This is a genomic window from Streptomyces cadmiisoli, from assembly GCF_003261055.1.
GTDB classification, from domain to species: Bacteria; Actinomycetota; Actinomycetes; order Streptomycetales; family Streptomycetaceae; genus Streptomyces; species Streptomyces cadmiisoli.
Genome location: NZ_CP030073.1, coordinates 8,019,509 through 8,077,179 on the forward strand (window position 1 = coordinate 8,019,509; position 57,671 = coordinate 8,077,179).

Annotated in this window: 46 protein-coding genes and 1 pseudogene (2 of these 47 running past the window's edge); 35 read left to right on the plus strand and 12 right to left on the minus strand. The window is 72.1% G+C overall.

What is annotated here, in order from left to right:
• Both DN051_RS35350 and DN051_RS35355 read left to right on the plus strand, forming a co-directional pair.
• Positions 1-3,026, plus strand: partial view of a non-ribosomal peptide synthetase/type I polyketide synthase gene (locus DN051_RS35350; RefSeq protein WP_112442641.1) — the 3' portion only. It extends 9,598 nt beyond the left edge of the window; the window shows 3,026 of its 12,624 coding nt (coding positions 9,599-12,624); the start codon falls outside the window, past its left edge; its stop codon occupies positions 3,024-3,026.
• 46 nt (positions 3,027-3,072) lie between these two features.
• Positions 3,073-4,452: a HEAT repeat domain-containing protein gene (locus DN051_RS35355; RefSeq protein ID WP_112440696.1), complete on the plus strand. Its 1,380-nt coding sequence runs from the start codon at positions 3,073-3,075 to the stop codon at positions 4,450-4,452.
• 94 nt (positions 4,453-4,546) lie between these two features.
• Here DN051_RS35355 and DN051_RS35360 read toward each other — a convergent pair whose 3' ends face one another.
• On the minus strand, positions 4,547-5,455 hold the full coding sequence (locus DN051_RS35360; RefSeq protein WP_053757937.1) for a hypothetical protein: 909 nt from the start codon (positions 5,453-5,455) through the stop codon (positions 4,547-4,549).
• A gap of 288 nt (positions 5,456-5,743) precedes the next feature.
• The gene (locus tag DN051_RS35365) at positions 5,744-8,038 is read right to left on the minus strand and encodes an FUSC family protein (protein ID WP_053757939.1); all 2,295 of its coding nucleotides are present in this window, start codon (positions 8,036-8,038) and stop codon (positions 5,744-5,746) included.
• Positions 8,039-8,372: 334 nt separating this feature from the next.
• Between DN051_RS35365 and DN051_RS35370 the strand changes: the two genes are divergently transcribed.
• The gene (locus DN051_RS35370; protein WP_053757940.1) at positions 8,373-9,446 is read left to right on the plus strand and encodes an NAD(+)/NADH kinase; all 1,074 of its coding nucleotides are present in this window, start codon (positions 8,373-8,375) and stop codon (positions 9,444-9,446) included.
• On the opposite strand, the gene DN051_RS35375 is transcribed toward DN051_RS35370, so the two are convergent.
• A complete protein-coding gene (locus tag DN051_RS35375; protein ID WP_063797258.1) occupies positions 9,370-10,428 on the minus strand; it encodes a LysR family transcriptional regulator in 1,059 nt (352 codons plus the stop codon). The two genes, DN051_RS35370 and DN051_RS35375, sit on opposite strands and share 77 nt — an antisense overlap.
• A 126-nt stretch (positions 10,429-10,554) precedes the next feature.
• On the opposite strand from DN051_RS35375, the gene DN051_RS35380 reads away from it, so the two are divergent.
• The 11 genes from DN051_RS35380 to DN051_RS35435 all read left to right on the plus strand — a co-directional run bounded on the left by DN051_RS35380 (position 10,555) and on the right by DN051_RS35435 (position 24,398).
• Positions 10,555-11,715 (plus strand): iron-containing alcohol dehydrogenase, encoded by a 1,161-nt coding sequence (locus tag DN051_RS35380; RefSeq protein ID WP_112440698.1) that lies wholly within the window; start codon positions 10,555-10,557, stop codon positions 11,713-11,715.
• A gap of 147 nt (positions 11,716-11,862) precedes the next feature.
• Positions 11,863-12,762, plus strand: a complete 900-nt coding sequence (locus tag DN051_RS35385) for a DMT family transporter (protein WP_112440699.1) — start codon at positions 11,863-11,865, stop codon at positions 12,760-12,762.
• A gap of 204 nt (positions 12,763-12,966) precedes the next feature.
• On the plus strand, positions 12,967-13,449 hold the full coding sequence (locus DN051_RS35390) for a hypothetical protein (RefSeq protein WP_112440701.1): 483 nt from the start codon (positions 12,967-12,969) through the stop codon (positions 13,447-13,449).
• On the plus strand, positions 13,446-15,632 hold the full coding sequence (locus tag DN051_RS35395; protein WP_112440703.1) for an FUSC family protein: 2,187 nt from the start codon (positions 13,446-13,448) through the stop codon (positions 15,630-15,632). Before DN051_RS35390 ends, DN051_RS35395 begins: the two co-directional genes overlap by 4 nt.
• Before the next feature lie 407 nt (positions 15,633-16,039).
• Positions 16,040-16,357 carry an SHOCT domain-containing protein gene (locus DN051_RS35405; protein ID WP_053757944.1) on the plus strand — a complete coding sequence of 106 codons (318 nt, stop codon included), beginning with the start codon at positions 16,040-16,042 and terminating at the stop codon, positions 16,355-16,357.
• Between the two features lie 41 nt (positions 16,358-16,398).
• Complete coding sequence (locus DN051_RS35410) at positions 16,399-17,313, plus strand: cyclase family protein (RefSeq protein ID WP_053757945.1); 915 nt, start codon at positions 16,399-16,401, stop codon at positions 17,311-17,313.
• Positions 17,314-17,439: 126 nt separating this feature from the next.
• Entirely contained in the window at positions 17,440-19,020 is a 1,581-nt protein-coding gene (locus DN051_RS35415; RefSeq protein WP_053757992.1) for a GMC family oxidoreductase, read from the plus strand.
• 204 nt (positions 19,021-19,224) lie between these two features.
• Positions 19,225-20,019 carry an SDR family oxidoreductase gene (locus tag DN051_RS35420; RefSeq protein ID WP_053757993.1) on the plus strand — a complete coding sequence of 265 codons (795 nt, stop codon included), beginning with the start codon at positions 19,225-19,227 and terminating at the stop codon, positions 20,017-20,019.
• Between the two features lie 58 nt (positions 20,020-20,077).
• Positions 20,078-21,535 (plus strand): cytochrome ubiquinol oxidase subunit I, encoded by a 1,458-nt coding sequence (locus tag DN051_RS35425; RefSeq protein WP_246040699.1) that lies wholly within the window; start codon positions 20,078-20,080, stop codon positions 21,533-21,535.
• Positions 21,532-22,572 carry a cytochrome d ubiquinol oxidase subunit II gene (locus DN051_RS35430; RefSeq protein WP_112440709.1) on the plus strand — a complete coding sequence of 347 codons (1,041 nt, stop codon included), beginning with the start codon at positions 21,532-21,534 and terminating at the stop codon, positions 22,570-22,572. Before DN051_RS35425 ends, DN051_RS35430 begins: the two co-directional genes overlap by 4 nt.
• A gap of 50 nt (positions 22,573-22,622) precedes the next feature.
• Positions 22,623-24,398: a cation:proton antiporter gene (locus DN051_RS35435; protein ID WP_112440711.1), complete on the plus strand. Its 1,776-nt coding sequence runs from the start codon at positions 22,623-22,625 to the stop codon at positions 24,396-24,398.
• 15 nt (positions 24,399-24,413) lie between these two features.
• On the opposite strand, the gene DN051_RS35440 is transcribed toward DN051_RS35435, so the two are convergent.
• From DN051_RS35440 to DN051_RS35450, 3 genes are read right to left on the minus strand one after another with little or no spacing between them, the layout of a single operon-like run.
• Entirely contained in the window at positions 24,414-26,252 is a 1,839-nt protein-coding gene (locus DN051_RS35440; RefSeq protein ID WP_112440713.1) for a glycoside hydrolase family 15 protein, read from the minus strand.
• Positions 26,253-26,304: 52 nt separating this feature from the next.
• Positions 26,305-27,255, minus strand: coding sequence for a DUF389 domain-containing protein (locus DN051_RS35445; RefSeq protein ID WP_112440715.1), 951 nt, complete (start codon positions 27,253-27,255; stop codon positions 26,305-26,307).
• A gap of 56 nt (positions 27,256-27,311) precedes the next feature.
• On the minus strand, positions 27,312-27,839 hold the full coding sequence (locus tag DN051_RS35450) for a gluconokinase (RefSeq protein ID WP_246040700.1): 528 nt from the start codon (positions 27,837-27,839) through the stop codon (positions 27,312-27,314).
• A 242-nt stretch (positions 27,840-28,081) separates the two neighbouring features.
• Here DN051_RS35450 and DN051_RS35455 point away from each other — a divergent pair, with 242 nt between their 5' ends.
• Positions 28,082-28,393: a hypothetical protein gene (locus DN051_RS35455; RefSeq protein ID WP_053757951.1), complete on the plus strand. Its 312-nt coding sequence runs from the start codon at positions 28,082-28,084 to the stop codon at positions 28,391-28,393.
• A gap of 75 nt (positions 28,394-28,468) precedes the next feature.
• Here DN051_RS35455 and DN051_RS35460 read toward each other — a convergent pair whose 3' ends face one another.
• Both DN051_RS35460 and DN051_RS35465 read right to left on the minus strand, forming a co-directional pair.
• Positions 28,469-28,927, minus strand: coding sequence for a DUF6325 family protein (locus DN051_RS35460; protein ID WP_199314755.1), 459 nt, complete (start codon positions 28,925-28,927; stop codon positions 28,469-28,471).
• 215 nt (positions 28,928-29,142) lie between these two features.
• Positions 29,143-29,907, minus strand: a complete 765-nt coding sequence (locus DN051_RS35465; RefSeq protein ID WP_112440717.1) for a GAP family protein — start codon at positions 29,905-29,907, stop codon at positions 29,143-29,145.
• Between the two features lie 206 nt (positions 29,908-30,113).
• Here DN051_RS35465 and DN051_RS35470 point away from each other — a divergent pair, with 206 nt between their 5' ends.
• From DN051_RS35470 to DN051_RS35545, 16 genes are all read left to right on the plus strand, one after another.
• Positions 30,114-31,127: a YhjD/YihY/BrkB family envelope integrity protein gene (locus DN051_RS35470; RefSeq protein WP_246040701.1), complete on the plus strand. Its 1,014-nt coding sequence runs from the start codon at positions 30,114-30,116 to the stop codon at positions 31,125-31,127.
• A 494-nt stretch (positions 31,128-31,621) separates the two neighbouring features.
• Positions 31,622-31,750, plus strand: a complete 129-nt coding sequence (locus DN051_RS47330) for a hypothetical protein (protein WP_281289042.1) — start codon at positions 31,622-31,624, stop codon at positions 31,748-31,750.
• A 327-nt stretch (positions 31,751-32,077) separates the two neighbouring features.
• Positions 32,078-33,367, plus strand: a complete 1,290-nt coding sequence (locus tag DN051_RS35480; RefSeq protein ID WP_053757954.1) for an ABC transporter substrate-binding protein — start codon at positions 32,078-32,080, stop codon at positions 33,365-33,367.
• A 1-nt stretch (position 33,368) separates the two neighbouring features.
• On the plus strand, positions 33,369-34,304 hold the full coding sequence (locus tag DN051_RS35485) for a carbohydrate ABC transporter permease (RefSeq protein ID WP_112440722.1): 936 nt from the start codon (positions 33,369-33,371) through the stop codon (positions 34,302-34,304).
• Positions 34,304-35,152, plus strand: coding sequence for a carbohydrate ABC transporter permease (locus DN051_RS35490; protein ID WP_053757956.1), 849 nt, complete (start codon positions 34,304-34,306; stop codon positions 35,150-35,152). The genes DN051_RS35485 and DN051_RS35490 overlap by 1 nt, the downstream gene beginning before the upstream one ends.
• A complete protein-coding gene (locus DN051_RS35495; protein ID WP_112440724.1) occupies positions 35,149-37,233 on the plus strand; it encodes an alpha-galactosidase in 2,085 nt (694 codons plus the stop codon). The genes DN051_RS35490 and DN051_RS35495 overlap by 4 nt, the downstream gene beginning before the upstream one ends.
• A 71-nt stretch (positions 37,234-37,304) precedes the next feature.
• Positions 37,305-38,078 (plus strand): SDR family NAD(P)-dependent oxidoreductase, encoded by a 774-nt coding sequence (locus DN051_RS35500; RefSeq protein WP_112440726.1) that lies wholly within the window; start codon positions 37,305-37,307, stop codon positions 38,076-38,078.
• A 34-nt stretch (positions 38,079-38,112) separates the two neighbouring features.
• Positions 38,113-38,850 (plus strand): FadR/GntR family transcriptional regulator, encoded by a 738-nt coding sequence (locus DN051_RS35505; protein WP_053757959.1) that lies wholly within the window; start codon positions 38,113-38,115, stop codon positions 38,848-38,850.
• A complete protein-coding gene (gene dgoD / locus DN051_RS35510; RefSeq protein WP_112440728.1) occupies positions 38,847-39,992 on the plus strand; it encodes a galactonate dehydratase in 1,146 nt (381 codons plus the stop codon). Before DN051_RS35505 ends, dgoD begins: the two co-directional genes overlap by 4 nt.
• A complete protein-coding gene (locus DN051_RS35515; RefSeq protein WP_112442649.1) occupies positions 39,989-40,807 on the plus strand; it encodes a hypothetical protein in 819 nt (272 codons plus the stop codon). The genes dgoD and DN051_RS35515 overlap by 4 nt, the downstream gene beginning before the upstream one ends.
• Before the next feature lie 28 nt (positions 40,808-40,835).
• Positions 40,836-41,468, plus strand: coding sequence for a bifunctional 4-hydroxy-2-oxoglutarate aldolase/2-dehydro-3-deoxy-phosphogluconate aldolase (locus DN051_RS35520; protein WP_053757961.1), 633 nt, complete (start codon positions 40,836-40,838; stop codon positions 41,466-41,468).
• A gap of 32 nt (positions 41,469-41,500) precedes the next feature.
• The gene (locus DN051_RS35525) at positions 41,501-42,403 is read left to right on the plus strand and encodes an SMP-30/gluconolactonase/LRE family protein (RefSeq protein ID WP_112440730.1); all 903 of its coding nucleotides are present in this window, start codon (positions 41,501-41,503) and stop codon (positions 42,401-42,403) included.
• Positions 42,404-42,453: 50 nt separating this feature from the next.
• Positions 42,454-43,389 (plus strand): sugar kinase, encoded by a 936-nt coding sequence (locus DN051_RS35530; RefSeq protein WP_246041157.1) that lies wholly within the window; start codon positions 42,454-42,456, stop codon positions 43,387-43,389.
• 318 nt (positions 43,390-43,707) lie between these two features.
• On the plus strand, positions 43,708-45,093 hold the full coding sequence (locus DN051_RS35535; RefSeq protein ID WP_112442651.1) for a chitinase: 1,386 nt from the start codon (positions 43,708-43,710) through the stop codon (positions 45,091-45,093).
• Positions 45,094-45,205: 112 nt separating this feature from the next.
• Entirely contained in the window at positions 45,206-47,425 is a 2,220-nt protein-coding gene (locus DN051_RS35540; RefSeq protein ID WP_112442653.1) for an RICIN domain-containing protein, read from the plus strand.
• Positions 47,422-48,705, plus strand: a complete 1,284-nt coding sequence (locus DN051_RS35545; RefSeq protein WP_053757963.1) for a ThuA domain-containing protein — start codon at positions 47,422-47,424, stop codon at positions 48,703-48,705. Before DN051_RS35540 ends, DN051_RS35545 begins: the two co-directional genes overlap by 4 nt.
• A 65-nt stretch (positions 48,706-48,770) precedes the next feature.
• Here DN051_RS35545 and DN051_RS35550 read toward each other — a convergent pair whose 3' ends face one another.
• A complete protein-coding gene (locus DN051_RS35550) occupies positions 48,771-51,167 on the minus strand; it encodes a SpoIIE family protein phosphatase (protein WP_162625028.1) in 2,397 nt (798 codons plus the stop codon).
• 175 nt (positions 51,168-51,342) lie between these two features.
• Here DN051_RS35550 and DN051_RS35555 point away from each other — a divergent pair, with 175 nt between their 5' ends.
• The 4 genes and pseudogenes from DN051_RS35555 to DN051_RS35570 all read left to right on the plus strand — a co-directional run bounded on the left by DN051_RS35555 (position 51,343) and on the right by DN051_RS35570 (position 54,915).
• Positions 51,343-52,020: an alpha/beta fold hydrolase gene (locus DN051_RS35555; RefSeq protein ID WP_112440736.1), complete on the plus strand. Its 678-nt coding sequence runs from the start codon at positions 51,343-51,345 to the stop codon at positions 52,018-52,020.
• An 84-nt stretch (positions 52,021-52,104) separates the two neighbouring features.
• Positions 52,105-53,313 carry an acyl-CoA dehydrogenase family protein gene (locus DN051_RS35560; RefSeq protein WP_246040703.1) on the plus strand — a complete coding sequence of 403 codons (1,209 nt, stop codon included), beginning with the start codon at positions 52,105-52,107 and terminating at the stop codon, positions 53,311-53,313.
• A 92-nt stretch (positions 53,314-53,405) separates the two neighbouring features.
• A complete protein-coding gene (locus DN051_RS35565; protein WP_112440740.1) occupies positions 53,406-54,056 on the plus strand; it encodes a TetR/AcrR family transcriptional regulator in 651 nt (216 codons plus the stop codon).
• Between the two features lie 161 nt (positions 54,057-54,217).
• Positions 54,218-54,915, plus strand: a pseudogene (locus DN051_RS35570) (SDR family NAD(P)-dependent oxidoreductase).
• 48 nt (positions 54,916-54,963) lie between these two features.
• On the opposite strand, the gene DN051_RS35575 reads toward DN051_RS35570, so the two are convergent.
• From DN051_RS35575 to DN051_RS35585, 3 genes are all read right to left on the minus strand, one after another.
• Positions 54,964-55,854: a helix-turn-helix domain-containing protein gene (locus tag DN051_RS35575; RefSeq protein WP_112440742.1), complete on the minus strand. Its 891-nt coding sequence runs from the start codon at positions 55,852-55,854 to the stop codon at positions 54,964-54,966.
• A gap of 41 nt (positions 55,855-55,895) precedes the next feature.
• Positions 55,896-56,744 (minus strand): oxidoreductase, encoded by an 849-nt coding sequence (locus DN051_RS35580; RefSeq protein ID WP_112440744.1) that lies wholly within the window; start codon positions 56,742-56,744, stop codon positions 55,896-55,898.
• Between the two features lie 97 nt (positions 56,745-56,841).
• On the minus strand, positions 56,842-57,671 hold the 3' portion of the coding sequence (locus tag DN051_RS35585) for an MFS transporter (RefSeq protein ID WP_112440746.1). It continues 436 nt past the right edge of the window; only the last 830 of its 1,266 coding nucleotides appear in the window; its start codon lies beyond the right edge, outside the window; its stop codon occupies positions 56,842-56,844.

The window sequence follows — 57,671 nt, forward strand, 5'->3', positions numbered from 1 at the left end:
TGGACAACCCGAACGGCGAGAGGGCCGAAGGCGGGACCGGCGAAGAGGGCGGGACGACCGGTCACTCGCCGGTGTCGTCCCGGCAGGTTCCCCCGACCGCCACCGAACGGACCCTGGCCCGCGTGTGGTCGGAGCTCCTGGACCTGCCCGAGGTCTCCCGCGAGGACGACTTCTTCGACCTCGGCGGTGACTCCATCCTGGTCCTGGAACTCTTCGCCCGGCTCCGCCAGGAACTGCCCGCCGTGCCCCGTCCGACGGTGCTCCACACCCATCGCACCCTCGGCGCGCTCGCGACGGCTCTCGACGCCGCGGCGGAACAACCGGAGCGCACGGCGGGGACGGCCGCCACCACGGCGGACCACAGCACGGCGGGCACGGTCACGAGAGGGGATCAAGAGGCGACCGGCACGCCCGCCGGCCGTCCGGCGTCCGGTCCCGCTCACCCCGTACCCTCACCGCAGAGCTCGCTTCCCTACCCGCTCACTCCCTCCCAGCGGGGATTCCTCCTCGCCGAGACCATCGCCCCCGGCTCCGGGTCGGCCTGGCTCGCCAGGTTCCGGGTGAGCGGGCGGCTCCGGCACGACATCCTCCAGCGCGCGGTCGACGTACTGACGGAGCGTCACCCGATGCTGCGCACGGTCTTCCCCGCCGGGGCCCGTCCGCCCGTGCAGCAGGAACTGCCGCCCGCGCTGCGCCTGCCTGTCGAGACGGAAACCCTCGCCCGCCCGGACCTGCTGGACCACCGCGTCGCGGAGGAAGCGCGGCGCAGACTCGAACCGTGGGCCTGGCCCCTGCTGCGTCTGCGGCTGTTCACCGTCGCGCGCGACGAGCACGTGCTCCTCGTCCACGCGCACCATCTCATCGGTGACGGCTACAGCGCCGCCCTGCTCGCCCGGGAACTGCTCACCGTGTACGACCGGCTCGACCGCGGTCTCCCGCACGGGCTGCCGCCGCTGCACAGCTCCTTCCGCGACCATGTGGACCTGGCCGCCCGGCGGACGCGCCCCGACGGCCCGCGGGCCGAGGAGTACCGCGCACGACTCTCGGCGCCGTACGCCCCACCGGCCCTCCGCGCCCGGGGCGCCGCCCCCGACGCCGACCCGGCGGAGTTCCACACGACGGCCTTCACCCTGGACGCCGTCACGACCCGGGATCTGCGCCGTCGCGCCCGGACCGCACGCTGCACCCTGTACGCGCCCCTGCTCACCGCGTACTACCGCGCCCTCGCCGGACTCACCGGTCGGCGCGATCTGGTGCTCGGGCTCGCGGTCAGCGGGCGCGACGAGTCCACGGGCGACGCCCACCGGGTGTTCGGCCCGTTCGCCGAAGCGGTGGCGCTGCGTCCGGACGCGTCCGGACCGCACCGCACGACGGCATTCGGGGAGGATCTGACCCGGATCGCCGCCGAGACGGTCACGGCACGCGCCGAGGGCCCCACCGATCCGCGGACGCCGGACGGGCTGCCGCGCACCGCCCAGTTCTTCTTCACCTTCCTCGACTTCACCGGTCTGGGCGCCGTGCCCGAGGGTCCCTTGACCCTGCGCGCCGACGACTCCGACAGCACGCTCGCGCTGCCTCCGGCCGGCACGGATGTGTTCCTCGCCGCCAGGCCGACCGCGGGCGGCGAAGGCCTGCGCGTCATCGTGCGGGCCTGCGCGGCGGCGCTCACGCCCGGCGAGCTGACCGGCTTCGTCGAGGCGATGCGCCGCCAACTGCGGGACGCCCTGCGTGAAGTGGGCGTCGACGCGGTGCCCCGCGAGGTGGCGGCAGGTGTGACGGAGGCCCCGGACGAGCGCGCGCTGCCCGCCGCGCCCCACGAGGAGTCCCACGGCCGGCGCACGGCCGGTCGCGTCGCCCTCTCCTCGCAGGGGGCCGGGCACGACCGTCTCGACGCCGCCCTGGTCGGATACCTGCCCGCGCCCGGCCACCTCGCCGCGCTCGCGGGACTCCGGCATCAGCCGCCGGGCCGCGAACAGATCCGCGCGCTGCTGTTCCCCGAGGGCCGCGCCCGACTGCTGGAGACGGCCGTCACCCCACTGGGCCGTTCGGGCTTCGTCGCCCTCCCCCTGTTCGCCGACGAACTGGCCTCGGGCGGTGACCTGGCCGCCCGCACCGCCCGCGCCGTCGAACACGCCGCGTCGCTCGGCGCGCGCTGCGTCTCCCTCGCCGGTCTGATCCCCTCCCTGACCGGCTACGGCTACGACGTCCTGCGCGAGACCATGACGACCGCGGAGCTCACCACCGGCCATGCGACGACCACCGTCGCGGTGGCCAGGACCGTTCAGCGCGCGCTCGCGGAGACCGGCCTCCGGTTGCCGGACCTGTCGCTCGCCGTGGTCGGATGCGGCTCGATAGGCACGTCGTCGCTTCGGCTGCTCCTCGCCACGGCGGAGGGCCCGCCGGCCCGGCTGCTGCTGTGCGACGTCGCCGGCAGCGCCCCACGGCTGCGGCGGCTCGCCGCCGACCTGTCGGCCGACCGGCCGGCGATGCCGGTCGAGGTCACCGAGTCCGCGCCGTTGCTCCCGGAGGCGGTCTACCGGGCGGACCTGATCGTCACAGCGGTCAGCGGCGCCGGCGCCCTCCTCGACATCGACCGGCTCCGGCCGGGCACGATCGTCGTCGACGACTCCTTCCCGCACTGCTTCGACACCGCGAAGGCGCTGGACCGCATGGAGGCGAGGCGGGACGTCCTCGTGGTCGGCGGCGGCCTGCTCGCCCTGGACTCCGTGAAGACCCGCCCCGCAGAAGACCTTCCGCCCCTGGCCCGCGCGGGCGCCGCCGGCCGGCACGGGATCCCCGGCACTCTCGCCTCGTGCCGTCTGGAGTCGCTGCTCCACGTCCGGGCCGCCGATCCGGGCAGCGCCGGGCCGCGTATGACGCACCGACTGCCCCTGATCCACGGGCTCGTCGACCTGCCGCGCGCCCTGGCGCACTGGGAGGCGGCCGAGACCGCGGGGGTGCGCTCCGCCCCCTTGCACCTCCTCGATCACGTCGTTCCGCCGGAGTCCCTGGACGCCCTGCGCTGATCCGGGTGCCGGGGATGATGTCGTAGGCCCCCACTACTGTCCTCACATGATCGAGGAACGTTTGACCGAGGAACGTTTGACCGAAGCGCTCACCGGCACCTGGGACGCCACCCGCTCGGCGCGCGACGCCCTCGTGGACGAGGGCACGGCCGCCGTGGGGCCCGTGCTGGACGTGCTGTGTGACGAACGGTCACCCGTCGACTGGACCGTGTCCGCGGACGTGCTGCGCAGACTGGGCGAGCCCGCTCTTCTCCCCCTGGCCGAGGCGGCCGGGTCCGCGGACTCCCCGGAGGTCGCGCGACGGATCCAGTGGGTGCTGGAGCGAGCCGACGTGGCCGATCGAGCGGCGTACGAACCGCTGTTGGAGCACCCGCACCCGCTGGTCCGACGCAGTGCGCTGTTCGCCTACCCGAGGCGCGGGGAGGACGGTGCGGCGTTCCTCGACCGGTTGCTGCCCCTGCTGGGTGACCCGGACCCCGATGTCCGCCGGCGGGCCGTGGCCGCAGTCAAGGTGGTCGGTACCGGAGCGGTCGGCGCCCTGCAACGCGTGCGGCGGCGGCCGGCGACGGGGCCGAGGATCCGGGCCGCGGCCCTGGAGGCGCTGGCCGAGATCGGCGGGCCCGCGCTGCTGAGCGACCGGGACCGGGCGGCGTGGCGCAGGCTGACCAGGATCGGGCAGCGGACCGAGGTCCCGGAGGGCCTGCACCTGTGCGGCTCCTGGTACGCGGTCCCGAGCGCCGATCAGGAAGCGGTGCTGGCGGCGTTCGACCTCGGTCACCCGGAGCCGGTGACCCTGCGCACGGGTGCCGCGGCCTGGAACCACGACCACCACGCCTGGGACGCGGGCGGCCCGCACGACGGCTGTGCCCGCGTCTTCGTCAGCCCCGCCCTGGACGGCTGGACCCTCGTCTTCGGCGACACGGCCGAGGACACGCACCGTCTCGACGACGCGGACGACGAGACCCGGGCGAGCATCGTCCGCGGGCGCTGCGCCGAACTCGGCCGCCGCTTCGGCGCCGCGCAGTGGTACGGCATGAGCTGCGGGGACGGCTGGACGGCGTGGTGCGTCGCGGAAGGCGGCGAAGTGGTCCGGTACTACGACTCCGAAGTCGCCGAGGAGGACGGCGACGAGGGCCCCGCCCACCCGGCCGAGTCCGGCTACCTCCTGCCGCACCAGGACGGCTTCCCCGACGGCGCCTTCGACGACGTGAGCCCGTCCGGCTCCGAGACGTTCGCCGAGCGGTACCACCGGGTGAAGGAGGAACTCAGGATCCCCGACACCTGCTACGCCAACGACATCGCGGCCCGGCTGTCCGTGGACCCCGGCGCGCTCGGTCCGCACACCTCGGTCGCGGGCACGGGAGTCGTGGCCCTGACCGCGTGCGGCCGTGAACACGGCCACCCCGCCGGGGCGCTGCCGGCCTGACCGCGCGGGCCGCGGCGGCCACGGCACCCGGGCCACCGGCATCCGCCGCAGCCCGCGCACCCCGATGACCGGCGTCCGCGGCAGCCCCGCACCCTCACCGCCGACGAGCGCGGCGGTGGAGGGGGACCAGTGGTGACGGCTCCCAGGTCAGGCGCGCGCCGGAGGCCCGGGCGATGGTGCGCAGGTGAGGGCCCGTGTTGCCGATGTACCAGATCGCCCGGTCCGCGTGCGGCCACACATAGGCCGGGAGGCCGTCGTCCAGCAGGGCGGTCAGCCGGGGCTCCGCCAGGGACTCGGCGGAGAACTCGTAGAGCGCGGGCAGACGCGGGGCGATCAGGCCGTAGTCGAGCATCCGGGCCAGGGCGTGTTCGTCGAGGACGGTGTCAGCCATGGGCGTCGTCACCGGGTAGCGAGCCGGGAAGGACCGGCCGAGGTCGAGGAACATCTGCACGGCCCGGTGACGCGGGTCCGCCATCAGCGGGCCGAAGACCGCCAGTCGGCCGAGCGCGAGCCGGGGCTGTTCGAGCATGGCGTGCGTGAACAGTACGCGCAGGAGGGCGACGTTCATCATGAACCGTTCCACTTGCCGCTCGGCGGCGGCCAGTTCCTCGTGCTCCAGATAACCGGCGACGATGCTGGCGTTGTGCGCGCGGTACCAGCGGACCGGGCTGGGGGAGCGGATGAAGTCCATCCAGTACTCGACGCTGCGGGCCCCCGCCGTGCCGGTGGGCCCCGCCCCGCACAGCAGCCGGGCTTCGGTCTTGTCCCGCAGCAGCCGTTCGTTGACCGCGCGCCACCAGGGACTGCCGGGAGCCTCGGAGGTCTCCGCAGCCAGCACGCCGCGGGCGAGCGACCACCGCATGAAACTCAGCTCGGCATGGCCGTACGTGCGGCGCCGGCCCGAGGCGAGCCGGTAGAACTCCTGGGCCAGTGCGTAGCGTCCGGCCTGGTCGTCCCGCACCCGTGCGACCCGCCGTTCCGCGTCGGAGGCCGCGTCAGCCATGACCGCCCGATCGGATCGACCTCATCGCCACCTCGCTGGTCTCGGGACCGGGGTTCGCCGGCCGGCGCGCAACGCCTGATCACCGTACCGCGGCACCGTCCCCCGGACCCGGAGTCCGCCTGCCCCGGTGTCCGGCCCGCCACCGGTTCGCCCCGGTGTACGGCCGGCCACCGAAGCCCGGCCCGCCGCGGTGCCGGGCGGCCGAACGCCCCGCACCGTTCCTGGTTTCCACCGCCGACGCCCGCTGTCGGTCGTACATCTCGCCGCCGCTGCCCACCACCTCCGCGCTCATCTCGCCTCCGCCGCCGCCGCGAGGTCGGGCTGGAGGCGGCGGGCGGCGTTGATGTGGTCGGCGGTCCAGATGATGCGGACGGCGGTGTCGGTGGCCCGGCCGTGCTCGTCCAGCAGATCGCGGCGGACCGAGGCGACCAGCCCTGCCGCGGCGCCGGGACTGCGCGGCAGCGGAGCCGGAATCGAACGGTGCTGCCCGAGGCCGTTGGCCAGATCCCGGTACCACCCGGCCACCCGGCCCGCCCCGGCGAGCAGGATCACGCGGGCTTCGCCCCGGTCGCTCCCGTCGGGTTCGTCGGCGGCACGCTGCCACAGTCCGAGGACGGCGTCCGCGGCGAGGCGCAGGGCCACGATTCCGGTGACGAGTGTCGTCATGTCAGCCAGCGGAACCGGCTTGGAGCCGCGCTCGGCCAGATAGCTGCGGAAGGCGTCGTCGAGCCGGCGGGCGGCGGCAGCGGCCTGCCGGCTCTGGTCGAGCGGGGCACTCGCGGCCAGGGGACGACTGCCGCACTTGCCGATCGCGTACTCGACCGCGTCGGCCAGATAGCGGGCGCTCTCCGTGTAGGCGGTGGCCAGCGCGCGGTCGACGGCGGCCGCTGCCCCGCGCGGCCAGAAGAAGAGGCCCACCAGGATGCTCACCGCGCAGCCCAGACCGATGTCCTGGATCCTCAGCAGCGCGATCTGCCAGTCGGGGTTCTGACCGATGTTGAACAGGATCACCAGAGTCACGGTGAAGGCGGCCTGGCCCGCCGCGAAGGAGATGGCCGCGGGGGCGATCCCGGCGAGGAGAACGGCCACCGGCAGCAGGAACCAGAGCACCGTGCCGTGCTGCCCGATGAGCTGCAGCAGTCCCGCCCCGACGAGGGAGCCCACCAGCGTGCCGCCGAGAGCGCGTACCGCGTTCTGCCCCGTGCTCAGCGCGTTCGAACGCAGCACGGCGAGGGTGCCGAGCAGCACCCAGAACGAGTTCTGGACGGCCGTCAGCTGGGCCAGCGTGACGGCGATTCCGAGGCCCAGAGCGCCCCTGAGACTGTTGTGCAGCCAGACCGAGTGCGGCTGGAGGTGCGCGGCGGCGCGCTCCCAGGCGGAGGCGAGCGGCTCGGTCAGGGCGGCGGGCTCCCGGCCGAGCAGCTGCGCCGGCCAGCTGCGCCGCTCTGCGGCCGCGGCACGCAGCACGTTCCGCGCGATCTGAAGGGTGGCGAAGCCGAGTTCCTGCGCGCGGAACGACATGTCCAGGGTCTGGAGGAAGGCATGGACCTCCGATTCGGTGCCGGGGCGCCGGTCCAGCGGAAGCCGGGTGGTGGCGCTGCGCTCCATGCGCCCCACGGCCCCGCGCAGCTCGGTCGACGCCGCCCGGAGACCGGTGAGCGGGGTGGAGGGTGTGTCCAGGACGTCGGCGGCTTCGTCGAGCACCGCCGCGGCGGAGCGGCGCACCGTATGCGCCTCGGGGTCGCAGGGCACGCCGCGGGCGGACGGCTGCTCACTTGCCAGCACGATGGTGTACAGCCAGGTGAGTTCGTCGACCAGGCGGACGATGGCGCGGGAACTGGTCGACAGCCCCGTGGGCCGGTAGGGAGTGGCGTTGAAGGCGGTCCGCAGGTCGGCCGCGGCGTCGGCGGCCTCGGCGGTGACGGGGTCGGCGGTGACGGGGCCGCGTTCCTCGCCGGTCGGCGTCCCGGGAGCGTTGGGCGCCCGGGACGGGTCGGCGCGCAGTTGTGCCGCGGCGGCCCGGCAGGCCCGCGCGGCGGGCGCGGACAGCGGATCCGCGCCGGGGCGCGGCCACAGCAGGGCGACGGCGAGCATCGCGGACAGCGCCGCCAGACCGGCCCCCGCGAGCCTGGCGGGCAGCTCGGACACCGGTGCCGGCGCGGCCACCGGAAGCAGGAACGCCAGCAGCAGCGCGGTCGTCGCGCCCGCCAGGACGGAGCTCACCACGCCGGAGAAGAGGATCAGGAAGCCGACCACCACCGTCGTCGTGACCGCCGCCCACATCATCGGGGACGTCACGGTGCCGAGGCTGATGAGCACCGCCCAGGCCAGCGCGAGGCCCAGATGCGCCCGCAGCCGCTGCACCATGGGACCGGTGAAATCGACCAGGAGGAGCATCGAGAACGAGCCGAAGGCGGCGTACGTCGCCATGGCCGAGGACTGGATGACCTCGCTGCACAACGCGAAGAGCGAGGGGATCACGAGGGCGGCGCGCCCCGCCCGGCGGGTCGCCGCCAGCTCCGGGTCGTGCGCGCGGAGCCACGCCAAGAGCCTCGTGGGCCGGGCCGCGCCGGGAACACGCATCCCTCCGCACACCTCCCGCCGGTGATCACCGACTGCTCCCCCGACGTCAGTATCTGCCCGGAAAGCGGTTCGCACGCGGTCAGCCGACTGTGCCGGGCCACGGGAGGGACAGGGCTGCGTCACATGCCCCGAGGGTCGAGGGCCGGTGCGCGGCCCCGGCCGGCCACGGCGCCCGCGAGTGGATTCTCGGGGCCGGCCTTGCTTACCTGGAGACAGCGGTCGAGGAGGTGACAAGCGCGGGACGCGGACGCCGGACGACCTGTTCGCCGGCGGTGTCGCCCCGTCTCGACCCACATCACGGCTACGTGCGGCGCGAGCCGCCCGGGAGGCGAACATGGCGGTGAACCGGATCGGCCTGGTCGTGCACGGCGGACGCACCGAGGCCGTGGACGCGGCGCAGACCGTCCGGGCCTGGGGGCAGGATCACGGCATACGGTGCACGGAGATCGACGTGTGGCAGGACGGCGGGCGGCGCAGCGCCCGTGACGAGGTCGAGGCCGCGGGCGACCCCGACCTCATCGTCACCCTGGGCGGCGACGGCACCTTCCTGCGCGGTGCGCGGCTGGCCGCCGAGCACGACGCCCTGGTGCTGGGAATCGATCTGGGCAGGGTGGGCTTCCTGACGGAGGTGCCCGCGGCAGCCGTGTGCCAGGCGCTGGACGCTGTGCGGGAGGGCCGGCTGCACATCGACAGCCGCATGCTGCTCACCCTGCGGGCCTCCTGCCGGCTGAGGATGCCGTCCGACGTGGAGGACTGGATGCAGTACGGCCGCGGCGGGCTGCTGCCGCCGCCGCAGGTGCGCCCCGAGTGCGAGGTCGACGACGAGTGGGGCGTCGCCCTGAACGTGACGGCCCTGAACGACGTCGTGCTGGAGAAGCTCTCACGGGACCGCCAGGTGTCGGTCGGCGTGTACATCTCCGGCCGGCTCCTGGCGTCCTACTCCGCCGACGCGCTGCTGGTCGCCACACCGACCGGCTCGACGGCGTACAGCTTCGCCGCGGGCGGCCCCGTGGTGTCCCCCCGCGCCGATGCCCTGGTGTTCACGCCGGTCGCGCCGCACATGACGTTCAACCGGTCGATCGTCACGGCCCCGGACGAGCCCATCGGACTGCGGGTCCTCGAACGGTCCGGGCGGGCCGTGGTCAGCATCGACGGCCAGCTGCGCGGGGTGCTCGACCCCGGCGACTGGATCGGTGTGTACGCCGCGCCGCAGCGCCTGCGAGCCGTACGGCTGGGGCCGATGGACTTCTACGGCCGGCTGCGCGAGCGGATGAACCTGACCGACGCCCCGGCGGCGGTGGCCGACGGTTCGCCGGCACCGCTGTGGTCGATCACGACACCGCCCCCGGGAGACCTGGCCCATCTGTCCCTGCCGGACGCCTCGCACGGGCCGGCGGCGCTTCCGTAGCCGCGGCGGCGCCTCGGTCCGGCAGGAGTTCGGCGCGGCGGTCGGCGACCTCCTGCCGCAGGGCGTCGCGCACCACGCGCACGGCGGGGTGGGTGACGGCCTCCCGCCGCACGGCGAGCGTGATCGGCAGCCGGATGGTGACCTGGTCGGCCAGCAGCCGTCGCAGCTGGGCCCGGTGGGCGAGGAAGGCCGGCAGCACACCGATGCCGGCCCCCAACCGGGTCGCCTCGAGCTGGGCGAAGACGTTGGTGGAGGAGAACGCGGGTGTGCTGCCCGGCAGATGGCGCTCGATCTCGAGGTCGCCGACCTGGAGCATCGACTCGATGTAGAAGATCAGCGGGTGGTCCCGCAGATCGTCCGGGGTGCGGGGGGCGCCGTACCGCGCGAGGTAGTCGTCGGCGGCGTACAGCCCCAGGACGTAGTCGGTGAGGTGTTCGGTCACCAGGCGTTTGCCCGTCGGTCTGCCGATGGCCAGCGCGAGATCGAATCCGGAGGGGTGCAGGGTCAACTGGCGGGTGGCCGTGATGAGTTCGGCCTGGAGGCCGGGGTGGTGCCGGCGCACCCGGGCGAGGGCCGGCGTGGCGAAGACGGTGCCGAACCCGTCGGGCGCGCTGACCCGGACGGTGCCGTGGAGGGACGGCTCGTCCCGGCCGGACACCGCGTCGACGACCCGTGCGAGGGCGTCTTCGACCGCGCGCGCGTTCTCCGAGACGGCCTTGCCGGCGTCCGTCAGGGCCCACCCGTCCGTGCCCCGCTCGATCAGCCGCAGTCCGAGTGCCTTCTCCAGCGCCGCGATCCGCCGTGACACGGTGGTGTGATCGACCCCGAGCGCGTCGGCCGCGGCGACCAGACGTCCCGTACGCGCCACCGCGAGCAGATGGCGAAGGTCGTCGGCGCGGAGCTTGCGCGGGTCGACGGTCCTGCGGTCGACCTGGGGGCGCGGGGCCGGACCCTCGTCGGGGTGGTGGGCGGGCGGCTGCACTCCGCCAACGTATCTGCATCCGTGCACATCGGGTCTGCGTCATTGGCGATTGAACGCACACCGCGGGGGCGCCAGAGTCGAACGGTCCGGGGCACCGCCCTTCCTCCCAGCGTCGCGAGGTACTCCATGGTCGCCGGCCTCTCCCTGCCACGGATCATGCGGGTCGGCCGGGGCGCCGCCGGTGAACTGGGCGATGTCGTCGCGGGTCTGGGGCTGAGCCGGCCCCTCCTCGTGACCGACGCGTTCCTGGTGGGGACCGGCGCGGCGGATCGCCTGACGGCGGCGCTCGAAGGCGCCGGGCTCCACCCGCGGCTGTTCTCCGACACGGTGCCCGACCCGACGACCGACTCCCTGGCCTCGGGCCTGAAGGTGCTGCGCGAGCACGAGGCGGACTCGGTGATCGGCTTGGGCGGCGGAAGCCCCATGGACACCGCCAAGGCTCTCGCGCTGCTCGGCGTCCAGGGCGGCCGGATGCGCGACTACAAGGCCCCGCGCGTCAACGTCGGACCCGCGCTGCCGGTCGTCGCGGTGCCCACCACCGCGGGCAGCGGGTCGGAGGCGACCCAGTTCACGGTCATCACCGACAGCGCGACGGACGAGAAGATGCTGTGCGCGGGCCCGGCGTTCCTGCCGCTCGCCGCCGTCGTCGATGTCGAACTGACCCTGTCGATGCCGTACCGGCTGACCGCCGACACGGGCATCGACGCCCTGACCCACGCCGTCGAGGCATACGTCAGCCGTAAGGCCAATCCGTTCTCCGACGGCCTCGCCCTGACCGCGATCGCGACCGTCGGACGCCATCTGCGGCGGGCCTGCGCGGACGGTGCGGACACCGAGGCCCGCGCCGCCATGATGCTCGCGGCGACCCAGGCGGGCATCGCGTTCTCCAACTCCAGCGTCGCCCTGGTGCACGGCATGAGCCGTCCGATCGGCGCCCACTTCCATGTCGCCCACGGTCTGTCGAACGCCATGCTCTTCCCCGCGGTGACCGACTTCTCCGTACCCGCCGCGCCGAGCCGGTACGCGGACTGCGCACGCGCCCTGGGCGCCGCGAGCGCCGCGGACGGGGACGCGACCGCCGCCGCCAAGTTCGTCGACGCGCTCACCGTCCTCTGCCACGACCTGGCGGTCCCCACCCCGCGCGCCCACGGCATCGACCGGGACGCGTGGGCCCGTCTGACGCCCCTCATGGCCGAACAGGCGCTCGCCTCCGGTTCCCCGGCCAACAACCCGGTCGTGCCCACCGCCGACCGGATCCAGGAGCTCTACGCCCGGATCTACGACTGATCCCGGTCCGGACACGGCCGGTCGCGCGGCGCACACGGCCGGTCGCGGGCCGGGTGGCCCGTCGCGTGCGGGCTCGCGGGGAGCGGGGGCACCGCGTCACCATGGCAGGACCGGGGGTGGGCCGTCTCGTCGTCCCGGAGAAGCACGGTGGAGATTCTGTTGCCGGTCATGTTCGCGCTGGGTGCCGCGTTCAGCAACGCCCTCGCGACCGTCCTCCAGCGCAAGGCGGCGCTGAGCGTGCCGCGCTCCGACAAGCTGCGGGCCGGGCTCCTGTTCGATCTCCTGCGGCGGCCCGTGTGGATCGCCGGCATCGGTGCCGTCGTCGCCGCGGCGGGCTGCCAGGCCGTGGCGCTGGCGACCGGGCCGCTGACCGTCGTGCAGCCCCTGTTCGTACTGGAACTGCCGCTCGCGCTGGTCATCGCCACCGTGCTGCTGCAAGGACAGATGTCCCGGCTCGGATGGGTGGCCGTGACGGCCGTGGTGGCGGGGCTGGCCGTCGCCCTCTTCGCCGCGTCGCCGGCGGGGAACCGCACCCAGGTGCCGATGGACCGGTGGATCCCGTCGGTCGCGGTCTGCGCCGCGGCGATCGTCGTGCTCCTCGTCGCAGCGCTCCGGCGGCCCGAGGGCCGGGCCCGCGCCGCCTGCTTCGGACTGGCCACCGCCGTCTCGTACGCCCTGACGGCCGCGCTGATGAAAACGTCGATGCACACCCTCGACGACGGCGGTCTCACGGCGTTCCTCACCGCCTGGCAGACGTACGGCTTCGCCCTCTTCGGAGCGGCCGCGCTGTTCCTCCTGGAGAACGCGATGCAGGCCGGGCCCCTGGTCGCCTCACAGCCCGCGATCACGCTCGGCGACGCCGGGGTGAGCCTGGCGCTCGGCGTGACGCTCTACGCCGAGTACGTCCGGTCGGGCTGGTGGCTCCTGCCGCAGATGCTCGGTGTCGCGCTGATCGTCGCGGGAGTGTTCGCGCTCTCGCGGATGCCGCTCGCCCGAGCCGTCACCAGCGACGAACGACCCGCAGCCATCGGCGCCGAGGCGCCGTGACGGCATCCGCCCGCCGGAGTCCGGGCCGGGCCCCGGCACCGTCCGGCGTGCCGTCGGCGACCACCGGGCGCGGGGCGCGCCACGGTGCGGGACGGCCGGGCTGCGGACCGTTCGGGGTCGGCCGACAATGAGCTGTGGGCAGCGGACCGCGTGTCCGGCCCGCCCACGACGCCGCGGCGGCATCGGCCCGAGAGGAACGTGCTCATGCGCGCTGAGTCTTCGCCGGCCGCGCGGAGGGGGGCCTTCATCGCGGTGGCCGTCGTCCTGTTCTGCGTCCAGCTCGACTTCTTCGCGCTGACGGGCATGATCACGCTCAGCCACGTCACCGCCTGGTGGCTGTACGTTCCGGTGTTCGCCTGGTGCGGACTGGGCCTCGGCCTCGGCTGGACCGCCGGCGTCGCCACCCAGCAGGTGGTGGCGCCCGAACGGGCCGGCGAGGCGTCGGGCGTCCTGCTGACGTTCCTGGTCACGCTGGGCGGGGTCGCCCTGGCGGGCGCCGCGGCCGCGATCACGGCGATGGTGCCGGAGCGTTCCCCGGACGCCGCCTACGACGCCGTTCTGCGCTTCGGCGGGGCGGTGATCCTGGCCGCCTCCGTCGTCGTCATGGCCGTACGGCACCGGCTCGTGGTCCGGGGCAGCGTCCCGCCGCTCGGCCCGCGGGCGTCACGCGGCGGGCGCCTGCCGTGAAGGGCGGCGCCGAGCGGACCACGATCCTGCACCGGTCGGTGCGGGTGACCCTCGCCGCGTCCGCGGGCTTCTACTCCTTCGTGTACGGGCTCCACGAACCGGTCCTGGCGCTGTACGCGCTGTTCGCGCCGATCTCCCTCGGCCTGCTGTCGCCGATCCCCGGGTCCGGACGGCAGCGGGCCGAGGTGATGCTGAAGGCACTGCCGGTGGGTCTGCTGCTGGTGACCCTGGGGACCCTGCTGGCGGTGAAGACCTGGGCGGCGGTGCTCGGGATGCTCGTCGTCGGCTTCTCGCTCGCGTTCGCGGCCATCGCGGGGCCCCGTCCGGCCGGGGCGGCGCCGGGCCTCCAGCTGTTCTACATCCTGGCCTGCTTCCCCCCGTACGAGCCCCAGACCCTGTGGCTGCGACTGGCGGGGCTCACCTTCGGCGTGCTGGTGCTGGTGCTGTGCGAGGTGTTCCTGTTGCCGCAGCCGCCGGGCCCGACCTATCGGACGACCCTCGCGGACGTCCTCGCGACGGCGGGCGACACGATCGCGGGGCGCAGCGGACTGTCGCCCGAGGCCCTGCGTCAGGCCGGTGCACGGCTGAGGCTGTCCGGTATCCCGCCCGTGGAACGTCCCGCCGGCCCGGGGCGCGCCGACCGCGGCCTTGCCCAGGCCGGTTCCGCCGCCCGTCGGCTGCTCGAACAACTGGCCCATCAGACCGAGACCGGCGAACTGCGCGAACTCGTCCGGGAAGGCGCCGGCGGCGAACAGCCCGGCGGCCGTGCCGACACGGCGTCCGGCTCGCTGCTGCCGCTGGTGGCGTCCCTGTGCGACAGGACCGCCGCCGCCCTGCGCGCCGGCCGGGCGACTCCCGGCCCGCAGCGGATGGACAAGGCCATCGACGGCTTTCAGCGGACGCGTGTGCGGCAGGTGACGGGACCGGCCGACGAGGTGCCGCCGGTGCCGGTGCTGCGCCGGCAGGCCGCCCTGCTGGCCATCGCCGAGTCGGTGCGCATCCTGGAGATCTCCGTACGCGTAGGACTGGACGGGCGGCGCACACCGCCGATCGAGCCACGGGAACTCTTCTGGTACACGGAGGCCACCACGCCCCGGCTGTGGGCGCGCCGGATCGTCGGCAACATGACACTGCGCTCGGTGCAGTTCCAGAACGCCGTACGCATCGCCGTGGCCCTGGCCGCCGCACGGTTCGTCGCCGGTTCGCTCGACCTGACCCACGGCTTCTGGGTTCTGCTGGCGGTGCTGACGCTGAGCCGGACCACCGTGGGGGAGACCTGGACGGCCATCCGCCGGGCCGTCACCGGCAACCTCGTGGGCGCCGTCGCGGCCGGTGCGCTGCTCATCGGCCTCGAGCGGCACACCGAGGCCTACGCCGCGATCCTCGCGCCGGCCATGCTGATCGCCTTCGCGCTCGGACCACTGCTCGGCATCGCGTGGGCGCAGGGGCTGTTCACGCTCGTGGTGGCCACCGCGTTCGCCCAGATCGCCCCGGCGTCCTGGCAGTTGGCCGAGGCCCGGATCGTGGACGTGGTGACGGGCAGCGCCATCGGTCTGCTGTGCGCGATGCTGGCCTGGCCGGCCGGTGCCCGCAGGGAGGTGCGCAGAACCGTGGCGGGGCTGCTGCGGGAGTGCGGCCCGCTGATCAAGGGCACCGTCGAGACGCTGACCGCCGTGCCGCCGGGTTCGGTCCCGGCCCCGGCGACGCTTCCCGCCCTGCACCGGCTGGTCCTCGCCGAATCGGCCTACGCCCAGTTCCGCAGCGAACCGGTGGGCAGCAGACCGGTACGGGCCGACTGGCACGCCGTGCTCATCGCGGCCAACCACATCCTGCTCGGCGCCCAGTGGCTGCCCCGCTTCGACCTGCCCGCCACCACCCTGCCCCCGGACACCGCCGAACGGGCGCGGGCCGGCGCACGGGCGCTCGCGGAGACCACCGACCGGCTCGCCGCCCTGTGCGGCGGCGAACCGCCGGGGCCGCGCGGGACCTCGCCGCCGCCCTCGGAACCGGCCGGCCCGCCGCTGCCGGCGCTGGTCGACCTCGATGTGTGGCTGCGCAGTCTCGCGGCGCAGCTCACCCGGGTCGAGGCCGCGCTGCCCGACGCGGTCCGCCGCGCGACGGACGACACGAGCGCCACCGGCCCGCCCGGCCCGGTGCCGGGCCCCGGTCGGCACGCGAGCTAGTGCCGCGGCAGGCAACGTTCGCTCCGTCGCGACGCCCGGCACGCTCCCCCACTGCCTGAAAGGCGTGGGAGGTGCCCCCACTCGCCGCACCGGCCGAAAGCCCGAGTACGTCCAGTACGAGGACTTCCGGCCGGCACACCGAGAGCACGCACCGAACGCCGCTCCTTGACAGGCAAACGTTGCCTGCCGCGGCACTAGCCCGTCTTGGGAGCGGTGTCCGCCCGTGCCCCGGGAAGGCCGCGTGTCGGCCGCGCGGACCGGAAGTGCAGGTGACTGCGCCGAGTGCTGCAATGGCCTCAGGGCCCTGTCCCGTCCGACCGGGCCCGGGGGCCCGCCTCCGGCCGGTGTGTTTCCGTCGGCGCAGGGCCGGGGCTCCCCGGTCGCACCCGAATGGGAGATGAGCCGACATGCCAGGACTCCTTCGCGGTGTCGCCCGCACCGCCGTGATCTCGGGCACGGCCACCGCGGTGTCCAACCGTGTCTCGCGGCGCCAGGCGGGCCGCTGGGCCCAGCAGGACGCCGAACGGCAGGCGCCGCCCCAGCAGCCCGCCCCGCCCGCCGCTCCTCCTCCGGCGGCGACGCAGCCGGGTGCGGACGACATGACCAGCAGGATCGATCAGCTCAAGCAGCTCGGAGAACTCAAGGCACAAGGAGTGCTCACCGAGGAGGAGTTCGAGTCGCAGAAGGCGCAGGTCCTCGGCGGCGGCGGGGCCGCGGGCAGGTGAACGGATCGGGGGCCGGCCCGGCAGCCCGTGCGACGGAACAGGTGTCCGGGGCCGCCTTCCGGGACCTGTACCGATCACTGCGCGACCAGGCGTCGGCCGCCGAGGATCCCGAGCGCGGCGCTCTGGGCCGCCTCACGCCCGAGCGTGTGGTGGCCGCCGCGGCCCAGGTCCGCCACGGACGGACCGTGTCGCTCGCCGCGCCGATCGAGACCGAGGCCGGTCAGGACAACCCGGAGCCCGCGTCGCACACCATGACCGCACCGGCGCACGGGGAACTCGGCACGCGGGGCGAGCAGTTCGCCCGTGACCGCTTCGCCATGAACGTGCACGGCGACGCCGACAGCCACCTCGACGCCCTGTGCCACGTGGTGTACGACGGGGAGCTGTACGGCGGAGTCCCGGCGAGCACGGTGACACCCGACGGCGCCGGCGCGCTCACCCTGGACCTGGCACGGGACGGCATCGTCGGTCGAGGTGTCCTCCTCGACATCCCGCGGCTGAAGGGCGTTCCGTGGCTCGAACCCGGGGAGCACGTCACGGCGGCCGACCTCGTGGCCGCCGAGGACGCGCAGCAGGTCACGGTCGGCCCTGGTGATCTGCTGTTCGTCCGCGTGGGACACCGTCTCCGGCGTCGCACCCTCGGTGCCTGGGACGCCGCGCGGGCGCGGGCCGGTCTGCACCCGGAGGCGATGCGCCTGCCGGCCGAGCGGCGTGTGGCCGCCCTCGGTTCCGACGGCAACAACGACACGGCACCCAGCGCGGTGACCGACGTGCCGTTCCCGGTGCACGTCCTGGCCGTGAACGCCCTGGGCCTGCACCTCATGGACTACCTCGACTTCGAGGCGCTGGTCCCGCTCTGCGAACGGCTGGGCCGCTGGCATTTCCTGTGCGTGGTCGCGCCTTTGCGGCTGCCGGCGGCCACCGGATGCCCGGTGAATCCGATCGCCGTTCTGTGACGCCGCCGGGGCGGCGTGCTCCGGGTGCCGCCCGCGCCGAGGACGTATACGTTCGAAGAGGGGAAACAGCCGGAGCGGGCTTTCGGCGATGGCCGGAGACCCGCGCGAGCGAGGGCGGTGGCCGTGATGCCCGACTCCACCCACTACGACGTCGTCGTCATCGGCACCGGCGCCGGCGGAGCGACGCTCGCTCACCGCATCGCCCCCTCGGGCAAACGGGTCCTGCTCCTCGAACGCGGTGACTTCCTGCCCCGCGAGCGCGACAACTGGGACTCGACGGCCGTGTTCGTCAAGGGCAAGTACCGGGCTCCGGAATTCTGGATCGACAAGCACGGCAACGAATTCCCGCCCGAGGTCAACTACTACGTGGGCGGAAACACCAAGTTCTACGGCGCCGCGCTGTTCCGGCTGCGGCCGCAGGACTTCGCGGAACTGCGCCACCACGACGGGATCTCGCCCGCCTGGCCCCTTCGCTACGAGGATTTCGAGCCGTACTACACCGAGGCGGAGCACCTCTACCGGGTGCACGGCCGGCACGGTGAGGACCCCTGGGGCGGCCCGTACAGCGCGCAGTACGCGTACCCGCCGGTGGAACACGAGCCACGGATCCAGCAGTTGAGCGACGACCTGGAGAAGCAGGGCCTGCACCCCTTCCACTTGCCGATCGGGGTCGACCTCACCCAGGACGAGAACGGCGGGGCGACCCATTACAGCGCCTGCATCCGCTGCAACCGCGTCGACGGATTCCCGTGCCTGGTACGCGCCAAGTCGGACGCCCAGGTCATCTGTGTGGAACCGGCCCTGCAGCACCCGGACGTCGAGTTGATCACCAATGCCCGGGTGGTGCGCCTGGAGACCGATCCGACGGGCCGCACGGTCACGGCGGTGGTCGTCCGGCTCGCGGGGGAGGAGGAGGTGCGCTTCTCGGGCGATGTCGTGGTCGTGGCCTGCGGCGCAGTCAACTCCGCCGCCCTGCTGCTCGCCTCGGCGAACGAGCGGCACCCCGCCGGGCTGGCGAACAGCTCCGGCGTGGTCGGCCGCCACTACATGCGGCACAACAACCTCGCCCTGATGGCGATCTCGAAGGAGCCCAACAACACGCAGTTCCAGAAGACCCTGGCACTGCACGACTGGTATCTGGGCTCGGACGACTGGGACTTCCCCCTCGGCGGCATCCAGATGCTCGGCAAGTCGGACGCCGAGCAGATCCACGGAGAGGCGCCGCGCTGGGCCGGCGCGGTGACACCGGACATGCCCTTCGAGGTCCTCGCCCATCACGCCGTCGACTTCTGGCTGTGCGGCGAGGACCTGCCGCGGCCGGAGAACCGCGTGACGCTGGACTCCGACGGCCGTATCCATCTCGCGCTCGACGAGTCCAACAACATCGCGGGACTCGACCGTCTCCGGCACAAACTCCAGCACATGCTCGGCCGTCTGGGGATGCACGAGCACCATCTGCTGTCCCGCAGCATCTACCTGCACAAGGGCATGCCCATCGGGGCGACCGCCCACCAGGCCGGGACCGTGCGGTTCGGCGACGACCCCGCGACGTCGGCGCTCGACACCGACTGCAAGGCGCACGACGTGGACAACCTCTACGTGGTCGACACCAGCTTCTTCCCGAGCATCGGCGCGGTGAATCCGTCCCTGACGGCCATCGCGAACGCCCTCCGGGTCGGCGATCACCTCTTGGCGCGCCTGCGCTGACACGGCCGCGCCGCCGACCCTCCGACCGGGCGAAATCCTCCCCTGTTCGGCGCAACGGACGCGCGCCCACCCGGGGTGTGCCCCGTCCAGGGTGATTGTGTGACCGGGTGACACTCCGGGACGAGGCCCGGGCCGCGTAGTGGAGGAAGAATCATCGTGAGTTCCACCGAAGGCGCCGCCGCGGGCGCGGCGGTCCCCGCGGATCTGCTCAAGGGCCAGAAGGCGCTGGTGACCGGCGCGAACTCCGGAATCGGCAAGGCCACGGCGATCGCCCTGGGCCGGGCGGGGGCCGATGTCGTCGTCAACTACGTGGCGGGCCGCGACGAGGCCGAGAAGGTGGCGGCGGAGATCGCCTCCTTCGGGGTGCGGTCGGCGGCCTACGAAGCGGACGTCTCCGACGAGGGCCAGGTCGTCGCCATGATGGACCGCATGGTCCAGGAGTTCGGCACGATCGACATCCTGGTGGCGAACGCCGGTATGCAGCGCGACGCGTCGTTCACCGAGATGACCCTGGCCCAGTGGCAGAAGGTTCTGGACGTGAACCTGACCGGGCAGTTCCTGTGCGCCCGCGAGGCGACCAAGGAGTTCCTGCGCCGCGGAGTGGTCCCCGAGGTCTCCCGAGCGGCCGGCAAGATCATCTGCATGAGCTCCGTGCACCAGGTCATCCCGTGGGCGGGGCACGTCAACTACGCCGCCTCCAAGGGCGGCGTGCAGATGATGATGGAGACGCTGGCGCAGGAGCTCGCGCCGCGGAAGATCCGGGTGAACGCCATCGCACCCGGGGCCATCACGACGCCCATCAACCGCAGTGCCTGGGACACGCCCGAAGCCCGCGACGATCTGCTGCGGCTGATCCCCTACGGCCGGGTCGGTGACCCCGAGGACATCGCCCTTGCCGCCGTCGGCCTGGCCTCCGACCTCATGGACTACGTGGTGGGCACCACCCTCTACGTGGACGGCGGGATGACCCTGTTCCCCGGGTTCGCCACCGGAGGCTGACCCGTCCCGCACACGTCAGCCCCGGAGAGCGCCGCACATGCACACCACGCTCCAGCTCATGGCGGAAGTACCGGCACAGACGCTTCCGGCCAGGTCGTTGATGGCCTTCACCCTCGCCTCCCACATCATTCTCGTACCGCTGGGCGTGGCGCTGCCGCTGATCACGCTCATCATGCACGGCTACGGGCTGCGCCGGGGTGACGCGACCGCCCTGCTGCTGGCACGGCGGTGGTCGGCGGTCATGGCGGTCCAGTTCGCGATCGGTGTCGTCACCGGCACCGTGCTGTCCTTCGAGTTCGGGCTGCTCTGGCCCGGGCTGATGGGCAGATGGGGCGATGTGTTCGGGATCGGGTTCGGCGTGGAGGCCTGGGCCTTCTTCCTGGAGTCCGTCCTCATCGCCATCTACCTCTACGGCTGGCGCAGGCTTCCCCCGCGGACCCACTTCCTGCTGGGCCTGCCCCTGCCGGCGGTGGCCCTGCTGGGCGCCTTCGGGATCCTGGCCGCCAACTCCTGGATGAACACCCCGCGCGGCTTCAGTCTCGACGCCGCGGGCAACCCCGTCGACGTGAGGATCTGGAAGGCGATCTTCACGCCCATGTTCGGCCCGCAGTACTGGCACTTCGTGGTGGCGATGCTGGTGACGGCGGGCTACGTCGTGGCCGGTGTCTACGCCGTCGGCTGGCTGCGCGGACGCCGGGACCGCTACCACCGGCTCGGTTTCACGGTCCCCTTCACGGTCGCCGCGGTGTTCACACCGGTGCAGTTCGTGCTGGGCGACGCCATCGCCCGGCAGGTGTTCCAGAAGCAGCCGGTGAAGTTCGCGGCGATGGAGATCGTCTGGGAGACGGACACCCACGTGCCGGAGTACCTGTTCGGCCGGCTGCATCCGGACGGCAGCATCTCCGGCGGCATCCGCATCCCGCAGCTCGACTCGATCCTCGCCGGTTTCAGCCCCGACACCAAGGTGACCGGACTGACCTCGGTCCCCGCGAGCGACCGGCCGACGGCCACTCAGGCCACCATCGCCCACTGGGCCTTCGACATCATGGTCGGCATCGGCTCCGTGCTCGCGCTGCTCGCCCTGTGGTACGCGGTGGTGTGGCTGCGCCGCCGCAGGCTCCCCGCGTCACCGTGGTTCTACCGCTGCGCGGCAGTCGCCGGTGTCGCCTCCGTCGTAGCGGTCGAATGCGGCTGGATCACCACCGAGGTGGGCCGACAGCCGTGGATCGTGTACGGGAACATGCGGGTCGCCGAAGCGGTCACGTCCACGCGGGCCGGCAGTCTGTGGATCATGTTCGGTCTGATCGTCCTGGTGTACGTCCTCGTCTTCGCGGCGTTCCTCGTCGTCCTGCTGAGGATGCGGACCCGCTGGCGGCTCGCCGACACGGCCGACGGGACGGCCGCGGAGGCACCGGAGACGGACACCCCGTACGGGCCACGGTCCGCGGCCCTGGCCAAGGGCGCACCGGGGACGCGCGGCGCCGACGACGCTCCACCCGGGGGAGGCCGGCCGTGATCACCGGTGTCATCGCCGTCGTGCTGCTGCTGGCCGTCGCCGCGTACGCGTGCGCCGGCGGCACCGACTACGGAGCGGGCTTCTGGGACCTGACCGCGGGCGGAGCGGAGCGAGGAAAGCGCCCGCGGTGGCTGATCGACCATGCGATGGCACCCGTGTGGGAGGTCAACAACGTCTGGCTGATCTTCGTCCTGGTCATCATGTGGACGGGCTTCCCACGCTTCTTCCAGCAGGTGTTCACCGCGATGTGGCTGCCCCTGGCGCTGGCGGCGGTCGGCATCGTGCTGCGCGGTGCCGGTTTCGCCCTCCGCAAGGCCGCCCGGCGGCTGGCGGGCCGGCGGCTGTACGGCGCGGCGTTCGCCGTCTCGTCGCTGCTGACGCCGTTCTTCTTCGGTGCCGCGGTCGGGGGAGTGGCGTCGGGCCGGGTGTCGCAGGGGACCGAAGCATCGGCGGACGCCTGGGCCAACCCCACCTCGGTCCTGTTCGGACTGCTCGCGGTGGCCACCACGGCGCTGCTGGGGGCGGTGTTCCTCGCCTCGGACGCCCGGCGGTTCGCCGCGCCGGATCTGGAGGGCTACTTCCGCCGCCGGGCGCTGGGCGCGCTCGCCGTCGTGGCCGTCCTCGCGGTGATCACGTTGATCGTCACCCACGGCGACGCGCCCCATGTGTGGCACGGGCTCACCCACGGTGCGGGCCTGGTCTTCGTGATCCTGGCGGCCGTGGCCACCGCCGCCACCGCCTGGTCGTTGATCCGGCGCTCCGGGACGTGGTCACGGATCGCGTCGGTCGGGGTGGTCGCGTCGGCCGTTGTCGCCTGGGGCCTGGCGCAGCGCCCGTACCTCATCCCGACCTCCCTGACCGTCGCCGAGGGCGCGGGCGCGGAGACCACCCTGCGGTGGCTGGGCGTCGTCACCCTCGTCTCCATCCTGCTGGTCTTCCCCGCGGTCGCCCTCCTGTACTGGCTGGACACCCACGGCGAGCTGGAGTCGCTCACCGATGCCGACCTGCGGCGCGGCGGTGCCGGAGACGAGGGCTGACCCCGTGACGGACCCGCGTCCGCCGGTCCGCGCCGGACGGTGAGGGCACGGTGAGCGAGGACGACATCCTGTGGGGCACGGCCCTGACCGTGACCCTCGCCGTCGGCTCGCAGATCCTCGCGGGCCGACTGCGCGTCCCCGCCCTGATCGTCCTGCTGCCCGCCGGGTTCACCGCCGGGGCCCTCACCGACGTCGTCCGCCCCGACCGGCTCGTGGGCCCGGACTTCTCCGTCCTGGTGTCGCTGTCGGTCGCGCTCATCCTCTACGACGCCGGGCTGGGCCTGAACCTGCGCCACCTCCGGGGCGCCACCCGCAGTCTGGTCCTGCGGCTCCTGGTGCTCGGCGTGGTCCTCACCTGGGGCGCCGTGATGTGCCTGGCGCCCGTCCTGTTCGGCGTGCCGGCGGCGGTCGCGAGCATGCTCGGGGCGATCCTCGTCGTCTCGGGGCCCACCGTCGTGAGCCCGCTGCTGGAGCACGTCGGACCGTCGGACCGGGTACGCAGGGTCCTGCTGTGGGAGGGTTCCCTGGTCGACCCCGTCGGCGCCATCCTCGGCGCCGTCGTCTTCCACTCGATCCTCTCCGGCGGGCTCCAGACCGGTCACTTCCGCATCGGGACGTTCCTCGGGAGCATCGCCGTCGGGCTGGCGGGCGGCGCGGTCGGCGCCGCACTGCTCTGGCTCACCCTTCGCCTGCTCAGCCTGGGCGAGACACTCGGCACGCTCGCGCAACTGGCCACCGTCGTGGCGGTGGCCGCGGTCTGCGACGTGCTCTACGACGACTCCGGGCTCATCGCCGCGATCGTCACCGGGCTGGTCGTCGCCAACCTGCCGGGCTTCGACATGCCGGCCCGCCGGCCGTTCTTCGAGACGCTGGTGCAACTGATCATCGGTCTCCTGTTCGTCTCCATCTCCGCCACCGTGACGCCGCGCTCCCTCGAACCGGTGCTGCTGCCCTGTGTCCTGCTCGTCGCGGCTCTCGTCCTGGTGGTCAGACCGATCGTCGCGCTGCTGTCGACGATCGGCTCGGAACTCTCCTCCCCCGAACGGGCCTTCACGGGATGGATGGCCCCGCGCGGCATCGTCGCCGCCTCCACCGCCACGACCTTCTCCGCCACGCTCGCCACGGCCGGGCTGCGCGACGCCGACAAGATCCTGCCCATCACCTTCCTGGTGATCGTCGGGACGGTGGTGGTCTACGGGCTCACGGCGAGGCCCGTGGCGGCACGGCTGGGCATCGTGCGGGCCACGAGGGCCCGCCCGCTCCTGGTGGGCGGGGACCCCTGGGTCGTCGACCTGGCGCGGGCGCTGCGCGACGCCGGAGCGGACGTCGTCATGTGGGCGGGGTCGGCACCGGAGCGGGACCGGATCGAAGAGGCCGGGATCGAACTCGCCGCCGGGGACCTGATGGCCGCGGCGGCCGACCCGCAGTCCCAGTTGAAGGGCGTCACGTCGGTCTTCCTGCTCACGGACGACGACGACTTCAACACGCTGATGGCGATCGTGATGCGGGACAGTGTCGAGGGCCCGGTGCTGCGCATCGGCGCGCCCCCGGACAGCCGGGGCGTCATCGCCGCCGACGCGGCCGGTGGCACCGTCTTCGGCCCGCGGCTGGCCCGTCACGACCTCGCGGCCCGCTACCAGCAGGGTGCCAGGTTCCACGCCCGGTCCGCGTCGGCCCCGCCGTCCCCCGGAGACCGGCCGCTGTTCGTCGTACGGCGCGACGGCCGGCTGCACCCGGTCACCGGGGTCCCGCGGGCGGTGGCCGAGGGCGACATGCTCGTGGTCGTGACATCCGCACCGGCGACCGGCGCCGATCCGGCCGGCTGACGTCCGCGCCCGGACTCACCGCCGGTCGAGCGCGTCGTTGAGGGTGATCGCCGCGTCGATGAGGGCGAGATGGGTGAACGCCTGGGGGAAGTTGCCGAGTTGACGGCCCGTCGGGTCGATCTCCTCCGAGTACAGGCCCAGGTGGTTGGCGTAGCCCATCATCTTCTCGAACACCAGCCTCGCCCGGTCGGCGCGTCCGGCACGCGCCAGCGCGTCGACGTACATGAACGTGCAGAGGGAGAACGTCCCTTCGGAACCGCGCAGGCCGTCGGGAGAGGCCTCGGGGTTGTACCGGTAGACCAGGCTGTCGCTGACCAGTTCCTGTTCCATGGCGTCGAGGGTCGAGGTCCACATCGGGTCCTCGGGCGTGATGAATCCGACCGTCGCCATACGCAGCAGCGACGAATCGAGCACATCACTGCCGTAGTGCTGGACGAAGGCCTGACGTTGCTCGCTCCAGCCCTTGGCCATGACCTGGTCGTAGATCTCGTCGCGTGCCCCGCGCCACCGCCGGGTCGTGGCGGGCCGTCCGTTCGCGTCGGCGAGACGGAGGGCACGGTCGAACGCCACCCAGGACATGACACGGCCGTAGGTGAAGTTCTTGCGCCCGCCGCGGGTCTCCCACAGACCCTCGCCCGCCGAGTCCCAGTGGTCCACCAGCCAGTCGAGGTTCGTCAGCAGCGAGGCCCACCCGCGGTGCCCCACCTGGAGTCCGTGCCGGTGCGCGAAGTAGATGCTGTCCAGCGCCTCGCCGTAGATGTCGAGTTGAAGCTGAGTGGCGGCACCGTTGCCGATCCGCACCGGCGCCGACCCGGCGTAGCCCTCCCAGTGGTCCAGAACCCGCTCCTCCAGGTCCGACGAGCCGTCGACCTTGTACATGATGTTGAGCGGGCCGGAGTCGCCGTCCTTGCCGGCCCGCTCCTTCACACGGTCGTTGAGCCACCTGATGAACGCCTTGGCCTCCTCGGTGAAGCCCAGTCCCAGCAGGGCGTACACGGAGAAGGACGCGTCGCGGATCCAGGTGAAGCGGTAGTCCCAGTTGCGTTCGCCGCCCAGTTGCTCCGGGAGCGCTGTCGTGGGAGCGGCCACCAGCGCGCCGCTGGGCGCGTAGGTCATGAGTTTCAGCGTGATCGCGGAGCGCTCCACGGTCTCGCGCCACCGTCCCCAGTACTGCGACTGGTTCAGCCAGGAGCGCCAGAACATGACGTTGCGGTGGAAGAGTTCCTCGTACGCGTCCAGGCGCATCTCCCTCGGCGGCCCGTCGGCGGCCGACTCCAGGATGATGCCGCGCTGCTGGCCCGCCTCGAGGGTCAGTGTGAAGTGCAGGTCGTTCCGGCGGTCCATGAGGACGTCCAGCAGTCGGTCGTCCGCCGGCTCGCGCACGCCGTGCACCGTCAGCGTCGTGCCGTCCGCCGCCTCGAACACCGCGCCGTGCTCGGTGAGGTGCAGACTGTGGGACGTGCGTCCGTAGTCGAACCGCGGGGCTATCTCGACCTCGAAGGTCATCTTCCCCCGCACACAGCGGACCATCCGGACCAACCGGTGCGTGGGGGTCGCGGTCGCGCCCGTCACCGGCATGAAGTCGACCACCTCACCGGCGCCCGCCTCGGTCATGAACCGGGTGATCAGGATGGGGGTGTCGGGCAGGTACAACTGCTTCGTCGCGTACGTCGCGCTCCTCGGCCGGACCGAGCAATGCCCCCCTTTGTCCTTGTCCAGGAGTGCCCCGAAGACACTGGGTGAGTCGAACCGGGGGACACAGAACCAGTCGACGGTGCCGTCCGTGGTGACCAGGGCCGCGGTCTGCAGATCACCGATGAGTCCGTGGTTCTCGATGAGGGGGTAGTCGTCCATCCAGGCGCCCCTTTCGGCTCCTGCGCACCCGCACCCGTTCAGCGTAATTCGGTCATTCGCGTTCGGCGCGACGAGCCGCGCGGCGCCACAGCCGCCGTTGCACCCGAAGGGTGAGGACCCCCACGGCCACCAGGACGACCACGTTCAGCAGGAGCTGGAGCAGGGAACCCCACGCCTGTTTCCAGTCGGTGAAGGCGAGCGAGACCGCGATGTCCGCGGCGGCGGGAATCGTGGTCACGGAGATGAAGACACCGAGCAGGGCACTGCCCCGGGCCTCGGCGAGCGACACGATCCCGACCACGCCGGCCAGGAAGGCGACGACGACGGAGAAGAAGTTCGGTGTGTCGATCAGGTGGGACACCGGCCGCAGACCCAGGTCGAAGGCCTTGGACTGCAGGTGCGCACCGCGTGCCAGAGCGGCGAAGCACAGCGTGACCACGATGGCCAGCAGGAAGCCGACCGCGAGCGCCTGTACCCCGTCCCGGACCCTGCGCCGGTTGTGCCGGTCGAGGCCCAGCGCGATGCTCGTGATCGCGTTGTACTCGGGTCCGACCACCATCGCGGCCACGATGAGGATCTGCGAGTTGGTCATGATGCCGACCGAGGCGATGAGCCCGGCGACGACCAGGAACAGGTAGAAGGAGGGGGCGTACGTTCCCTCGGCGCGGATGTGCGCCTCGACCGAGGCCCACATCGGCGAGTGGAGGAGCGCGCTGGGCTGTTCGGCCTCGATCCGATCCGCGCGCTGCGAGAACATGATGTCGACACCGTCGACGGCGATCGCCCCGAGCCGGTCGACTCCGAGCTCGCGCAGGCCGCTCAGCACACGGTTCGCCGCGCCCTTGATCACATCGCACTCGACCGCGTCACGCGCGTCACCGTCCGGGGCGTGTACCGCGGTGACGACCACCAGATTGAGCACCCGATCGTCCGAGCCGAGCAGGTCCACGGCCGACCGGGTGAGTGCGGGTGGCATGATCATCCGGAAGTGCAGCAAGTCCATCCGAACCTCCCGTCGGCGTGAGCCGAACCGGTCGTCCTTCCGTCACGGGTGACCGCTCAAGGATCTGTCCCGCACACCGCCCGCAGCGCCGCCGCCTCGACCTGCGCGACGCTTGCGGAAGCGTCGATCACGACGCCCGGCTCGTCCGGCTGGAGCGGTTCCAGGGCCGCGTACTGGGAGTCGAGCAGCTTCGCCGGCATGAAATGTCCCCGCCTGTGTGCGATCCGCCGCGCCGCCACCTCACGATCGAGCTTCAGGTACACGAACCACACGGTCGCTCCCGTGCGCCGGAACTGGTCCCGGTACGCGCGCTTGAGCGCCGAACACGCGGCGACACCGCCGCGTCCCTGTGCCGCGGTCGAGCGGATCCATTCCGAGACGGCCGCCAGCCAACGCCGACGGTCGTCGTCGTCGAGGGCATGACCGGCGGCCATCTTGGCCCGGTTGGACGCGGAGTGGAGGTCGTCGCCCTCGAGGAACGGCACCCCGAGCTGCTGAGCGAGTCGCAGGCCGACCGTGGACTTTCCGGACGCGGAAGGGCCCATCACGATCACCACCCGCGCACCGCCGACCTGGCCGGCCAACGCGCCTCCCTGCGGTGACGGCGGAACACACGTACAGGTCCACTATTGCCCGTCATGGCACGAGGCGCCGTGCGAGCCGCCCTCCGGCGCCCGGCGCGGCGCCGGGAGGTGACCGGCGGTGTCCCGCGGGCCGCGCACATCAGGCGCGTTCGCCCTTTCTATTGGATATTGGTGATCGGGCGAAGTCCCAGCCGGATCCCAGCTGTGGCACAGGAGGTCCGATGCCCGCTACACGGTCACTCATGGCACTCACCGGCGTCGTCCTGCTCGGTGCCGTGCTCACCGCCTGCGAAGAAGGCGCGCTGGGCACCATCGAGACGCACAACGAGAAGGGGGCTGTCGAGACCATCTCGAACCCGCCGGTCGACGGGTGCAACCGTTTCAATGGGGGCGTGACCCACGTGGCGAACCACACGGTGAACGACCTCATCCTCTACACCACGGCGGACTGCACCGTGCCGCGTGGTGGCGAGAGCATCTATCTGAGCACCCAGACCTCGGACGACGTGGTCCGTTCGACGGGGCTGTGGCGGAGTTTCACGGTCGTTCACTGAAGGACGGCTCGCTCGGCCTGCGCTCGCACGGTCCGCGCGGGCAGGCTCCGGACCGTGCGAGTGAGGGCCGACAGGTCAGACGCCGCCGAATCCTCCCGACGATGTCGCGTCGGCCGCCTCCAGCGTGGCCAGCACGTCCTGCACGGGGATGCGGCCGCTCGCCACCAGTCGGGCCCCGCCGCGCCTGAGCGCGGCGGCCAGAGGCGCGGCCCACACGTTCTCGTACACGACGACGGCGGCGGAGTTGCCGGGCTCCAGTGCCGCTCCGGCCTCGTCCAGGTCACCCTGGTCGAGCAGCCCGGAGGAGGCACCCTCGAAGACGGTCAGATCGACTTCGTCTCCGAGTTCGCGCAGTTCCACCGCGGTGACGGAGCCGTCGGTGTCCTTGCGGATGAAGACGAGGTCGATGAGGCGGATGATGCCGCGATCGACCAGGTCGACGAGGAGGGGAAGGCCCTCGCCCGTCATACGGTTTCCGGGGAACTCGACGATCAAGTAGTCGACGGGCCCCATTTCCAGAAGATCCTCGTTCATGGCCACTCCTCGGCAGCGGGCACCGGCCGGTCACCGTGTCTCGGCCGCCGGCTCACGGGGCGGTACGCAGAGCGCGAACAGGGGGAGATCCCCCACAGCAATTGCAGCACCGCACGGACGGGACCGCACACGGGGCGCCGGGCGGCGCGGACCGGTGACCTGCGGCAGGATTCCCCGACAACCGGTCGCACGTCAGCAGGTCAGCAGGTCGCTGTTCAACTGGTGAGCTGGTAGATGCTCTTTCCCGTCAGCCACAGGCCGATCACGAGACTGCCGACGACGATCGCCTGCTGCTCGTGGTTCTCCATCCAGGCCCGGAGCGCCAGAAGCCGGCGCTGGGCCGCCGTCGGAGAGAACACCACATACAGCTCGGCGGCGAGCAGGCTCGCGGTGGAGAGCAGGCAGAAGCCGAACAGCGCCAGCCAGGTGGACGCGTGGGAGACGTTCGCTTCCACGACGGTCACGGCGCCCGCGGCGACGAGTCCCCACGGCTGCAGGAACATGGCCAGTCCCGCGGCGGCCGGGACGGAGCCGCGGTCCATCCGGGATCCGAAAGACGCGCCGGACCCCGACCGCGGCGGGGAGCCGGACGCCGATCGGCCGGACGGTCCGGCCTGGTCGGCCTGGTCGGCCTGGCCGGGACCGCGGTCCGGTGCCGCTTCGGTGGCCCCACCCGGCGTGCCGTCCCCCGCGTGCCGCCGGCGCCGGTGGCGGCGTACGCCGTAGAGCACCAGCCCCACACCGATGAGCAGCTTGAGCGCGAGGACCGCCGTGGACGGAGGGGACCGGGGCGGTGGTGGCTGCCCGCCCGTCAGCGCCAGGACGACGGCGATCACCACGACGAAGCACGCCAGCCATCCCAGGATGAAGGCGAGACCCTTCAACACCCCCCGCGCCGATGCCACCACCAGGACGAACGCCATCATGGGGATGGGGTTGAGGGTGATGGCCAGGGCGATGAGGAACAGGTCGAGGACCATGCTGCGATCCCATCGTGCGCCGAACGCATCGAGCCTACGCACGGATCTTGCCTGCCGCATCTCATGGCGGGGCACGGCCCGCGCGGCTGCCGTGAGGCCGTTCCACGGGGTGCCCCGGGGGACGTCCTCGCGCACCCTGGAGGCAGGAAGGAGCTGCTGATGGAGACTTCGGCACGGGTGCCGTCGGCGGGTGGGATCCGGTCGCGGTGCCCGGGCATCGTCCCCACCGGCGGCTGAAGCCCTCCGGCCGCACCGGTGATGGCGCGAGGCGGCCACACGGTGAGCCCGACGAGGTCAGGCGCGAGGCGGGCCGGGGCCGCCCCGTCCCCTCCCTGCTGCGCGTGGCCTGGTGGCGGGGCCGTACGACGGACGCGGTGGCCCGGGCGACGGCGTTCCACGCGCGGCTGGAGATCCGCTTCCCCGTGATCACGCGGCTCGTGGACCGTCTGGTGTCGGTCAACATCTTCGATTCCGCCACCCGTATCGCGGCGCAGTGCTTTCTCACGGCCGTCCCGCTGCTCTTCGTCGTCGGCGCCTACGCGCCGGCGGCCGTGCGGGACCAGCTCTCCGCATCGGTGAGTGCCGTCTTCGGCCTGACCGGTGCGGCCCAGCACGAGTTGGAGCAGGCGTTCCGGCCACCGACGGACGAGCTGAGACAGGCCACCGGCCTGGTCGGCGGGCTGATGGTGCTGCTGTCGGCCACCGCGGTGAGCCGCGCGATGCAGCGCCTGTGCAAACGGGCGTGGGCGATCCCCCGGGCCGGGACGAGGATGGCTCCCTGGCGCTGGGTGGCGTGGATCGCGCTCTGGTTCGGACTGCTCGTCCTTCAGGGGCCGATACGCGACGGGTTCGGTGTCGGGGCATGGCTGGGGATCCCGATCACCCTGGTCACGCAGACCGCGCTGTGGTGGTGGACGCAGCACCTGCTGCTCGGCGGGCTCATCCGCTGGGCGCCCCTCCTGCCGGGCGCCGCCATCACCGCCGTCGCGGTCACGGGCCTGTCGGTGACCGCGCACTTCTACATGCCGCGAGCCCTCAACCGGGCCCTGGCCGAATACGGTTCCGCGGGGTCCGTGTTCGTCCTGCTGTCCTGGCTCATCGTGGTGTGCGTGGCCCTCGCCATCAGCGTCAGTGTGGGTGCCGTCCTCTCCCAGGAGCCGTTCCTGACCCGCCGCCTCGGCACATCGGTGACCGCGCCGGACACAGCGGGCCGTCAGTGATCCGGCCTGCGGTCGCCGAGGCTCCGTGTGCCTGACGCGCGGTGCTCGGCGGCGCGCGAGGAGGGGGTCGCCGGACGGCCCGTCAAGTGGTCCTGACATCCGGCCGCAGCACGGCATGTGCGATGCCAAAGCCTCAGGCGCGACGGGACCCCTGTCAACCCTTCGGCACCACCTCGACCCCACTTTCTATTAAATTAGGAATTAATATTGACAGGGTTTCGGCCACGCGCCACAGTCTTCGCCGTGACGCCGACGGTCCCCTGGTGCAGCGCAGGCCCGCGTCACTCCTCGTGGTTCCCAACCCTCGGGAGAGGCAAGTGACTTCACCTCCGCGGGCCCGCACACGTGCGGTGCCGAGACGGACGCGCCGAGACACGGTGGCCGCCGTCTCCCATGCGTCGGCGGCGACCTCGGTCCCGTCGGCCGCGGTGCAGCCGGCCGTCGACCCGGGTGCGACCGAGTGCCACGGCTGTGGTCTCGCGCCGACGCCCTGCATGAGCCGGGACACATATGACGGGCTGGGCGCACTCACCGGCAGGGGAGTGCGCTCCGTCTCGGACCGGCCGGTCGGCGGCGGTCCGCGTGCCGGCGGCCGCCGCGTCGGCCGGCTGGACGGCGACTGACGGGCCGGCAGTCCGCGGGATGCGCGGGGACGGCGGGCACCCATCCCGACCGCTTCCCCTCCGGCATCCCGGCGCCGGTGTCGCACCTTCACCGGCGCGGACCCGGTGCCGCCTTCGGGGGTGCACCGGGAGTGGTGGACGGGTTCGGGAGGCAGGGTCGGCGCGGTGTCACGCGGCGTCGAAGGCCTCGTTCTCCGGACTCAGTTCAAATAAATTAGTAATTATTCTTGACGTGGCGCGAGAGCCACGCGAACCTGGATCAACGCGAACGGGACGCGGCCTCGGGACGGCCGGAGCCTGTTCGCGCGGACCCGCAGGGAGTTCTCCATGACCAACCACCAGCCCAGCCGACGCCGGTTCCTCGCCGGTCTCGGCGCCGCCGGGACGACGGCGCTGCTCAGCGGCTGTGTCACTTCCAGCTCCTCCGGCACGAGCTCCTCCGGCGGCGCGGTGACCCTCCAGTCCAACCTCTCCTCCCCGCAGGCGAAGGGGGCGATGCAGAAGCTCGTCGACGCCTACGCCAAGCAGGGATCCGGGAGCGCCAGCCTCAACACCGTCGCCTCGGAAACCTTCCGCACGCAGCTGCCGACGTACCTCACCTCCGCCAACCCGCCGGACGTGTACACGTGGTACCCCGGCTCGGTGGCGGACACCTACTCCAAGAAGGAGCTGCTGCTCGACCTCGGCGAGGTCTGGAACTCGTCGCCCGACCTCAAGCGCTATTCGAAGGCGCTGAACTCGCTGTGCACCGACAGCTCGGGCAAGAAGGTCTTCGTCCCCACCACCTACTACTGGTGGGGCATGTTCTACCGCAAGTCCAACTTCGCCAAGTGGGGCGTGAGTGAGCCGCAGAGCTGGGACGACTTCCTCGACCTGTGCGACAAGCTCAAGAGCAAGGGCATCTCCCCGATCGGGATGGGCGCGGGCGGCAACACGGCCTGGGTCGCCTCGGCCTGGTTCGACTACCTCAACATCCGTATCAACGGCGCCGACTACCACCGACGGCTCCTTGCCGGAGAGCACCGCTTCGACGACCCCGAGGTCCGCAAGGTCTTCGACCGCTGGCAGGAGGTGCTGCCGTACTTCGACCCGGACAGCACCGCGATCGCGTTCCAGGACGCCACCACCTCCCTGCTCAACGGCCGCACCGGCATGATGCTGATCGGCACCTTCTTCGCGGACGCCGCAGCCCAGGAAGCACTCGACGACATCGACTTCTTCCGCTTCCCCATTATCGATCCGAAGGTGCCGCTCGCCGAAGAGGCCCCCACCGACGGCTACTTCGCCAGCGCCCGTACCGGCCGCCGCGACCAGGTCATGGACCTGCTGGGCTACCTGGCCACGGCAGAGGCCCAGGAGATCTACATCAGGGGCTCGTCGGGCACCACCCTGCCGTGCCACCCCGAGGCGAAGGACACCGGCACCGCCCTGGTCAAGAAGGGCCGCGCCCACATCGAGGCGGCCGAGGAGATCACCCAGTTCTTCAACCGGGACTCCAGCGACGCCCTCCAGCCCACCGCGGACACCGCACTCACCAAGTTCCTTGCCAAGCCCAAGTCCGTCGGCAGCATCCTGACCGACTGGCAGCGCGAGGCCGAGAAGATCTGGCAGGCCTGACGTGGCCGTCCTGACTGCACCACAACGCAAGACCCCGGCCCAGCCGCCACTCAGTGGCAGGCGGGGCCGGGGCCCCCGGCGCAACCCCCCGCTGCTGTTCGCGTTCGTCCTCGTCCCCATGCTGGCCGAAGCCATGTGGGTCTTCTGGCCCGCCCTCCAGGGCTTCTACCTCTCCCTCACCCGCTGGGACGGCGTCACCGACCCGCAGTTCGTCGGTCTGGACAACTTCCGGGAGATGGCCGGCGACGAGGTCTTCCGCAGCGCCACCGGACACACCGTGCTGTGGCTGGTGCTGTTCGGCGGCCTGTCCGCGCTGCTCGGCCTGGCCACCGCGCTGCTGCTCCAGCAGGAGCGCCGCGGCATCGGCTTCTACCGCGCCGCCCTGTTCATGCCCGTCGTCTTCTCCCTGGTTGCCACCGCCCTGGTGTGGCAGGCGATCTACCAGCCGGACGGCGTCCTCAACCAGCTCCTCGAGTCGGTCGGTCTCGGCAGCCTGCGCCACGCCTGGCTCGCCGACCAGGACACCGCCCTGTACGCGGTGATCGTGCCCGCGCTGTGGCGGCAGATCGGCTACGTCATGGTCCTGTACCTGGCCGGCCTCAAGGGCATCGACCCGGCCCTGTACGAGGCCGCCAAGGTCGACGGCGCCTCGGCGTGGCAGCGGTTCCGCCATGTCACCCTGCCCCAGCTGCGCGGCGTGAACGCGGTCGTCGTGTCCGTCATCATCATCGACTCGCTGCGCTCCTTCGACGTCGTGTGGGCACTGACCCGCGGCGGCCCCTACCACTCGTCCGAGCTGCTGAGCACGTACATGTACTCCACCGCCTTCCAGTCCCTGCGGCTGGGCTACGGCTCCGCCCTGGCCGTCGTCATCTTCCTGCTGGCCTTCGGCGTCATCTGCTCCTACCTCATCCGCGCCTTCCGGGAGGCCGACTGATGGCCCTCACACCCACGGCGCCGCTGCGCAAACGTGCCACGACCGCGGCGTTCCACCTCAGTGCCGGCTCACTGGCCGCCCTGTGGCTGTTTCCCATCGCCCTGGTACTGGTCACCAGTTTCCGCACGTTCGACGACATCGCCGCGAACGGCCTGGGCAGCTGGCCCCGTTCCTTCAGCCTCGACAACTACGGTCAGGCCTGGGTCGACGGCGGCCAGCAGCAGGCCCTCATCAACAGCCTGATCGTCAGCGTGCCGTGCGTGCTGGTGGTGCTGGCCCTGGCGGCCATGGCCGCGTTCGCCCTGAGCCGCTACGAACTCCCGTTCAGGCGCACGATGCTGCTGCTCATGCTGGGCGGCAACCTGCTGCCCCCGCAGATCCTGCTCATCCCGGTCTCGAAGCTCTCCGAGATGATGGGAATCTATGACAAACTGATCGCCCTCATCGGCGTGCAGATCGGATTCGGCGTCGGCTTCTACGTCTTCGTCCTGTACGGCTTCATGCGCGCCATCCCCGTCGAGATCCAGCAGGCGGCCGTCGTCGACGGCGCCGGCCCCTGGCAGATCTTCTGGCGGATCATCCTTCCCCTGGCGAAGCCCGCCCTGGCCGCGCTGAGCGCGCTGTCGTTCACCTGGATCTTCAACGACCTGCTCTGGGCGATCACCGTGCTGCGCAGCGACAGCAAGATGCCGATCACCGCGGCCCTGATCGGTCTGCAGGGTCAGTACGTGTCGATGTGGAACGTGATCGCCGCCGGCTCGGTCATCGCGGCCGCGCCCACCGTGGCCGTGTTCCTCCGGTTCCAGCGCCACTTCGTGGCCGGACTCAACCTCGGAGCAGTGAAGTGACGTCCCCCCGGCGCTGGACCCTGCGCACCGAGAACACCGGCTACACCGTCCGCCTGTCCCCCGACGGCCCGTGGGCCGAGCTCGACGCCTGGGGCCCGCTCGGCGTGGAGGACGGCCCGTCCGCCCTCGACTGGTCGCGGCGCACCCACTTCATCACGCCCGCGGACGCCGCCCCGGCCGAGTACCTGCCCTACGGTCTGCGCCCGTTCGCCGGCGCCGACCTGGTGGCCTCCCGCCCGGGCGAGGAGCGCGGTGTGTGGTGGGACTTCGAGGCGGTGGAGGAGGCGGCAGGGAGCCTGCGGCTCGCCTTCGCCGACGACGTCATCGGTCTGCGCGCCGTCCTGTGCTACTCCACCGTGCCGGGCACGGACGTGATCCTGCGCTGGACCGAACTCACCTGCACGGGGGACCGGGAACTGCGCCTGGAACGGATCGACTCGGCCGGCGTCACCGTCCCCGTCTCCGGCCCGGCACGGCTGACCTACCTCACCGGCCAGTGGTCGCAGGAGTTCCAGCACACGCAACTCGACCTGCCCAGGGGCACGTTCACCATGGGCAGCCAGCAGGCCGTGCCCGGGCACGCCTACGCGCCCTGGCTCGCCGTGCAGGACGGTGCGAGCGAGGCCGCCTACGGTGTCGCCCTCGAATGGTCCGGCAACTGGCACATGACCGCGGAGGCGGAACCGGGCGGCGCCGTGCGGGTCCGCGCCGGGCGGGTGCCGCACGAGGGCGCCGTGTTCCTGGCCCCCGGCGAAACCCTCACCACGCCCCGTCTCGCCTGCGCCTTCAGCCCCGACGGTCTCGACGGCCTCTCGCGCGTCTGGCACCGCTACGAACGACACCTGGCCGGCGAACGGCTCCGCCGCCCCCGCAAGGTCCTCTACAACTCCTGGGAGGCCACCGGCTTCGACGTCGACGCCGCGGGACAACTGGAGCTCGCCAAGGTGGCCGCCGACATCGGAGCCGAACTGTTCGTCGTGGACGACGGATGGTTCCCCGGCCGCGCCGACGACACCGGGGGACTGGGCGACTGGTACCCGGACCCGGCGGCGTTCCCGCAGGGCTTCGGCCGGTTCGTCGAGGAAGTGCGGGCGCTGGGCCTGGACTTCGGTCTGTGGGTCGAGCCCGAGGCCGTCAGCCCCAACAGCCGCCTGTACGCCGAGCACCCCGAGTGGGTCTACCGGATCGACGGCCGCCCGGCCCGGCTGGTCCGCAACCAGCTCCTGCTCGACCTCGGCCGCACCGACGTCCAGGACTTCGTGATCGCGACGCTCGACCGGCTGCTCACCGAGCACGCCGTCAGCTATCTGAAGTGGGACATGAACCGGCCGCCCACCGAACGCGGCCGCCCCGGTGCCGACCACGCCGACCACCTCGATCTCGACGCACAGCACGTCGCCGGATACCTGCGCGTCCTGGACCATCTGCGCGCCGCCCACCCCCACGTCACCGTCGAGGGCTGCGCCGGCGGCGGCGGCCGCATCGAGCACGCGACCCTGGCCCGCACCGATGTGGTCTGGCCCAGCGACAACACGGCCCCGCTGGACCGGCTGAGCATCCAGTACGGCTTCCTGCACGCCCACGCCCCGCACGTCATGAGCTCCTGGGTCACCGACGCCCCCGGGGTGTTCGACCCACGCCCCCGCAGTCTCGCCTTCCGCTTCGTGAACGCCATGTGCGGCGTCCTCGGCATCGGGGCCGATCTGCGGGCCTGGACGGGAGAACAGCGCGCGGAGGCCGCCCGGTGGATCGCCCGCTACAAGGACGTACGCGACGTCGTCCACCACGCGGACGTCCGGCTCCTCGGCACCCCGGCGGATCCGACCTTCGGTGTGCAGTACGACGACCCCGCGGCAGGCCGCACGGTCGTCGCCGCGCTCAGCACGGGCCGCCTCGACGGGGCCCCGCTCGTGCCCGGCCGACCCGAGCGGCTGAGGCTGCGAGGCCTCGATCCGCGGGCGCGCTACCACGACGCCGAATCGGGCAGCACCTACAGCGGGGCCCATCTGCTGCACTATGGGCTGCCCTTCGCCTGGAGCGCCGACCACGACGCCGACCTGGTGGTGCTGACCCGGCAGTGAAGCCGGCACGACATATGTTTCCAGGGCGGCACACCAGCCGTTCCAACCCCCCTAAGGAGTCGAACCCCACGATGGAGCAGCCCGCACCACGGCACGGCGCCCGCTTCACGGGCCGTACGGCCGTGATCACCGGAGCGGCCTCCGGGATCGGAGCCGCCACGGCCGAACGCCTCGCCGAGGAAGGAGCCGCGGTCGTGCTCGCCGACATCGCGAAGGAGCAGGGCGCGGCCGTCGCCGAACGGATCACCAAGGCCGGCGGCCGGGCCCGGTTCGTCGAGGCCGACGTCGCCGAGGAGCGCGACTGGACGCGGATCGCGTCCGCCGCCCACGACTTCGGCCCCGTGGACGTCCTCGTCAGCAACGCCTACACCGTCGAGGTGGCACCGGCCCACACCGTGTCACTCGACTCGTGGCAGCGGCAGCTCTCCGTCAACCTCACCGGCAGCTTCCTCGGCTTCCGGGCGGTCCTGCCCGATCTGCGGGACCGCAGGGGAGCGGTGGTGCTGACCTCGTCCGTCCACGCGTACCGCGGCCTCCCCGGCCATCCCGCCTACGCCGCCACCAAGGGCGCCCTGCTCTCCCTGTGCGGCCAGCTCGCTGTCGAGTACGGGCCCGAGGTCCGCGTCAACGCCGTCGTACCGGGCCCGATCCTGACCGCCGCCTGGGACAGGGTGACGCCGGAGGACCGTGAGCGCAGCGTCGCCGAGACGGCCGCGGCGCGCTTCGGCACCCCCGAGGAGGTCGCCGCGGCCATTGCCTTCCTCAGCGCCGACGAAGCCTCGTACATCACCGGGACCAGCCTCGTCGTCGACGGCGGCTGGAGCGTCGTCAAGGCCTCCGCATGACCACGCTCCCCCCTCAGCAGAAAGGCTGTACGACATGACGCCCTATGCCCGCCGCGGCGTGCACGGCCAGACCGTGGAGCTCCTCGCCCGCCGCATCCTGGGCGGTGAGATCCCCGAGGGGAGCACCCTCGACCTGGTGGCGCTGCAGAGCGAGCTGGACGTGAGCCTGACCGCGCTGCGGGAGTCGCTCAAGGTGCTCGCCGCCAAGGGCATGGTCGACGCCCGGCAGCGGCGCGGTACCTTCGTCCGCTCCCGCGCCGAGTGGAATCTGCTCGACGCCGACGTGCTGCGCTGGCAGTTCGAGGGGGCCGGCACCGCCGAGACCGACCGGACACTGCTGCGCAACCTCGCCGAGGTCCGCACCATCATCGAACCGGCCGCCGTCCGGCTGGCCGCGGAGCGCCGCACCGACGCCGACCTGGTCGCCCTGGACGGCGCGCTGGAGGCGATGGGGGAGCACGGCAGCGACGCCGCGCACGCCGTCGAGGCCGACCTGGCCTTCCACCGTGCGCTGCTCGCCGCCACCCACAACGAGCTGCTCGAACGCATGGAGATGGTGATCGAGTCAGGCCTCGCGCACCGCGACCGCATCGTGCACAGCTCGCCGCACGGCGAGGACCCGGTCCCGGCCCACCGTGCCGTGCTGGACGCCGTCCGCGACCGTGACCCGAGCGCGGCCGAGGCCGCGATGCGTGCCCTCCTCGACCAGGCCGGCCGCGATCTCGACCGCGTCGGCAATCCCGAAGACACGGAAGGCGCCGGCCCCCAGTGAAGATCACCCGAATCGAAACCTTTCTGGTCCCGCCGCGCTGGCTGTTCTGCCGTGTGGAGACCGACGAGGGCGTCGTCGGCTGGGGAGAACCCGTCGTGGAAGGGCGCGCCGAAGTGGTGCGCGCCGCCGTCGACGTCCTGGCGGAATACCTCATCGGCCAGGACCCGCTGCGCATCCAGGACCACTGGCAGGTGCTGACCAAGGGCGGCTTCTACCGCGGCGGACCGGTGCTGTCCAGCGCCGTCGCCGGCCTCGACCAGGCCCTGTGGGACATCGCGGGGAAGACCTACGGCGCCCCCGTGCACGCGCTGCTCGGTGGTCCGGTGCGCGAGCGTGTGCGGGTCTACGCCTGGATCGGCGGCGACGAACCCGCGGAGCTGACCGAGCAGACCGCCGCCCAGGTCGAGGCGGGCTTCACCGCGGTGAAGATGAACGCGGCCGGCGCCACGGCACCGGTCACCACCGCGGCCGAGACCGCCGCCGTCGTCGCCCGGGTGGCCGCGGCCCGTGAGGTGCTCGGCGCGGACCGCGACGTCGCCGTCGATTTCCACGGACGCTTCAGCGCGGCCGCCGCCCGCCGTGTCCTGACCGAACTCACGCCCCTGCACCCCCTGTTCGTGGAGGAACCCGTCGTCCCCGAGCAGAGCCATCTGCTGCCCGGCCTGGTCGCCGCGAGTCCGATCCCGCTCGCCACCGGCGAACGGCTCTACGGACGCGCCGAGTTCCTGCCCGTCCTCGCCGCGGGCGTCGCCGTCGCCCAGCCCGACCTCTCGCACGCCGGCGGCATCTCCGAGGTGCATCGCATCGCCTCGCTCGCCGAGACCTACGGCGCGCAGCTCGCCCCGCACTGCCCGCTTGGTCCGATAGCCCTGGCGGCCAGCCTTCAGATCGCGTTCGTCACCCCCAACTTCCTGATCCAGGAGCAGAGTCGCGGCATCCACTACAACAAGGACGCCGACCTGCTGTCCTACCTGGTAGACCCGGAGCCGTTCCGGTTCGTCGACGGCCACGCCGTCCGCCACGACACCCCGGGTCTCGGCATCGCCGTCGACGAGAACGCCGTACGCGCGGCGGACCGCACCGGTCACGCCTGGCGCAACCCGGTGTGGCGGCACGCCGACGGATCCTTCGCGGAGTGGTGACCGTGCCACTGGAGGTCGTCACCGACCTTGCGCACGGCGGCCGTTGGACATCCCTGCGCTCGGCCGGGCGCGAATGGCTGTGGCGCCGGGAGACTCCCGGACGGGACACGGTGGAGCCGGGCGATCCCTTCGTGGACGCGGGCGGGCTGGAGGAGTGCGTTCCCACCGTCCGCGGCACCCCCGACCACGGCGACGCCTGGTCCCGGGCCTGGACACGGGTCGCGGACCGGGACGTCTGCCACGGCGACCGGTTCACGCTCAGCCGCGTCATCCGCCGCACCGCCGACGGAGTCGAGGCCGACTACGTGCTGACGGCCGACCCGGGCTTCCGATTCGTATGGGCCGCCCACGCTCTGCTGGACCTCTCCGAGCGTGCGACGGTGCGGACCCGCCACGCGGCGACGACCCGCCTCTACCCCGAGGCGGCCCCGCTGCTCGACCGCCCGTGGCCGCCGGGCGCCGCATGGGTGGAGGGCGACTGGCCCGCCCCCTGCGGTCTGCCGCTGGACAGGCTCGGACCGGACGACGGCACCGCCGTCGGGGCCGTCGTGGACGCTTCTCGATGCTGCGTCCACGACGACTCCGACCGCCTGTCGCTGGCGCTGCACACCGACGGTCAGCCGACGTCGATCGCCCTGTGGCGCAACCTCGGCGGCTTCCCCGCCGGGAATCCCTACCGCAGCACGGGTGTCGAGCCCATGCTCGGCCGGGTCTTCGACCTCGCCGAGGCGGGTCCCGGCGACGCCGCCCGCGTACCCGCCTCCGGCGAGGTGCGGTGGCGGCTCGCGCTGACCGCCGACTGCGGCTGTTCCTGAACCGACCTGTGTGACGAAGGAGCCCTCCATGGACCTGCGAGCGGCCCTTGCCGCCCACCGTCTGATCGCGATCGTGCGCGGATCGGACCCCGAGGCCGCGGTGCGTACCGTGCTGGCCCTGGCCGACGAGGGCGTCGAGCTGATCGAGGTGTCGCTGAGCGGCGAGGACGCGCTGTCCGTGATCGAGCGGGCGCGCGCGGCACTCGGCCCCGACCGGGCGCTCGGCGCCGGCACCGTCCTGACCGCCGACGACGCCCGTGCCGCCCAGCGGGCCGGCGCGGACTTCGCGGTCACTCCCGCGGTGGGTGAGGCCGTCGGCGCGGCCCGAGTACTCGGACTGCCCGTTCTGGCCGGGGTGATGACCCCCACCGAGATCCTGTCCGCTCGCGCGCTGGGCGCCGCGGCGCTGAAGATCTTCCCAGCCGCGCAGGCCGGCGGCCCCGGCTATCTCAAGGCCCTGCGCGGCCCGTTCCCGCACGATCCGTTCGTGCCGGTGGGAGGCGTCGACGAGGCAGCAGCCCGGGCGTACCTGTCCGCCGGAGCGACCGCGGTCGGCGTCGGCTCGCCCTTGATCGGCGACGCCGCCGACGGCGGCAGTCTCACCGCGCTGCGGGACCGGGCGCGCGCCTTCCTGGACGCCGTACGCAAGGACACGCAGTGACCGAAGCCGAAGCACATGCCGAGGGGATACGAATGGCCGCGGACACGGACACGCCCGGGGCCGAGGTCCTGGGTCCCGACCGTCTGGAACTCGGTGAGGGCATCCGCTGGACCGACCGCGGGATCGTGCTCGTGGACATCCTCCAGGGCCGTCTCCTCACCACCGCCGAAAGCGCCGGCGCCCCGCTCCGGGAACTGGTCCGACTGCCCGTCCCCCTGGGCGCGGTGGCCCCCGTGGCCGGCGCCCCCGGCCATTGGATCGCCGCCGCGGGCACCGGGGTGTGCCTGATCGCGTCCGACGGTTCGACGCGCTGGCTGGACCGGCCCGAGGCGGATGCCGTACCGCCCCTGCGCATGAACGACGGGACCGCGGACCCGTCGGGCCGGTTCTGGGCGGGCAGCATGGCCTACGACGCGGACGAGGGACGCGGTTCGCTCCACCGGGTCGACCACGACGGCACGGTGACCCGCGTCCTCGACGGGATCACCGTGCCCAACGGACCGGCGTTCACGGCCGACGGCCGGACGATGTACCTGGCGGACAGCGCCCGGGGCGTCATCCGGCGCTACCCCGTCGACCCGGTCACCGCCGCCCTCGGGACACCCGAGACCTTCGTCACCGTCGACGACGGCAGCCCCGACGGCATGGTGGTGGACGCCCAGGGAGCGGTGTGGGTCGCGGTGTGGGGCACGGGCACCGTACGGCGCCATCTGCCGGACGGCCGCCTCGATCGCGTTCTGCGGCTGCCGGCCCGGCAGCCCGCCGGTGTCTGCCTGCGGGGCGACCTCCTGCACATCACCACCGCCCGAGTGGGGCTCGCCGAGCCCGGCCCCTACGACGGCGCCGTGTTCACCGTGCGGGTGGACGTGCCCGGCCGGCCCGCCGACTCGTACCGCCACCGGGATCACCTGCCGTCCCCGAGGGAGTCGTCGTGAACAGCGTCCGGCGGCCGGCCGAAGGAGCGGTCGTCTGCATCGGCGAGACCATGGCCGCCCTCGCGCCGGCTCCGTCGCGGTCGCTGGAGACCGCCGAGCAGCTGCGGGTGTCGGTGGCCGGGGCGGAGTCGAACGTGGCCATGTACCTGGCGGAGCTGGGTGTCCCGGTCTCCTGGCTCTCGGCGCTGGGCGACGACGCGCTGGGGCGGCGGGTCCGCGCGGCGGTCGGCGCGGCGGGCGTCGACGTCGACGGGGTGCGGCACGACCCGGAGCGGCCCACGGGCCTCCTCGTGAAGGAGCCCGTCGGCGGCCGGACCCGTGTCCACTACTACCGCGGCAACTCGGCGGCCTCGGCCCTGGGACCCGAGGTGCTGGGCGACGACCGGCTGCGGTCGGCGACCCTCGTGCACCTCACGGGCATCACCCCGGCCCTGTCGCCCTCCTGCCGGAGCCTGGTGTCACAGGCGCTCGGCGTCCCGCCGGGCGACCGCCGCCACGCGATCAGCTTCGACGTCAACCACCGCCCCGCGCTCTGGCCGCCCGGCACGGCCGCGACCGTGCTGCGGAATCTGGCCGATCGCGCGGACATCGTCTTCGTCGGGCTCGACGAGGCACAGGAACTGTGGGACGCCGACCTCGAACCGTCCGACGTGCGGGCGCTGCTGCCGCACCCGCGCGTGCTCGTCGTCAAGGACGGCGGTCGCGCGGCCACCGCCTTCGGCGCGGCGGGCGAGTCGACGACCGTGCCCGCTCTGCGCACGCAGGTGGTGGAGCCCGTCGGCGCCGGTGACGCGTTCGCCGCCGGCTTCCTCGCGGGCCTGCTGCGCGGCGGGGACGCTCGGCGCGCTCTGCGGCTCGGACACATCACGGCCGCGTCGGCACTGAAGGTGACCGGGGACCACGGCCCCCTGCCGGATCGGGCCCGGATCGAGGAGCTGCTCGATCTCCCGAGCCATGAGTGGGCCGCCCGGAGGGGGGACCACTGACACGCTCCGCGCACTGGTCCATACCAGACTCTTGACAGGGGTAATCGCTCACTTCTTAAATCATCTAGTGAACTAAGCCCCTGCCAGAGCTCGTTCGCCCCCCACCTCACGGCGCGGAATCGTGGGCACCCTTCCGCGTCTCGGTTATGTCATGGGCATGCCACCCCCACTCCCTCACGTCGGTCGTCCTCCGATCCGGTGCAGCGCGCTTCCCGGCCCGCAGCAGCACTCTCCCCCCCATGCCGTCACCGAGGCGGAAGCAGCCGCCTGTCACGGACCCGCACCGGAGCCCCCCAACCAGAAGTGGACGGTGACCCGATGACCATCAAGCCCACCCGCGGCCCCGCGACGCGCAGCGTCCTGGGCGCCGCGGCCGCCGCCGCTCTCCTCACCGGCCTGACCGGCACCCCGGCGAGCGGCGCCGCGGCGGCCACCGGGCAGATCACCGGCCTGGGCGGCAAGTGCGTCGACGTCGCCGGCGCGAACAGCGCCAACGGCACGCCCGTTCAGCTCTACGACTGCAACGGCACGACCGCCCAGCAGTGGACCGTCGGCGGTGACGGGACGATCCGCGCTCTCGGCAAGTGTCTGGACGTCGCCTCGGGCGGCACGGCGAACGGCACACCCGTGCAGCTGTGGGACTGCAACGGCTCCGCCGCCCAGCAGTGGGCCCTCCCCGCCGCACGCGACATCGTCAACCCGCAGGCCGGCAAGTGCCTGGACGTCACGGGCAACAGCTCCGCCAACGGCACCCGCCTGCAGATCTGGTCCTGTACGGGAGCCGCCAACCAGAAGTGGACGGCGCCCGGCGGCGACACCCCGGAGCCCGGCCCGGGAGCGATGGCCGTCGCACCGTACCTCTACAACGGCTGGGGCAGCCCGCCCAGCCCCACCACCGTCATGAACGCGACCGGCGTCAAGTGGTTCACGCTCGCCTTCGTCCTCAGCAACGGCTACTGCAACCCGCAGTGGGACGGCGGCCGTCCGCTGACCGGGGGAGTCGACCAGCAGACCGTCAACACCATCCGCGCGGCCGGCGGTGACGTCATCCCGTCCTTCGGCGGCTGGAGCGGCAACAAGCTGGAGAGCTCCTGCGGCAGCGCGGGCGAACTCGCCAACGCCTACCAGAAGGTCATCAACGCCTACGGCCTCAAGGCGATCGACATCGACATCGAGGCCGCCGCGTACGACAGCCCGACCGTCCAGCAGCGCACGGTCGACGCGCTGAAGACCATCAAGGCGAACAACCCGGGGATCAAGGTGTACGTCACCTTCGGCACCGGACAGAACGGCCCCGACAGCAGCCTGATCAGCAAGGCCGCGGCCTCCGGGCTCACCGTCGACAGCTGGACCATCATGCCGTTCAACTTCGGCGGCGCCGGCCAGAACATGGGGCAGCTCACCGTCCGCGCCGCGGAAGGGCTGAAGACGGCCGTCAAGAACGCCTACGGCTACTCCGACGACCAGGCCTACCGGCACACCGGGATCTCCTCCATGAACGGCATCACCGACAACAACGAGACGGTGACCGTCAACGACTTCCGCACGATCCTCGCCTACGCCCAGCAGCGGCACCTCGCCCGGCTGACCTTCTGGTCGGTCAACCGCGACCGGCCCTGCACCGGTGGAGGCGCCGACACCTGCTCGGGCGTCGCCCAGCAACCCTGGGACTTCACCCGGGTCTTCGCCCAGTACAACGGCTGACCGCGCGCTTTTCGCCCACCCACCCGACGCCCGCGCCCGTACAGGAGAAGACGTGCTCCGACGAACTTCGAGACCGCCCACCGCCGGCCGCTCCGCATCGGCGGCCGCACTCATGACCCTGCCACGGACCGCGGCCCTCGTGGCCGCGGCCACGATCGCCTCGCTCCTGACCGCCGCCCAGCCCGGTCAGGCCGCGGCCCGCGACGCGGCCGACGCGGCCCCCCGGGCCGCCGAGGCGGGGATCGCCGCCCTGCCCACCGGCTGGTCCACGGTCGTGAACAGCGGCAGCGGAAAGTGCCTGGACGCCCGGGCCGCCGGAACCGCGAACGGCACGGCGGTGCAGCAGTACACCTGCAACAGCACCACCGCGCAGCAGTGGAGCTTCACGACGACCAGCGACGGCTACGTGCGGATCAACAACCGCAACGACGCCCAGCAGGTGGTGGACGTCAGCGACGTGTCCACGGCCGACAACGCGGCCGTCCACCTGTGGACGTACGGCGGCGGCAACAACCAGCAGTGGCAGCCCGTCGACGAGGGCGGTGGCGCCTACCGCTTCGTCAACCGGCACAGCGGCAAGTGCCTCGACGTACCGTCCGCCTCCACCGCGGACGGCGTGCAACTGGTGCAGTACACCTGCAACGGCACCGCCGCGCAGCGCTTCCAGGTGACGCCCGTGAGCACAGCCCCCGGTGATGTCGACCTCGGTCCCAACGTCGTGGTCTTCGATCCGTCGATGCCGTCGTCGTCGATCCAGAGCCGGCTGAACTCGATCTTCCAGCAGCAGGAGACCAACCAGTTCGGCTCGCAGCGCTACGCAGTCATGTTCAAGCCGGGCACGTACAACAACGACGTCAACGTCGGCTTCTACACACAGGTCCTCGGTCTCGGGCAGTCGCCCGACTCGGTCACCATCAACGGCGCCGTGCACGTGGAGGCGGACTGGTTCCCGCCGCAGAACGCCACCCACAACTTCTGGCGCGGCGCCGAGAACCTGTCGGTGAACCCCACGGGCGGTACCGACCGGTGGGCGGTCTCACAGGCGTCCGGCTACCGGCGGATGCACGTCCGCGGCAACCTGGAGCTGAGTGACGGCGGCTGGTCCAGCGGCGGCTTCATGGCCGACAGCAAGATCGACGGTCAGGTGCGCTCCGGCACCCAGCAGCAGTGGCTGACCCGCAACTCCCAGCTGGGCAGCTGGACGGGCTCCAACTGGAACATGGTCTTCGTCGGCAGCCAGGGCGTGCCCGGCAACACCTTCCCCAACCCGCCGTACACCACGGTCAACCAGACCCCCACGGTCCGGGAGAAGCCCTTCCTCTACGTGGACACCGCGGGCGCCTACCGGGTGTTCGTTCCCGCCCTGCGCACCGACTCGTCGGCCACCACCTGGGCGAACGGCAACGCCCCCGGTAACTCGCTGGGCATCGACCAGTTCTTCGTGGTCAAGCCGGGAGCGACCGCCGCGCAGATCAACGCCGCCCTTGCCGAGGGCAAGAACCTGCTGGTCACGCCCGGTGTCTACCATCTGAACCAGACCCTGCGGGTGACCCGGCCCGACACCGTGGTGCTCGGTCTCGGCCTGGCCACGTTCATCCCGGACAACGGCATCACGGCCATGACGGTCGCCGACGTCGACGGTGTGAAGATCGCGGGCGTCCTCATCGACGCCGGCACCACCAACTCGCAGACGCTCATGGAGGTCGGCCCGGCGGGCTCCTCCGCGAGTCACGCGGCCAACCCCACCTCCCTGCACGACGTGTACTTCCGGGTCGGCGGCGCGGCCGTCGGCAAGGCGACCACCAGCCTGGTCGTCAACAGCGACAACGTCATCGGCGACCACATGTGGATCTGGCGCGGCGACCACGGCTCCGGCATAGGCTGGAACACCAACACCGGGGACACGGGACTCGTCGTCAACGGCGACAACGTCACCATGTACGGCCTGTTCGTCGAGCACTACCAGAAGCACCAGACCATCTGGAACGGCAACGGCGGGCGGACGTACTTCTACCAGAACGAGATGCCGTACGACCCGCCCAACCAGGCCGCCTGGATGAACGGCTCCACACAGGGCTACGCCGCCTACAAGGTCGCGGACTCCGTCACCACTCACCAGGCGTACGGGCTCGGCAGCTACTGCTTCTTCAACGTCAACCCGTCGGTCACCGCCGAGCACGCCTTCGAGGTGCCCAACCGGCCGAACGTCCGCTTCCAGAACATGGTGACCGTCTCCCTCGGTGGCACCGGGACCATCCGGCATGTCATCAACGACCGAGGCGGCCCCTCCAACTCCACGACCAACGTGGCCAATCTGGTGAGCTACCCGTGAGGCGGCACGCAGCACGTCTGCTGCTTCTGCTGGCCCTGGTGCTGGGGCTGACCGCCCCGGCCCACACCGGGCCCGCGGCCACCGCGGCGCCCCGGGCGCCCGCGTTCCGGGTGCTCGCCCTCTACAGTGGCACCTGGGACCCCGCGCACATCGACTTCGTCGAGGAAGCCAACACGTGGTTCCCGCAGGCCGCCGCGCAGAACAACTTCAGCTACACCGCGAGCACCGACTGGAACCTGCTCGCGAACGGCGGGGTGAACGCCTACCAGGTCGTCCTGTTCCTCGACGACGCACCGCACACCCAGGCACAGCGCGCCGGATTCGAGCAGTACATGCGGGCCGGCGGCGGCTGGTTCGGCTTCCACGTCTCGGCGTTCACCACCGACGCCGGCTCCTGGCCCTGGTACTACAACCAGCTCCTCGGCAGCGGGAACTTCCGCACCAACACCTGGGGCCCGACGACCGCGGTGCTGCGCACCGAGGACCGCACCCACCCCGCCACCACCGCGCTGCCGGCGACCTTCACGTCGTCGGTCAGTGAGTGGTACGGCTGGTCCAACGATCTGCGCACCAACCCGAACATCAAGATCCTGGCCTCCGTCGACCCGTCCAGCTTCCCGCTGGGCACGGACCCGAACCAGTCCTGGTACAGCGGCTACTACCCGATCCTGTGGACGAACACCCAGTACAAGATGCTGTACGCCAACTTCGGCCACAACGCGATGGACTACGACACCGACACCCGGCTGTCCTCGACCTTCGCGAGCCCCACGCAGAACCGCTTCCTGATCGACGGCCTCAAATGGCTGGGCGGGGCGGGCAGCGGTCCCGACCCGACCGAGCCGATCTCCGAGACCGCGTGGTACTCACTGGCCGACGACGCGCACGGCACCTGCGTCGACGCGCGAGCGGCGGCCACGGCCAACGGCACGGCGATCCAGCAGTACACCTGCAACGGCACCCTGGCCCAGCAGTTCCAGTTCCGCTCCACCGACAGCGGGTACACGCGGATCGCGATCCGCGGCAATCCGCAGCAGGTCGTCGACGTCACCGATGTGTCGACCGCCGACAACGCGCGCCTTCAACTGTGGTCCTACGGCGGTGGCGGCAACCAGCAGTGGCTGCCGGTACGGGAGGCCTCCGGCCGGTACCACTTCGTCGCCCGGCACAGCGGCAAGTGCCTGAGCACCACGGGAGGTTCGGCGATCGGAGTGCAGCTCGTGCAACGCGCCTGCGACAACTCGGCGGCGCAGAGCTTCCGACTGACCGTACAACCCTGAGGCCGTGAGCCGCCCGTCCGCTCCGGGTGACACACCCGCAGCGGGCGGGCGGCCGCACAAGGCCACTACGGGCGTACGTCGCCCTCGACGCCCTGCTCGGTCCAGATGGTCTTGCCCGTCCCGCTGAACCGGGTGCCCCAACGCCGGGTGAGCTGGGCGACGAGGAACAGTCCGCGTCCGCCCTCGTCCCCGGAGCGCGCGTGGCGCAGGTGGGGAGCCGTGGTGCTCGCGTCGGAGACTTCGCAGATCAGCGCGTCCTGATCACGGATGACCCGCAGCCGGACGGGGCCCTCCGCATGGCGGATGGCGTTGGTGACCAACTCGCTCACCACCAGCTCCGTCACGAACGCCGTCTCCTCGAGCCCCCAGACCTCCAGTTGCCGCTGCACGAGGCTGCGTGCCGTGGCGACCACCGCCGGATCGCTGGGCAGGTCCCAAGTGCTCATGCGGTCGTCGTCCAGACGCTGCGTGCGGGCCAGCAGCAGGACGGAGCCTCGCCGCGAGGCCTCCTCCGGGGGCGAGGCCTTCACCACCTCGTTGCGCAGCTGCTCCAGGAAGGCGTCGGACGACGAGGCCATCGCCCGGGTGAGCCACTGCGGAGCCTCACGCGTCGGCCGCCCGTCGGCCGTGACGGCCGGGGCGTAGAACAGGAGCGTACTGTCGGCGGGAAGTTCGACTTCCTGTGAGCTCCGCTCGCGGTCCGACGTTCCCAGGGGAGCGCCCACGGCGCCGGTGAGGGCCTGCACGCTTCCATCGGGTCGTGCCACGACAGGCGGAGCATGACCGGCGCCGGCCAGGGTCAGCCGCCCGGTGGCCGGGTCGTAGACCGCGTACACACAGGTGATCGCGGCTCCGGTGCCGTCGTCCCGCGGAGCGGTTCCCGCCCGTTGTTCGCCCGCGATCCGGACGACGAGGGTGTCCAGACGGGCCAGTACCTCCTCCGGATCGAGATCCAGGTCCGCCAAGGCGTGTACGGCCGCTGCCAGCCGTCCGATGGCGGCGGCGCCGGAGAGCCCGGCTTCGTCCGTGGTGCCGACGACCAGGGCGACGCGCGCCCCCGACAGCGGGATCACGTCGAACCAGTTCGCGCCCGATCCGGCCGGGACGAAGTGGTCGGCGGTCTGCACGGCACTCTGCGGGGCGACGTGCTGGGGGAGGAGCTCGCGCTGCATGGCGCGCGCGGCGATGTGTTCGCGGGTGTAGCGGCGTGCGTTGTCGAAGCTCAGCGCGGCCCGGGTGGCGAGGTCACGCGCCGTCAGGACGTCGAAGTCGGAGAACGGGCTGCTCAGGCCGAGGCGGTAGAACGTCACCACACCGAGCACGACGCCGCGTGCCTTCATCGGCACGACGAGGGAGTGAGCGGGGCGCAGCCCGGTCGTTCCCCGGTACAGCGGCTCCCCGTCGTCTCCGGGAAGCATGATCTCCACTCGTCGGGGCTCGACGTCGGTCAGGCGTTCCCCCGCGGACACCGGGTAGGGGAAGCGCGGTTGGCCAGCCGGTGCGGGGCCCTCGCGGCAGGCGGCAGCGGGCACGTACCGCAGGCCCGTCCTGAGGAGGTCGTCGCGTGCGGGGTCGGGTTCCTCCCCGGCGATGACCGGCGCGAACACATCGACCGCGGTGGCGTCGGCGAAACGCGGGACCGCGACGGCGGCGAGCTGCTGACCCGTCTCGACCACGTCCAGGGAGGTTCCGATCAGGGCGCTGGCGTCGGCCAGCAACGCGATGCGCTCCTCCGCGGTCCGCCGCTCCGTGATCTCGACGGCGGTGGTGGCCAGTCCCACCACTCGGCCCCCGGGGTCCTCCAGCCGGAAGATCGAGTTGGCGTGTACGTGCTCGTGCTCCGGATCGTCCGGAGGCCGCCCCCGCTTGTCGAAGTTGACGACCGGCACCCCTGACTCCAGGACGTCCTGCATACGCTCCTCGAACTCGTCGGAGTTCGAATCGGGCCACAACTCGTGCGGCATGAGGCCGAGCGAGCCGGCCGCGAACACGCCCTGCATCCCCTCCGCCGCGGGATTGAACCGGCGAAGGCGCAGATCGGAGCCGTAGACACACAGGCTCGTGGGGGACTGGGTGAACAGCGCGTTCAGCACGGCCTCGTCGACGACCTGCGCCTCCGACTCGTCCGCGGCGGCGGTCACCTGCACCGTCCAGCTGCCCGGAGCGTGGCCGGCGGGGCGGATCCGTACCCGGCACGGCTCGGTGTGCCCGTCACGGCAGCGCAGCACCACCGGCGCGGTGAGGTCCCGTCCGTCCGGGCCGCCGCCGAGGGCCACCGGCTGCTCCGGGGCCAGAAGGCCGCTCACCGGCCTGCCGCGCATCTCGGCCGCGGTGAACCCCAGCAGGTCGTGCGCGGCCCTGCTCCAGTGGGTGACCGCTCCGTGCCGGTCGACGACCAGATCGGCGTCGGCGTGGACACCGGGCGCGGACGACCGTCGATCCGCTGCGTGTGAGGTGCTCACAGCAACCAGTCCCCTCATGGTTCCGTGAGCCAGCATGGCAAAGAACGACATATAAGGCATCCGGGGCACCGGACAGTGCGTTGGACACTGTGTCCGATTCGACCTACGCTCGTCTTCACGCGCACGAGCGCCCAAGTCGAATGATCAGGAAAGTGGATCTTCTGTGGTTCCAGATGTGACAGCCCCGCCCACACTGCTCCTCGTGCACGGGGCCTGGCACGGCGGCTGGTGCTGGGACAGGTTGCGGGCGGCGATGGAGGCCGAGGGGGTGGACACCCGTACGGTGGACCTGCCGAGCGCCGGGGGCCTGGGCGGAATCGCGGAGGACACCCGTGTCGTCCGCGAGGCCCTGGCCGCGATGGCGGGTCCGGTCGTGGTCGTGGCCCACTCCTACGGCGGAATCCCCGCCGGACAGGCCGTCGCCGACGCCCCCGACGTGGTGCGGGTGGTGTATCTGGCGGCGTTCCAGCTGGATGTGGGCGAGAGCCTGCTCGGCTTCTACGGCGCTCCCGTGCCGCCGGCCTCGCACGAGGTCGAAGCCGTTCCCGGCGACCCGGTCGACCTCTTCTACGCCGACGTGCCGCGCACGGTGGCCGAAGAGGCCGCCGCGCGGCTGGTGCCGCAGAGCGCGAAGGCGTTCAGCGACGTCGTGGAACGGGCGGGCTGGCACCACGTGCCCTCGACCTACATCGTCTGCGAGCACGACCGGGCGATTCCCGTGCAGAGCCAGGAGACCCTCGCCGCCAGGGCGGACGAGGTCCACCGCATGGCGACCAGTCACTCGCCGTTCCTCTCGGCGCCGGCCGAACTCGCTGCTCTCCTGTCGAAGATCGCGCGGGAAATCCCCGCGTAGCGCTGTCCGCCATCCGCGGCAGCACTCCCATCAGGCCCAGCGGGTCCGCGCCCGGCTGGCAAGCACACGCACAAGGAGTACTTGGTGACCACCGGCGGCGACGGCACGGCGAACGTGCCGTCCACGGAACAGATCAGGGCGGAACTCGTCGAGCGTGCCCGTGCCCTGCAGCCCCTGCTGCGGGCGTGGGCGGCGCAGGGCGAATCGGACCGGGTCGTACCCCAAGAAGTCATCGACGAACTGGCCGCGGCCGGCGTCTTCCGGCTGCTGACCCCCCGGCGCTTCGGAGGGTACGAGACCGACCTGCGCACCCTGACGGAGGTCTCCGAGGCGCTGGGCGAGGCGGACGGCTCGACCGCCTGGACCGCGATGATCATCTCGGTGACGAACTGGCTGGCGAGCCTCTTCCCGGACAAGGCCCAGGAAGAGGTCTTCGGGGCCGACCCGGACGCCCGCGTGACCGGCGTCGCCGCCCCCACCGGCATGGGCCGCCGGGTGCCCGGCGGCTGGATCGTCTCCGGCAAGTGGTCCTACAACTCGGGTGCCCCCTACGCCACATGGGCCGCCGTCGGCGCCCTCCTTCAGGACGAGGCGGGCCAGGTCGTGGACCAGGCCCTGGTGCTCGTCCCGGCCTCGGAGCTCGTCATCGAGGACACCTGGCACACCGCGGGCATGAAGGCGACGGCCAGCAACACCTTGGTCGGCCAGGACGTCTTCGTGCCCGAGCACCGGGTGTTGTCGGTGCCCGCCGCCGCGCAGGGCAGCTACCCCCGCTCGCTCCGCGAGGACGAGCCGCTCTACTCGTCGGTGTTCGGCTCGATGCTGTTGCTCTGCCTGGCCGGGCCGCTGCTCGGCCTGGGCAGGGCGGCCCTCGACGCGGTCACGGAGGCGGCGCCGCACAAGCCGCTCTCCTTCACCGTGCACGTCCGGCAGGCGGACTCCGTCGGCGTCCAGATCCAGGTCGCCGAGGCGGCACTCGGCCTGCGCACGGCCCGGCTGCACGTCTACGACGCCGTGGACCTGATCGACCTGCGCGGCGGCTCTCTCGACCACGCCGCGCGCACGCAGGTCAGGGCGCAGGCCGGTTACGCCGCCCAGCAGGTGCTCGCGGCCGTCGGCACCCTGTTGAACGTGCACGGAGCGGGTGCCTTCGCCGAATCCAACCCGCTGCAGCGGATCTGGCGTGACGCCAACGTCGCCGCCCGGCACGCCGGCCTGGTGCCGGCCGTCGGGCTGGAGGCCTACGGCAAGACGCTGCTGGGCATCGGCGAACCCGTGAGCCTGATGCTGTGATGCTTCGGGACGGCCACCGGTCGCACACCGGTGGCCGTCCCCGCCGCGACCTCGGGAAACTCGGCCCACCGACTGTTGCCTAGGATGACAGCATGGCTTCCACCACCCGACGACCCTCCAGTGCCGCCGATCGACGGGCCGCGCTCGAAGAGCGGATTCTCGCCGTGATCGAGGGGCTCCTCCAGGGTGGTGTGACCTACACCGAGTTGAGCGTGGAGCAGATCGCGCAGGCCGCGGGCATCTCTCGTTCCACCTTCTACCTCTACTTCCGCGACAAGGTCGATGTCCTGCTCCGGCTGAGCGGTGCCCTCAAGAGCGAGAGCCTCGCGATCGCGTCCGGCTGGCGGCCGACGGGTCCCGACGGCGGTGTCGATGGTCTGACGCGCACCTACGAGCGCATCCTGCGGCACTACCGCACGTACGCGGCACTGCTGTCGGCGATCAATGAGGTGGCCGCGTACGACCCCGCCGTGCGCGAGGTGTGGACCGCGTACCAGGAGCAGTTCGTGGACAACCTGGTCACGGTGCTGGAGGAGGAGCAGGAGGCCGGTCGCACGCCGGCCGACATCGACCCCGTACTGGCCGCGAGGCTGATCGTGCGGGGAGGCGGTCAGGTCATCGCCGGACAGGTCGCCGGCAGCGACGGCGACGACGACGCCGCGGTGGCGCGGGAACTGGCTCTCGGCTACTGGTACGGCGTGTACCGCCGCCCCGGGGCCGGCAGCCCGGACCACGGCGACTGAACTCCGGACCGCGGAGTATGTGACCGATCATTGGTATGTCAGGCATTACGGACATACTCTCGCGGTGTGCCGGTGCGGCGCACCGGTGCCGCACTCGGCGGATCGACGGCGGTGTGGTCATGAGCGATCGCATTCCCACCGTCCGGCAGGAGAACGAAGCCATGACGACCACGCTCATCACCGGAGCCGACAAAGGACTCGGCCACGAGACCGTTCGCCGGCTCGTCGCCGCGGGCCACACGGTCTGCGTGAGCGCGCGGAACGCCGAGCCGGGCCGCCGCGCCGCCGACCTGCTGGGGGCGCGGTTCGTCCAGCTCGACGTCACCGACGACACCTCGGTCGCGGCCGCCGCGAAGACCGTCGAGGACGACGGCGGTCTCGACATGCTGTCAACAACGCCGGCATCGAGCCGCGCACGGCCGGCGGCGGCTTCGTCCCCGTCTCCGAGGTGACGGCCGACGCGGTCCGCGCCGTCCTCGAGACGAATGTGTTCGGACAGGTCCGCGTACTCCACGCGTTCCTCCCGCTCTCCGCCGCCCCGGTCGTGGTCGATGTCAGCAGCGGTGCTTCGCTGACACGGGACCCGGTGAACCCGGAGTCGCCCGCGCACTTCTACCCCGACATCGCGCACCCGTCGTCGAAGGCCGCGGTCAACATGCTCACGGTCCAGTACTCGAAAGCCCATCCCGCGATGCGGATCGACGCCGTGGATCCGGGGTTCACCGACACCGACCTGAACCACCACGCCGGTGACCAGACCGTCGAGGAGGGCGCCGAGATCATCGTGCGGATGGCCCGGATCGGACCGGACGGCCCGACCGGTGGCTTCTTCGACGCCCACGGGACCATTCCCTGGTAGGTGGCGGGACCGGATCGATGTCCGAGACGACGAGCCGTCGGACCGGAGTCATCCGTCCTTCGTGACATTCCGGGTCGTCGCGGGCCGGGCCTGCGTGGAGGCCCAACTCGTCAGGAACGCCAGCGCCTCCGCGGAACTCGTGCCCGGCCCGGCCGTGTAGATGAGCAGCGACTGGTCGTTCCCACCGCGGACCTCCAGGACCTGGAAGTCGAGGTCCAGGTCTCCCACGACCTGGTGGTGGAAGGCCTTGCGGCCCTGTCGCTGTGCTCGCACCCGGTGGTCGGACCACCAGGTGCCGAAGTCGGTGTCCTTCAGGGACAGTTCGCCGACGAGCTGCGCAAGTTCGGGATCGTCCGGGTAGCGCGCCGCGTCCATCCGCAGATAGGCGACGCACTCCCTCGCCACCCGGGTCCAGTCCCGGTACATGTCGCGTACCTGGGGGTGCAGGAACGTCAGCCAGATGTGGTTGCGCTGCTTGGGTGGGAGCTTTGCGAAGTCGGTGAACAGGGCGGCGCCCAGGTCGTTCCAGGCGATGATGTCCATGCGGCGGCCGAGGACCAGGGCGGGCACGTTGACCATGCTGTCGAGCAGGACCCGGACGGCCGGGGAGATCTGCTGGCGCCGTGGGGCGGCGTGGGTGGTGGCCGGTTTGGATCCGGCCGGGGTGGTGCTGCTGCGCTCGGCGACGCGCAGCAGGTATTCCTCTTCGTCGGGGCGGAGGTGGAGGGCCTGTGCCAGCGCGGAGAGGATCGCGGGGGAGGCGGACTTCACGCGGCCCTGTTCGAGGCGCACGATGTAGTCCACGCTGATCCCCGCGAGGGAGGCCAGTTCCTCTCGTCGCAGGCCGGGTACGCGGCGGCGTCCGCTGGTGGGCAGGCCCAGGTCCTGGGCGCTGATCCGGGCCCGGCAGGCGCGCAGGTAGTCGCCCAGTTCCGTCATGGGGGCCTCCTGGTGGGTGGGGGTTTGCGGGCCGGTGCGGGTCAGTTCTGTGCGGGGACCTCGTCGTGGTCGGTCGAGACCGCCAGCGGGCGCCAGGCGTTCGCCTCGTCGCGCAGTTGTGCGACCTTGCGGTTCATCTCGTCGGCGCTGTCCGTGCCGAGCTGGAGGCGCAGCGGGGGTGCTTCGGCGGCGGCGATCGCGAGGATGGCCGCGGCGCCCTTGACCGGGTCGCCGGGCTGGGCGTGGTTCAGGCCGGGCACGGCGTCGCGGACCGCGCCGGAGGTCGCCGCGTAGTCGGTGATGGTCCGCTCCTGGACGTCCAGGCTCGTTGCGTCGAGGAAGTCGGTGCGGAAGTAGCCGGGCTCGATGATGGTCACGTTCACGCCCAGGGGTGCCAGTTCCTGCCGCATGGCTTCGGAGAGGCCTTCGACGGCGAATTTCGTGGAGCAGTAGACGCCGAATCCGGCGACGCTGCTGAAGCCGCCGATCGAGCTCAGGTTGATGATGTGTCCCTGATTCTGGTTCCGCATCACCGGCAGCACGGCCCGGGTCACATGCAGCAGGCCGAAGACGTTGGTGTCGTACACGGCGCGCACGGCGTCGGCGGAGGTCTCCTCGACGGCGCCCAGCACCCCGCGGCCCGCGTTGTTGACCAGGACGTCGATCCCGCCGAACGCGTCGACCGCCGCGGCGACCGCCGAAACCGCCGCCGCCTCGTCGGTCACGTCCAGGGCGAGCGCGAGCAGACGGTCGCCGTACCCGGTCAGCGCCTCCTCGACCTGCTCGGGCTTACGAGCGGTCGCCACGACCCGGTCGCCCTGCTCCAGGGCCTGGCGGGCGATCTCCAGCCCGAAGCCACGGGATGCACCGGTGATGAACCACGTCGTCATGAGAAACCTCGTTCGTCATAGGAGAAGAAATGAGCGGGGTGCGCGAGGCGCGTGATTCCATCGTCTGCCGGACGCCCAGGACCAGCCAGGGAAGGATTTACACAGGCTCCGCCTTCCGCCCCACGGCCGGCGGCGAGCACAGGGCGAGGACCGCCGCGGCCACCGCGACGAGCCCGACGGCGAGTCCGAACCCCGCGTAGGCCGACCGCACACTCAGCCAGGACGAGGCGACACCCAGAGCGACGACGGGGACGCTCACCGCGACGTAGGCCATGGCGAAGAAGAGGGGGAGCACGGCACCGTCGTCCGAGTCCCGCGCGGCCGCGGTCACGGTGCTCATGGACGCCATGAAGCAGAGGCCGAACCCGGCTCCGGTGACGGCCGCGCCGGTGAAGAAGACGCCGGCGTCGGCGTTGCCGTAGGCCCACACGGACATCGCCAGCCCCGCCACGAGCGAGGCGCTCCCCGTCACCGACGCCGAGCGGTCGCTCATCCGCCCCAGGAGCATGGGTGCGAGGCCTCCGCAGCCCTGGACCACCAGGATCACCAGCGCGGACAGCGCGCGGTCGCGCGTATGCAGCAGCGTGGAGGTCATCTCCACGCCCAGGGCCAGATACAGGCCCACGACGGCCCAGCTCGCCGTGACGACGGGCGCGGCGCGCAGGAGCACCTTGCCGGAGCCGGCGCGGAGCCGGGTCAGCCGTGGACGCCAGGTCCACAGGGGACGTGCGGGACGCGCCTCCCAGGCCGGGATGGCGGCCACCGCCAGCAGTCCGGCCGTGGACAGGACCGCGAGGACGACGAACGGGACGAGGAGCGGCGCGGGCGCGTGCTCGACCACGAGTCCCGAACAGACGGCGCCCAGGGCGATGCCCGTCGACGTCGCCGCGCTGTTGACCGCGGCGGCTCTCTTGCGGTCCTCGTTCC

Coding starts and splice junctions, on each gene's coding strand:
- DN051_RS35380 (WP_112440698.1), top strand. CDS start 10,555: ATGGTCGCCGGCCTCTCCCTGCCACGGATCATGCGGGTCGGCCGGGGC.
- DN051_RS35480 (WP_053757954.1), top strand. CDS start 32,078: ATGACCAACCACCAGCCCAGCCGACGCCGGTTCCTCGCCGGTCTCGGC.
- DN051_RS35390 (WP_112440701.1), top strand. CDS start 12,967: ATGCGCGCTGAGTCTTCGCCGGCCGCGCGGAGGGGGGCCTTCATCGCG.
- DN051_RS35425 (WP_246040699.1), top strand. CDS start 20,078: ATGGCGGAAGTACCGGCACAGACGCTTCCGGCCAGGTCGTTGATGGCC.
- DN051_RS35575 (WP_112440742.1), bottom strand. CDS start 55,854: ATGACGGAACTGGGCGACTACCTGCGCGCCTGCCGGGCCCGGATCAGC.
- DN051_RS35460 (WP_199314755.1), bottom strand. CDS start 28,927: ATGAACGAGGATCTTCTGGAAATGGGGCCCGTCGACTACTTGATCGTC.
- DN051_RS35370 (WP_053757940.1), top strand. CDS start 8,373: ATGGCGGTGAACCGGATCGGCCTGGTCGTGCACGGCGGACGCACCGAG.
- DN051_RS35540 (WP_112442653.1), top strand. CDS start 45,206: ATGACCCTGCCACGGACCGCGGCCCTCGTGGCCGCGGCCACGATCGCC.
- DN051_RS35455 (WP_053757951.1), top strand. CDS start 28,082: ATGGCACTCACCGGCGTCGTCCTGCTCGGTGCCGTGCTCACCGCCTGC.
- DN051_RS35525 (WP_112440730.1), top strand. CDS start 41,501: ATGGCCGCGGACACGGACACGCCCGGGGCCGAGGTCCTGGGTCCCGAC.
- DN051_RS35580 (WP_112440744.1), bottom strand. CDS start 56,744: ATGACGACGTGGTTCATCACCGGTGCATCCCGTGGCTTCGGGCTGGAG.
- DN051_RS47330 (WP_281289042.1), top strand. CDS start 31,622: ATGAGCCGGGACACATATGACGGGCTGGGCGCACTCACCGGCAGGGGA.
- DN051_RS35405 (WP_053757944.1), top strand. CDS start 16,040: ATGCCAGGACTCCTTCGCGGTGTCGCCCGCACCGCCGTGATCTCGGGC.
- DN051_RS35360 (WP_053757937.1), bottom strand. CDS start 5,455: ATGGCTGACGCGGCCTCCGACGCGGAACGGCGGGTCGCACGGGTGCGG.
- DN051_RS35500 (WP_112440726.1), top strand. CDS start 37,305: ATGGAGCAGCCCGCACCACGGCACGGCGCCCGCTTCACGGGCCGTACG.
- DN051_RS35520 (WP_053757961.1), top strand. CDS start 40,836: ATGGACCTGCGAGCGGCCCTTGCCGCCCACCGTCTGATCGCGATCGTG.
- DN051_RS35365 (WP_053757939.1), bottom strand. CDS start 8,038: ATGCGTGTTCCCGGCGCGGCCCGGCCCACGAGGCTCTTGGCGTGGCTC.
- DN051_RS35445 (WP_112440715.1), bottom strand. CDS start 27,255: ATGGACTTGCTGCACTTCCGGATGATCATGCCACCCGCACTCACCCGG.
- DN051_RS35530 (WP_246041157.1), top strand. CDS start 42,454: ATGGCCGCCCTCGCGCCGGCTCCGTCGCGGTCGCTGGAGACCGCCGAG.
- DN051_RS35490 (WP_053757956.1), top strand. CDS start 34,304: ATGGCCCTCACACCCACGGCGCCGCTGCGCAAACGTGCCACGACCGCG.
- DN051_RS35355 (WP_112440696.1), top strand. CDS start 3,073: ATGATCGAGGAACGTTTGACCGAGGAACGTTTGACCGAAGCGCTCACC.
- DN051_RS35535 (WP_112442651.1), top strand. CDS start 43,708: ATGACCATCAAGCCCACCCGCGGCCCCGCGACGCGCAGCGTCCTGGGC.
- DN051_RS35465 (WP_112440717.1), bottom strand. CDS start 29,907: ATGGTCCTCGACCTGTTCCTCATCGCCCTGGCCATCACCCTCAACCCC.
- DN051_RS35415 (WP_053757992.1), top strand. CDS start 17,440: ATGCCCGACTCCACCCACTACGACGTCGTCGTCATCGGCACCGGCGCC.
- DN051_RS35505 (WP_053757959.1), top strand. CDS start 38,113: ATGACGCCCTATGCCCGCCGCGGCGTGCACGGCCAGACCGTGGAGCTC.
- DN051_RS35440 (WP_112440713.1), bottom strand. CDS start 26,252: ATGGACGACTACCCCCTCATCGAGAACCACGGACTCATCGGTGATCTG.
- DN051_RS35565 (WP_112440740.1), top strand. CDS start 53,406: ATGGCTTCCACCACCCGACGACCCTCCAGTGCCGCCGATCGACGGGCC.